This window comes from Acinetobacter sp. LF10 (genome assembly GCF_048585715.1).
In the GTDB taxonomy this organism is placed as follows: Bacteria; Pseudomonadota; Gammaproteobacteria; order Pseudomonadales; family Moraxellaceae; genus Acinetobacter.
Window position 1 is genome coordinate 172,759 of the sequence record NZ_CP184160.1, and the last position, 57,671, is coordinate 230,429.

Below are 57,671 nucleotides of genomic sequence, written 5' to 3' on the forward strand. Positions count from 1 at the left end.
TTTAGTTTTTCAGTTTTAGCCAAGAGGGCATGGCTAAAACTGACTGATTCATGTTGGTTTTCTGCACCATAGCCTGCGGTAAAACGGATTTGGGTGAGTGCATATTCGAAGCCGTTGCGTTCTGCGGTTTGTGCCAGTCGCACGTTATAGTCATAGCTCCAGTCGGTACGTTGTTCGATATCGCTGACAACGAGACCACCACTTACATTGGGAACCCAGTAGGCAAATTTAATTGCAGATGTTGTTATTGTCATCGTTGTATCCTTCATAAAAGATATGGTTTATGCGACGTGGGTTAAATTCTTGGCTGACTTCGGGTGTAAGCGAGATTCAGCTGCATCTAAATCGGGCACAGCCGCCGATGGGAGCACTTCTGCCTGTTCAATCTGTTTGTTAATGCCGAGATTCTGATTCGCTTGTTCAGTTTTTGTTTTAATTGCCGCAGCACGCTGGCCTTTGGCAGGTGCCCATTCCAAAATCGGTAAAGCACGTGCTACAGCTAAGGTCACGCGATCAGACAATTGCTCACTTTTAACCGTATACTCAGGCGTAAAATCACGATCGGTGGCATAGACGCCAATAGGCAAGGTTTGTGCTTGGAAGAAGCTAAATAGTGGGCGTAATTGATGTTCTAGAACCAAAGCATGACGATCACTGCCACCTGAGGCTGCCAGTAAAACGGGTACATCAACCAAAGCTGTTTGCTCAACAAAGTCGAAGAAATGCTTAAATAAGCCTGTAAATGAAGCACGATAAACAGGTGTTCCAACAATTAATGCATCTGCCGCTTCAACCGCAGCCAAATCATCTTGTACCCGTTGTGGCAGCTGATTACGATAAATCGCACCACCCAGTAAAGGCCCAATTTCACTCAGCTTGACGAAATGTACTTTAATATTAATTGCTTCTGAAAGTTCATCAAGAATCGCCTGAACTAAGCTTTCTGTTTTTGATGGGCTGTTTAAACCACCAGATACTGCAACAATATTAAGAGGAGTAGAGAGAGTATTGTGATTGGACATAATAGCGGCCTAAAAGATCATTTCGAATTGCTATTTATTTATCTACACCGCATGCCAAGTTGTAAAATAAGGAAATGCTGCAAGCTTATCTGTTTTGTATATATACCTATAAAGGACTCAGTAGAAAAAATTAAATGAATTTAATACTCTGTTTCTATTGGTTATTTCTGTATAGTAGTTATTGATTAGTCTATGTTTTGTGAGTTATATCAATATTTGTATTGTTTTGCATTTATGATGAAATAAACAAGTTTTGATGTCTAACCAACAGTTCATTTAAAAAATAGGCTAAGATAGATTAAATTTGAATAAACACCGTACAGTGACGTACTCGCAGACAGCTCAGCGCTTATGAATATTTTAATTGTAGACGACCACCCTTTATTTAGACATGCTTTAATTCAAGCGGTTCGATATAGTCTTCCTCAAGCACAGATTCAGGAAACTGCGGATGTCGATGAATTCTATGAGCGCTTAGAGCATGGTGCAGAACCTGATCTCGTATTACTTGATCTGAATTTACCCGGCGCATCTGGTTTTTCTGCCTTGGTATACGTACGAGCACAATACCCAGCGATTCCAATCATTGTTGTATCAGCACATGAAGAAGTGTCGATTATTCAACGTGCAATTGCACATGGTGCAATGGGTTATATCCCGAAATCATCACATCCAAGTCATATCGGCGAGGCAATTAAACATGTCTTAGAGGGTGAAATTTGGCTACCACCGAATTTACCCATGCATCATGGTTTCGATCCAAGAGCTGCGGATGAAACGGCGTTGGCAGAACGCCTGCAATCGCTTACACCTCAACAGTTCCGTGTATTGATGATGGTGGCAGAAGGTCTGCTCAATAAACAAATTGCTTATGAGTTAGATGTATCAGAAGCCACGATCAAAGCGCATGTCACTGCTATTTTCCGTAAGCTAGGTGTACAAAATCGTACGCAGGCAGTTTTAGCAATTAGTGCATTAAATATTGAAGATAAAAAGATGTAAGAAATTTAAATGAGACAGCCTAACTTTCATTTAATTCAATATAATAAAAAACCAGTTCTTATGAACTGGTTTTTTATTTTTAGATGTCTTATTAGAACATCGATTACACGATTAGAAGCGTAATTTAGCGTTTAAGCCAATAGTTTGCATATCTGCATCAGTACCTACAGCATTAGCATTTAAATAGCTTGCACCTACAGCAACAGCTGGGGTAATAAAGTAGTTTACATTAACGCCCCAAGCTGAATCAGGTGTATCTGCAAAACTTGATTTAGCGTATGAAACACCTGTGCTAAGTTTAGAGTTTAGGTACAAATCAGTTTTTAACTCGTATGCAGTGTCTTCACCGTAAACGATACCTGTTTCGAAACCAATCGACATAGGCGTGCCATCGATTGCACCAACGTATTTAGTACGTGCAGTAATTGCATCTTGCTTGTCAGCGATAGTTGCTGTTTCATTAACTGCTTTAGCAAAACCACTGTTTAAGATTTTGAAAGTATCATAAGAGGTTTGTTCTACAACATTTGTATAACCTACCGCTACGAGGAAGTTTGGAGCGATTACAGAACCAAATTCAACAGCCCAACGTTGACCACGATCATCATTTTTGCCATATTTGCCGTCATTATCAGTAGCGCTATAGCTTAAGCTTGCATACGCAGGAACGTAAGGTGTTGGTACATAGGCTTCAGCTTTAACACCTACATTTTGAGATTTAGTATCATCAAGATTAGCAAAGTTATATCCAAGAGCTATATTTGATGCTTGGTTAACAAAAGCTGCTTCTGCTAAAGGACCTTTAGATGCATCTACATTTTTGAAGTAGTAAGTTGCTTGTCCACCAACAGTGTAATGATTAAAATCTCTGCCTTCATCATTAGAGTCTATAGCTTCAGACTGACCTTGGATTTCGAATTGGTAAGCTTGAGCACCGGTCATGGCTAATAATAAAGCAGTGGCTAAACCGAGTTTTTTCATAATAATTTCCAGCTTTTACAGTAAGGAGTAAAGTTGGATTTCATTCTATTGTAACAAAATATGAAGTCAATGTAATAAATTAGCCGTTCCGACAGGTGATCAGTCAACAAATAAGTTTTGGTTAAAAAATGCACAAATGTTTTTTAAAATGTCAAACTTTCATAAAATGAATATCAAACAAATAGATAAATCTGTTTTTCTGATTCAACAGCCACAATTTAGGGTGTTCGAATCACTGGTTTTTGATTGTTTAATCCAATCAATTCAATCGTTTTTTACTGTCAATGGTGTCGCAAAACTGTAATAATTCACCTACAAAAATGTGATTAAAGTCTCTTTTGTGTTGTGGTATGAGATCTTATTGTAGTAATATTCTCTGAGAATAAATAACGAGATTAATATGTACTCAGGGATTATTATTTGATTTGAAAAAACGATTAAAATATTAAAAACAATCTATTTAATTTACTTTACATTTTGAGATGCAATTCACATAATATCAAACAAGAGCTATTTAATTTACATTTAAGTATCTCGTAACATTTTCTCAATATATTGTGTTTTACTAGCTCGACTTTCCCCAAGGTTGAGCTTTTTTTTGCCCCTTTCTTTATTCATTTTTTTTAAATATGACCTTTCAATAACATAGAAATTTGTGACAAAGATTTATTCTATTTACAACCATAAGGTGATTTAAATTCTAAACATTTAAAAATATTTTTTTAATCAATCATTAAAATTAATTATTTTATTTTTTGATTAAAATTCAAATCTATTTAGCTTAAAAAGAAGATATTAATTATTTTTAAAATTATGAAACAAATTTTTCTCTTATATTTTTATCAAATAAGTAATAATTGAATTAAATGGATTTTAATATTAACTTTATTAAAACAATAGATTAGATTAAAAATCACAGCTTAATTGAAAAGTATTTTAAATTTATACTTTATTTAAATGAAAAAGTACCTTGAATTATGACAGTTAGATTTAAAATTCAGGTAAAATTAGCGTTATTTAAAAATCAATCAGGATGGCTTTTTGAGAATAGCAGGATATGTTCATGGAGCGTAGTCAAAAACATACGCAATTACGTTCAGGACATACAAGCCTTCGTCTATTTTTCTGTATGGTCATCATTATTTTCTCTTTTTTATATATTTCCATTCCTCTCATTGTTCATAGTTATCAAGAATACGTCAAAACAAAACAAGTTCTCATCGAAATTACAAGTCTACGGGCTTTGGTGCAAACGGCAAATCAAATTTCTAAAGAAAGAGCACCATCTAATCAGGCAATGTCGAGTCAACCGAATGAGTTATTTATAAATAAAGAAAAGTTGCAACGTCATCGACAGGCTGTAGATACTCAGATTAATCAAACCATTTCAGTATTAAAGCAGAATGGTTTTCAATCTATTGCAGGACATTTGCAGACTGATCTCAAAGTGAAATTAGCGCAGGCACGTCGTGTTGTTGATGTTTATATTGAAACACCGTATTCACAAAGAAGTTCTCAACAACTGGATCATGCAATTTTAGCGCTTTTCTCTGTGTGGGATGAGAATAGGCTTTGTTTAAAGTTATTAATGACGCAATTAGAAAGTAAAGATAGCGACATGTCGAATTATTTTACTTCTATTCTCATCCTAACAGATATGCGAGATCAGGCTGGGCGTATTGCATCTAACATTATGGCTCCAATCACTTTTGCTGAACCGATTTCTGGTGCAAATAGAGCACGTTCTTTACAGACTCAGCATCAGGCAGAATATCTTTGGTCGTTGGTTGATACGATTCAACCTGAACAGACCAAAACACTAAAATATAAAATTTTGCATGAACGCGTAAAAACGGAGTTTTTAGATCAGGGCTTGCCTTTAATTTCTAAATTACTTGATCAAAGTGAAAATGCTGAACCGTATTTTTTAACAGGGACGCAACTGACCGAGCTGATGGTTGATAAATTTACCACGGTGATGGATTTACAGAACTATATTTTAGATTATAGCTATGAAATCGTTAAGCAGCAGAATAAAGAAGCTCAGCAGCAGTTTATTTTTAACTTTGGTATTTCGATTGTTTCATTGCTTACAGCAATTTTCACGATGAGCTATGCCAAGAGACGTGTATTTCAGCCTTTAATTAGAGCAAGAAATATGATTCTGAGCTTATCAAATAGTCCAACAGAACCTTTTACTGGTAAGCAGTCTCGGCAGGAATTCTTTTCTTTATTTGAAGCGATAGAAAGATTAAAAAGTATTTTGAAACAACGTGACATGATGGAGTCGCAGCTTAAGAAAGTTGCGAACTCAGATATATTAACGGGTGTCGCAAATCGTTTGGCTTTGGAAGAATATATCAATGTTTTAGAGTCAAAGCCTGAAGGCCTATCAGAAACCTGTGTCATTGTGATTGATATTGATAATTTTAAATTTGTGAATGATCAATATGGGCATATTGCGGGTGATCAGGTGATTACCATGATTGCAGACCAACTCAAGCATAATGTGCGAGCTTCCGATTTAATCGTTCGTTATGGTGGTGATGAGTTTTTAGTCGTGATCGAAAGTATTGAAATGAAAGCAGCAAAAGCGATTGCTGAAAGTATTCGTTCAGGCATATTAAAACAGAATATTATTATTTCTAGTGTCGGTGAGTTGATTCAGGTTTCGGTCAGTATTGGTGTGGCGATTGGGGCGGAGAGCTGGTTAGAGCTGCTAGAAAAAGCAGATCAGTCAATGTTAAGGGCTAAAGCTAAAGGGAAGAATATTGTAGAGAGTTAGAAATAGGATGTTTAATCGACAAGCCCCTATTTTGTCTATGTTTAGATATATTTTTTAGGAAAGAAATAAGTTCCCTTAAAGCCTGATTCACATATTCTTCTTTAATTATATAAATCGTAGTGATTTGTGCCTTTGACGATGAGTAGGTTTTTCTTTAGATGCTGTTTTATTAAATAATTCATACTCCTTGCGATAAGAGCCAAAATACTTTCTGTTCACTTGTTACCCTCTGGAGGGCTAGATTGGTAAGTATTTTGCTCATTAAGATGAGAATCTAGTCATCAAATTTAAATTTGCGATTGTTAGCCTACGAAACATATTAAAATAGAGTCTTGTCTGTGTTGCCAAAAGACCAAAATAAGTTATTTGAGCTTATCTATTCACTAGATCATTATAAAGAATGGCAAAAGATCGCTAGGGCATCTAAACAATGTGAAGCAAGCGATGTTGCTCAAGAAGCTTTTCTATTTGTGATAGAGAAATGGGTAGGGGAATTTGATTTATCAAGTCTAGAGCATTGGAATGAACTAGAACATAAAATGTGGAATCACTTTGTTCATGGGGCTGATCGGATATTTAAATATGCTTCAAGTTTTGATCAAAGTTCTAGAAATGATCCAGATGAAGCAATTAATCCAATCCTTCTAGGAATATCATCGCCAGTATCCACTGAGCCATTGCAACGGATGCTTGATCAAGTCGATCGACAATTACAACAAAGGAAACAAGCACAGCAAATTAAAGAAAATAGTTTTTCCATGATTCTAGCTTATGTCCAATTATTTGAAAGCTTAAAACCCATATTGTTGAAGTATACTTATTTGAATATTGCCGCATATTTAAAAATGTCTTACTCGTGGCTGAGGAGGTGTTTAAAACGTGCAGAAAAGCTTCAAAAAATTCAACCTTCTTTATTTGATAGGCTTGAGTTACCAAGAGTTGAAGATTTAGGAAGCTGGCGTAAATTTAAGTTGGATAAAATAAAACCGCTTAAATTCACGCCAGTATTAGAAAATCAGCTTGATTTATTTCAACATCGGTTTTAAGAAACGCCCTGTATGTGAAATCTCAACTTCAGCGACTTGTTCAGGGGTTCCTTCAGCAATAATTTGACCACCACCCGAACCGCCTTCAGGGCCGAGGTCAATTACCCAATCGGCAGTTTTGATCACATCCAAATTATGCTCAATCACCACAATCGTATTCCCTTTATTGCGTAGCTCATACAAAATATCGAGTAACTTGGCAATATCATGGAAATGTAAGCCTGTAGTTGGCTCATCCAAGATATACAAGGTTTTACCTGTATCTCGTTTTGCTAACTCACGTGCTAATTTAACCCGTTGCGCCTCACCACCTGAAAGCGTGGTTGCAGCTTGACCCAAACGAATATAGCCCAGACCCACTTGCATCAAGGTATCTAAACGGCGGTGAATCACAGGAATGGCGCTAAAGAATTCAGCTGCATCTTCAACTGTCATTTCTAACACGTCTGAAATGTTCTTGCCTTTATAACCTACCTCTAAAGTTTCACGGTTATAACGCTTGCCATGACAAGCATCACAAGGCACATACATATCAGGCAGGAAGTGCATTGCCACCTTGATCATGCCATCGCCTTCACAAGCTTCACAACGCCCACCTTTTACGTTAAACGAGAAACGACCTGCGCTGTAACCACGTGCTTTGGCTTCAGGTGTTTGCGCAAATAACTCACGAATCGGCGTAAATAAACCTGTATACGTGGCAGGATTCGAACGTGGGGTACGACCAATCGGACTTTGGTCAATATCAACCACTTTATCTAAGTGCTGTAAACCATCAATCGAGTCAAACTTTTCGGCAGTCAGCGTGGTTGCACCATTGAGTTGAGTCGCAGCCAAAGGCAATAAGGTACGGTTAATCAGCGTTGATTTGCCTGAACCTGAAACCCCAGTCACACAGGTCATAATGCCAAGTGGAATGGTGAGATCGACATTTTGTAAGTTATGTCCGCTTGCCCCAGAAAGCTTGATCACTTCATTTGGACGAGGTGATTGAGTACGCTGTTTCGGTACTTCAATCTTCAATTTGCCTGAGAGGTATTGACCTGTAAGGGAATCAGTATGGCTTGCCAACTCATCATAAGTACCTTCAGCAATAATTGCACCACCGTGAATACCTGCACCAGGACCAATATCAATAATATGATCGGCAGCACGAATTGCATCTTCATCATGCTCAACTACAAGCACTGTATTACCAAGATCGCGTAAGCGAATTAAGGTTTGTAATAGGCGATCATTATCACGTTGATGCAGACCAATCGAGGGCTCATCCAGTACATACATCACGCCCATCAAACCTGCACCGATTTGCGATGCGAGACGAATACGCTGAGCTTCACCGCCTGAAAGCGTTTCAGCCGAACGTGCAAGGCTTAAATAATTGAGCCCAACACTCACCAAGAAGTGTAAGCGCTCACGAATCTCTTTAAAGATTTTATCGGCAATTTCACCTTTGGCACCTTCAAGATTGAGGTCTTGATAATAGTTTTCAGCGTCACCAATCGACATCTTGGTAATTTGTGCGATGGTCTTGTCTTTAACCCGAACATGGCGTGAAATTTCATTCAGACGTGAACCGTCACAGGCATCACAGGCTGCATTTGATAAATATTGTGCGAGATCATCACGCACATAATTTGATTCAGTTTCACGATAGCGACGTTCTAAATGTGGCAACACACCTTCAAAGGCTTGAACACGACTATGCTTACGACCTCGTTCATCAATATAACTGAGGTCGATTTTCTCTTTGCCCGTGCCTTGTAAAAATTTCTTTTGGGTGTCTTTATCTAAACTATTCCAAGGCTGATCAAGATCAATACTGAAATGATCCGCTACTTTTTGCAGCATGGTGTAGTAATACGGGCGTTGTCTGTCCCAACCACGAATTGCCCCTTGGCTGATCGAAACTTCTGGATTTGGAATCAGTTTTTCTGCGCTGAAATGGCTACGTGTGCCTAGACCGTCACAGACAGGGCAAGCACCGAATGGATTATTGAATGAGAACAGACGTGGTTCAAGTTCAGCTACGGCACGATCACATTCAGGACATGAATGCTTTGCCGAGAACACACGTTCAGGATGTTCGCCATTCATCCATGATAAAACCGCAATATCACCGCCTAAACGTAATGCAGTTTCAAAAGATTCTGCGATACGATTGCCGAGATCGTCACGGACTTTAAAGCGATCGACTACCACTTCGATGGTGTGTTTTTTCTTTTTGTCTAATTCAGGCGGGGTATCAATATCAATGATTTCACCATCGACACGCGCGCGGACAAAACCTTGTCCTTGTAATTGTTCAAATAGTTGTGTGTATTCACCCTTACGCTCGCGCACCACAGGTGCAAGTAACATTAGTGCAGTACCTTCTTCAAGTCCTTTTACCGCATCAACCATTTCTGAAATGGTTTGTGCCACCATCGGTAGATCATGTTCAGGACAGTAGGGTGTTCCTACACGTGCGTAAAGTAAACGCAAATAGTCATAGATTTCAGTAATAGTACCGACAGTTGAGCGCGGATTATGGCTGGTTGATTTTTGCTCAATCGCAATCGCAGGCGATAAACCTTCAATCGAATCAACTTCAGGCTTTTCCATTTGTGAAAGGAATTGACGTGCATAAGCTGAAAGTGATTCGACATAGCGACGCTGACCTTCAGCATATAAAGTGTCAAATGCAAGTGATGATTTTCCTGAACCTGAAAGCCCTGTGATCACCACAAATTTGTCACGTGGAATATCGAGTGACACATTCTTTAAATTATGGGTACGTGCGCCTCGAATACGGATATGACTTTGGCTCATGAAAACATCTCAGTAATATGCAAATAGAAGATCAAAATACATTGAACAGCAATCTCATAGATCATTCATTATTTAATTTGAATGTATTGAAAGAAAGCTCAGTACTAATCAATTTAAAATAATTTCTGAGCAGCATTTTGCTGTTGAATGGGTCTTATATGATAGCGCCTTAAAATTGTTCAAGTGGTATAAAAATATTTAAAACGACAAATTGTGACGGTCAGACCACTTTTTCAAACATGATCAGTCTTAACCGAGTTGTATTTTTATCATTCCTTTTCTCATTTTACTACTGTAAAGCTGTAGGTAAATAAAAATACATAACTTAACTAGACGACTGGTCTATTATTGATTTATAGTGTGCTTATGAAACGATCAATCAAGAGTGAAGCAACTCGACAACACATTTTGGATACCAGTTTTGAATTGGTATTGCGTAAAGGTTTTGTGGGCGTTGGCTTACAGGAAATTTTAAAAGCTTGTGACGTGCCAAAAGGTTCGTTCTACCACTATTTTGCGTCTAAAGAGGCATTCGGTTGTGCCCTATTAGAACAGTATATGGCTGACTATAAAGTACGAGTCGAACAGCTTTGGCAGCACACTGAACAAAGTGCGTATGCACGTTTGATGGCTTTGTGGCAGGCATGGATTGACGATCCAATTTATGGCAGTTGGGCAGAGAATTGCTTAATTGTGAAACTCGCGGCAGAGGTTTCTGATTTATCAGAAGACATGCGTCAGATTCTCAACTTAGGTGTGCATCGACTGACGCAAAGCGTGGCTTTATTGCTCAAAGAAGGGCAACAGCAAGGTTCGATTCCAACCCATTTAGACCCTTTAAAAACAGCTCAAGTGATGTATCAGCTTTGGTTAGGTGCAGCTTTGATGACCAAATTGGCACAAGACAAAGCACCATTGCATCTCGCTTTAGAAACCACCAAACAGCTGTTACAACCAATACAGGAATAAATCATGCAAAGTATTATCCATCAACAATTTGGCGAACCTGTAGATGTTTTAGAATTCGGTGATATGCCGAAACCTGAGCCTAAAGCGGGTGAAGTTCGCATTAAAACGATTATGTCTCCTATGCATAATCACGATGTGTGGACGGTGCGTGGTAGTTATGGCTATAAGCCAACTTTACCTGCAATTGGTGGTAGTGAAGCGGTAGGTATCGTCGATGCTGTAGGTGAAGGTGTTGATCAAAGCAAATTAGGGCAACGTATTGCTGTTGCTGGTGTACATGGCAGTTGGGCAGAATATTTTATTGCACCTGCGCAAAGTATTATTCCTTTAAATGATGCGATTGATGATGCAACAGCAGCGCAATTGATCGGGATGCCGATTAGTGCCTTGATGTTACTCGACTTTGTGAATGTTCAATCAGGGCAATGGTTGATTCAAAACACAGCCAATGGTGCTGTGGGTAAAACCGTAGCGATGATTGCTCAGGCGCGTGGTCTGCAAGTGATTAATCTTGTGCGTCGTACAGATGCAATTGCTGAAATGCAGGCTTTAGGCATTCAACATATAGTTGCCACGGATCAAGCGAATTGGAAACAACAAGTCAAAGCGATTCATGCTGATCAACCATTGATTGCAGGCGTGGACTCAATTGGTGGAACGGCCAGTGGTGAAATGCTGAATCTACTGAGTGAAAATAGTGTATTGGTTTCATTTGGCAGTATGACGGGCGAAACCATGCAGATTTCATCGGGTGATTTGATTTTCAAACAGGCCACGGTGAAAGGTTTTTGGGCAAGTGTAGTCAATAAAGAAATGCCAGCTGAGCGTAAAAAGGCATTATTTGTTGAGTTATTAACGCTTGCGACACAAAAGAAACTAGTTTTACCTGTGGAAGGTGTTTTTAGTTTTGATGAGATTAAAACGGCTGCACTCAAAGCAACTCAGGGTGCGCGGCAGGGCAAAGTGTTGTTAAAGCCTTAATTTGGAAAACAGATGACCAGTCGTGAGGCTGGTCTACTTAAATTGAGTCATAAAATAAAAAGGAAAATTATATGATTGGACAACTGCTCATCGGCTTGATTACTGTCTTACATGTTTATATTTTAGTACTGGAAATGTTTTTGTGGGATAAGCCTTATGGTTTAAAAGCTTTTGGTAATAGTTTGGAAAAAGCTCAGCTCACCAAAGTTTTAGCGCAGAACCAAGGTCTTTATAATGGTTTTCTTGCAGCAGGCTTATTTTGGTCGTTAATTGCCCCTGAAACCTATGCAATCGCATTGGCGAATTTCTTTTTAGGTTGTGTGTTAGTGGCTGGTATTTATGGTGGTTTGACGGCGAGCAAAAAAATTATTTATATCCAATCTGTACCTGCATTGCTTGCTTTAATCGCGGTTCACTTTTTTTAAGCAATAAAGGTATTCACTTCAGCTAGTTTATGTTTTAATGCAACCAGTTTGAGATGAGCCTCATACAGTATATCGGACAATACGATATACGACTAAGCCCCCATGAGGGGCTTTTTTATGTCTATGAAAAATGTAAATAAAGATTAGATAAGCGATTAAGCTTGGTCTAAACCTAACCATTGACGTTGCTGATAAGCGCTATCCCAAAATAACCATTCCAGTTTTGCACCCATAGTGTATGCAGCATGCATTTTAGCCAAAGTGTCTTGATCACAACGTGCTGCCACTTTATCTACAGTTGCAATCACATTGCGCACTGCCGTATTAAATTCTTCACCCGCATAGGTATCAATCCATGCTTGGTATGGATTATTTGGAGCGGATTGACTGACAATGTCTTTACCCACTTCTGCATAAATCCAAAAACAAGGCAGCAATGCTGCCAAAATCACAGGGTAGCTTTCTGACCAAGCCGTTGCGGTTAAAAAAGAAGTGTAATGATGGCAAGCTAGCGTCAAAGGTGTATTTTCAAACTCCTCCTTGCTGACGTCAAACTCCTGCATAAAATCACTATGCAGGCTACGTTCTACAATAATCGCAATTTTTGCTGCTTCGGAAAATTGAATTACATCATCTGCTTCATAGGCTTTTGCCGCAGCTACAGCAAGTGCACGACCATAAGCCAGTAAATAGTGTGCATCTTGAATCACATAATGACAAAAAGCTTTACGATCTAAAGTCCCGTTAGCCAGTTCTTGATTAAATGGCAGTGCTAATATTTTTTGATATAAATCTTGATTACGTTGCCAAACATCTTGGGAAAAAGTCATGTATTTGAACCTATGAACAGCTTATAAATTGAAGAATGATAAAACTATAGCAGAGTCTTTATCTCGATCGCTTTTTCTCAAAATAAGTCTAACAATCTTTTTTATTTTCTAGTGCAAACTCACCTACAATAGGCGCATTTTTATCACCCAACGATTTCACATAAAAGGCTGTTCATGAAGCATTTTCGTTTTTCTATATTCTTTACGGTAGTGTGCTTAGCACTATCTGCCTATTGGGGCTACACGCATGGTCCTGAAGCAGGCGTAGCTACGATGCTTAAAGCATTGACGATTACTGCGATCTTGGCAGTAATGGAAGTTTCGCTATCTTTTGATAATGCTGTGGTAAATGCTTCAGTATTACGTAATTGGGATCATTTCTGGAAAATGATTTTCTTAACGGTGGGTATCTTGATCGCTGTATTTGGTATGCGTTTGATTTTCCCTGTAGTCATCGTTGCAGTTACAGCAGATATGGGGATGGTCGAAGTCGCTAAAATGGCATTGAACGATCCAAAGAGCTATTCAGAACGCTTAATGGCACATCATGCTGAAATTTCAGCGTTTGGTGGCACATTCTTATTGCTCGTATTCTTAAATTTCTTCTTCGATGATGGTAAAGAAACACATTGGTTTAAGTGGTTAGAAGCAAAATTGGCAAATTTAGCCAGTGTACCGGCGATGTCAGTTTTCCTTGCCTTGATTGCCATGATTATTATGGCAGCCAATGTTGACGAATCTATTCGCTTAGCGGTGACAATGGCAGGTATTTGGGGCATTGTGGTCTATATTGGCGTGCAAGTTCTCAGTCACTTATTGGGTGGTGAGCCAGAGATTGATGAAAATGGTAATGCGGTTACGCATGATGCAAATGGGGCTGCTTCAGGTGTCGTGAAAGCTGGATTTGGTGGTTTTTTATATCTTGAAGTCTTAGATGCATCGTTCAGTTTTGATGGTGTGATCGGTGCATTCGCGATTACCAGTGATGTTGTCATTATCATGTTAGGCCTTGCGATTGGCGCAATGTTTGTCCGTTCAATGACAATTTATTTGGTGGAAAAAGGCACGTTGGATGCTTATATTTTCCTTGAGCATGGCGCGCACTATGCAATTGGTGCTTTGGCATTCATTATGATCGCAAGTGGTACAGGTTTACATGTACCTGAAGTTGTAACAGGCCTGATCGGGGTTGCCTTTATCGTTTGGGCTGTGATCGCATCTATTCAATATAGCAAGCGAGAACAGCAAGCTTCTTAAGCTTATTTTCAGCTAAGTGGTATATTTTAAATAAAGGAGCACGATTTGCTCCTTTATTTTTTCTCCTAAAGATTGTGTTTTTCATAATCTACTTACAACCTTGTTAAGCGAATCGCTTATAATTCGCTAAGCCAGTTATAGTGTCTTATCAATAATGAATGCTTTAGAACGCCGTTCAACTTTTGCCTTAAGCAGCATTTTTGCCTTACGCATGTTGGGTTTGTTCATGATTATTCCTGTCTTTTCAGTGGCAGGACAATCTTATCAATATGCCACGCCTGCCCTCATTGGTTTAGCTGTAGGGGTCTATGGTTTAACACAAGCAATTTTGCAGATTCCATTTAGCTTGTTGGCTGATCGTTTTAGTCGTAAACCATTGGTTGTGCTTGGTTTGCTCTTATTTGCGATTGGTGGTGCGATAGCAGGTTTATCTGACACAATTTATGGTGTGATTATTGGTCGTGCGATTGCAGGTGCTGGTGCAGTTTCAGCCGTAGTCATGGCTTTACTGGCCGATGTGACCCGTGAAGAGCAGCGGACCAAAGCCATGGCAGCGATGGGGATGAGTATTGGCTTGTCTTTCGTAGTGGCATTTAGTTTAGGGCCTTGGCTCACTAGCTTAGTGGGTATTTCTGGGCTATTTTTCGTGACAACGATTATGGGATTGGCTGCGATCTTGATGTTATTGCTCGTGCCTAAAGTCACACGACATCATCGTAATTTCCAACAAGGTTATTTATCGCAGTTGAAACAAGTCATTCAAATGGGCGATCTGAATCGCTTGCATGTCTCTGTTTTTTCTCTCCACTTATTGCTCACAGCAATGTTTATTTATATTCCTTCTCAGTTGATTGAATATGCACAAATTCCACTAGCAAAACATGGTTTGATTTATTTGCCATTATTGGTGCTGAGTCTGTTCTTTGCTTTTCCAAGTATTATTATTGCTGAAAAATATCGCAAAATGCGCGGTATTTTCTTGTCAGCAATTGCTGGAATTATTGTGGGTTTACTGATTCTTATTTTTGGTTATGAATCGAAATATGTATTGCTCGCAGGGCTTGGTATTTTCTTTATCGCCTTCAATGTCATGGAAGCGTTATTGCCGTCTTGGTTATCGAAAGTTGCACCTATTCAATCTAAAGCAACTGCGATGGGAATAAATGCCAGTAGTCAATTCTTAGGTGCTTTTTTTGGTGGTACTTTGGGCGGACAGCTTTTGATGTTACAGAATACTGCACTTGGCTGGAGTGTCCTCTCTGGGATTGCTATACTTTGGTTGTTGGTCAGTTTTGGGCTGGCTCAACCTCGATATTTGTCTTCAATTGTGTTGCCTCTACCTCAAATGACACAAACGGATGAATGGACTTCAAAATTGTTGGCAATTCGTGGTATTGAAGAAGTCGTGGTGATGCCTGAACAACAAGTTGCTTATATTAAAGTCGATAAACAGTGTATAGATGATGCTGGGCGACAAGATTTAACGCACTTGATTGGCAAAGAGGTAGCCATTTAAACATAACTCTTATAAAGTAAAACATAGAAATATATAGGATGAAGACAGCTAATGCGTGGTGTGAATAAAGTTATTTTAGTAGGTACTTTGGGTAAAGATCCTGAAACAAAAACTTTTCCAAATGGTGGATCCCTGACTCAATTTTCGATTGCAACAAGTGAGTCTTGGACAGATAAAAATACAGGTGAACGAAAAGAACAAACAGAATGGCATCGTATTGTATTACACAACCGTTTAGGTGAAATTGCTCAGCAATATTTGCGTAAAGGCTCAAAGGTGTATATCGAGGGTTCATTACGTACTCGTCAATGGACAGATCAAAATGGTCAAGAGCGTTACAGTACTGAAATTCGTGGCGATCAAATGCAGATGTTAGATACGCGTCAACAAAGTGAACAAGGCGGCGGTGACTTTAATCAACCACGTTTTAATAACAACAATAACCAAGGTGGTGGTTACCAAAATACGGGTTATAACAACAACCAAAATGGTTATGGTCAGGGTGGTGGTTTTGCTGGCGGTAATCAAGGTAATTATGCAGGTAGTCCACAAGCAGGTAATGGTTTTAATACACCAAAATCAGCACCTCAGCCTGCGACAGCCCCTGCTGATTTAGATGACGATTTACCGTTCTAGTTGGTTGGTTTAGGCTATAAAAAAGCCCTGTCTTAAAATTAAGATGGGGCTTTTTTAATGGTTTCTAGAAAAAAAATTGGGTCGCAGTCTGCAAGAACCTTTCAATGAATGAGTAAAAAATAAATCATAGTTTTTATTTAAGTGTTTGATTTGTATTTTATTCAACAAATAATAAATACAGAATTTTTAAATATGGAGTTTTCTTTTAAAAGTAAAGTTCTCCATTTTTGTGCATATTTTTTTCAATTGGCTCTCTCTTTTATTATAAAAATGGCTCTCGTTTCTTCAGAGCCAAAACGACAAATTAAAGCTATAGGAAGTATGCATACGGAAGCGTCGCTTGAGCTATATTTCTTTCATGATGAGAGATGGATTGAGTGACAAAATTTTTAGGAGATATTCAAACAATATCGAGCATTTGAAGTCTTGAGTTGTTTATATCTTCATAGGTTAAGGAAAATGATATGGCAGCACATCAACATGGTTCTGAAGCCAATCTCTCCCAAAATTTAAAACATGGACTTCAATCACGCCATCTCACCATGATTTCAATTGCAGGTGTGATCGGTGGTTCTTTATTTGTCGGTTCAGGCAGCATTATTTACAACACAGGACCAGTGGTGTTTCTCACTTATGCTTTAGGTGGTTTACTGGTTTGGTTCATTATGCGCATGTTAGGTGAAATGGCGGTTTTAAATCCTGACAGTGGTTCATTTTCAACTTATGCCGATCGTGCGATTGGTCGTTGGGCAGGTTTTTCCATCGGTTGGTTATATTGGTGTACCTTAGCAATGCTGATGGGATGGGAAGCCTATGTGGCTGGAAAAATTTTAAATAGCTGGTTTCCGTTTATTCCCATTTGGGCCTACATGGTGCTGGTGATTGTTGGATTAGTCGCTGTAAATTTACAAAACGTAAAAAATTATGGTGAGTTTGAATTTTGGTTTGCACTCATTAAAGTGATTGCGATTGTGATATTCCTTGTGATCGGTAGTTTAGCCATCATGCACTTATGGCCATGGGGAGATGTATCTGCTTCTGGTGTCAGTAATTTAACTGCGCAAGGCTTTATGCCCAATGGTGCATCATCCGTGATTACGGCGTTACTTGGAGTCATGTTTGCTTATATCGGGGCGGAGATTGTCACGGTCGCGGCGGCAGAGTCTGAAAATCCTTCTAAAGAAATTCGTAAAGCCTCTAACTCAGTGGTGTGGCGGATTGTACTGTTTTACGTCGGTTCAATGTTTGTTGCTGTTTGTTTGATTCCACATAATAACGAATTATTAAAAGACTCAACTTGGGGAACCTATAGTGTGACCTTAAATGCACTGGGTATTCCAGAAGCGCGTCATATCGTTAACTTCGTGGTTTTAACTTCAGTATGTAGCTGTTTTAACTCAGCATTGTATACTTGTTCTCGTATGTTATTTTCATTGTCAAAACGCGGTGATGCACCGAAAAGTTTTGGTTCGGTAAATAGTAAGAGCAGCCCTTGGGTTGGGGTGATTGTGTCGTGCTTTTTCTCAGTGGTTGCTGTGATTTTAACGGCTACGGAAAGTATGAATGTCTACGACTTTTTCATGTTAACTACAGGTGCAGCAACACTGTATGTGTATTTGACCATTGCATATTCTCAGCTGCGTATGCGTAAAAAGCTTGAAGCAGAAGGCACGCCTATTGAGTTTAAAATGTGGTTGTTCCCTTATATAACTTATTTGGTGATCTTTGCGATCATCGGTGCAATTCTCACCATGTTGATTGAAGGCACTTATTTCAAAGAAGTCATCTACACTACAGCACTGTTTGGGATTATCGTATTCTTTGGTTTTGTCTCGCAAAAATTGCGTTGGGGAGAAGAGCGTCGAGCCTCTCACTTAAGCCAAATACATGAAGAAAAATTAGTTTAATTTTTGAAAATAAAAGAGCCTCTTTATTATAGAGGCTCTTTTTTATTTAAGATTTAGAGTTGATTGATGATTAATTGAGTGTGGGAACTTTCGCTTCTCGTAAGCATTGTAATAACACACCAAATGCCATCACCATATCTTTTTCATTGACACAAGCAAAGCCCATGAGCAAACCGCGTTGGGCATGTGCATGCGATTGCATAAAGTATTGAGAAAGTGGACGTACTTTGACGCCACGTTCCAGTGCAGTTGCCGCGATAGCAACATCATCACAATGATCTGGTAATTTTAAAACTAAATGTAAACCGGCCGCCTCATCGTATTCATGAATAAACTCAGATCCAAGATAACGTTGAATTAAGCTGACCAAATAATCCCGACGTTTGCCATACAGTAAGCGCATACGTCGAATATGTGCTTCGTAATGACCTTCACGAATAAATTCAGCGAGCGCTTTTTGCTCGAGCAAATGTCCACCACGATAAAGTTCAGCGGCAACGATACGTAAAGGGGAGAACAGAGGTTTAGGTACAACTAAATAACCAATGCGTAAGGATGGATAAATCGTTTTGCTAAAAGTACCCATGTAGAGCACAGGTGCGTTGCTCTCTAAGCCTTGTAGTGAAGGATAAGGCTGACCTGAAAAACGAAATTCACTGTCATAATCATCTTCCACAATCCAGCTATTGTGCTGACGTGCAATCTGGATGAGTTGTCTACGTCGATCTAAACTTAAATGTGAACCCAATGGATATTGGTGAGATGGGGTCACAAAAATTAATTTAGGGGGCTGTTTGGGCTGTTGTTCAGGAATAATACCTTCCGCATCTACGGGCATGGGTTGAATGTGTACGCCATTAATTCGCAACGTGTTCCGCATTCCCCAATAAGCCGGATCTTCAATCCAAACGTGATCACCAATATCGCTGAGTGCGCGAGATACTAAATCAATCGCTTGATGAATGCCCTCAGTAATAATGATTTGGTCTGCATCACATTGCACTGAACGAGCAACACGTAAATAATCAGCCAAGGCACTACGTAGTTCAATGCAGCCACCTGCATTACTATAAATAAGTCGATTGACATCAGGTTCGCGACTTAAACGCGCTTGTATACGACTAAAAATATGATGAGGAAATTCGGTTACATCAGGTGCACCAGGTACAAAGGCTCCCCATTGATGCGGTGATGCAGCAGCATAACCCAATAAGTTTGAGCCGCGTTGTGATAGCACGTATGAGCTTTGAACTTTTGTCAGCTCAGGAGCTTTCTTTTTATTCTTGGTATTTAAGAAACTTTCAGGCAGTTTTTCTGCCACCCATGTGCCATGCCCTGTCCGCGCTTCTAAATAACCTTCAGCTTGTAATTGTTCATACGCCGTTAAAACGGTATTTCGTGAGACGTGAATTTCGCTGGCCAAATCCCGCGAAGCAGGCAACCGTGTCATCGGTTGAACCACGCCATCAATAATGGCAGCGCGTAAACAGCGAAAAAGGCGCTGATGTAGTTTTCCCTCAGTGTCCTGTTGGAGTCTTTGTAGCAAATGATCTCCAAGTAAACTACGCAATTGGCTCTCTCCTAGACTTTAAAAATGGCTCTCGTCACTTGCCTTCAGACGAGCGAAATTACAGCTATAGGCAGTCATTCTATCGCATCCTAAAAATCGACCCTTAGGATGTAAGACTAAAGCTGTAACTGATGATGAAATATGAGGGAATAAAATGGACACTCAACATTCTGCACTTAATGTTCGTAAACAGCAAGCAACCCCACGTGGCGTAGGTGTGATGTGTCAGTGGTATGCAGAAAAAGCCGAAAATGCAACCATTTGGGACAAGGAAGGCAAGCAATATATCGATTTTGCAGGTGGTATTGCAGTACTCAATACAGGGCATCGTCATCCGAAAGTGATCGCTGCGGTAACAGAGCAACTGACGAAATTTACCCATACGGCTTATCAAGTGACACCTTATGAAAGTTATGTGGCTTTGGCTGAACGTATCAATCAGCGTGCACCAATTGAAGGTGCAGCCAAAACAGCATTTTTCACCACAGGTGCAGAAGCAGTTGAAAATGCAGTGAAGATTGCACGTTCATATACAGGTCGTCACGGCATCATTACTTTTGGTAACGGTTTCCATGGTCGCTCATTTATGACGATGGCAATGACAGGTAAAACGGCACCCTACAAACGTGATTTTGGTGTAATGCCAGCAGGCGTATTCCATGCACGTTATCCAGTGCCAGAAAAAGGCATCTCGGTTGCAGCAGCGATTGATAGCGTTGAAGATATTTTTAGCGAAGATATTGCGCCACATGATGTTGCGGCAATTGTACTTGAACCTGTACAAGGTGAAGGTGGTTTCAACATTGTACCTGTTGAGTTTTTAAAACGCTTACGTGCGCTGTGTGATAAGCATGGTATTTTATTGATCGCAGATGAAGTGCAGTCTGGTTTTGCCCGTACAGGTCAATTATTCGCCATGGATCATTATGAAACCAAGGTTGATCTGATCACGATGGCGAAAAGCTTGGGTGGTGGCTTCCCGATCTCTGGTGTAGTGGGGCGTGCGGAAGTGATGGATGCGCCAAATCCAGGCGGTTTAGGAGGTACCTATGCAGGTAGCCCAATCGCGGTTGCTGCTGCGCATGCGGTAATTGATGCAATTGAAGAAGAAAACTTGTGTGAGCGTGCCAACGAGCTGGGTGCAGAGTTGGTTACTGTTTTAAAAGAAATCCAAGATACTTCCAGTGAAGTTGTTACTCAAATTCGTGCTTTGGGTTCGATGGTCGCTGCCGAGCTAGAAACAGCTGAACAAGCAAAAGCTGTACAAAGTTTTGCTATGGAACATGGTTTATTGATTCTCACTTGTGGTAAATACGGTAATGTCATTCGTTTCCTATATCCGTTAACCATTCCTGCTGAGCAATTCCGTCAAGGTCTTGATATTTTAAAACAAGGTTTTGCAGCATTAACAGCAGACAGTGCACAAGCAGTGGAGCAATCTGCATGATTCAAAACAATTTGCAGTATTTATTACAGCACCCCGATATTTCACTAGCTGCACCAGCTGCGCATAACGATATCGAAGTGAAAGATGCTGCGACAGGTGAAACACTGGCATGGGTGAAAAGTTATGACCGTGCTGGTGTTGAAGCCGCTATTCATCGTTCAGCCCAAGCGCAAGCTGCATGGAAAAAGCAAACCGCTTTAGTTCGTGCTGATGTACTGTTGGCATGGTATCAATTGATGCTTGAGCATAAAGAAAATCTCGCTCAGATTTTAACTGCCGAGCAAGGTAAACCGTTGGCTGAAGCCCGTGGTGAGATTAGTTATGCCGCTTCATTCATTCGTTGGTTTGCAGAACAAGCTCGTCGTATTGATGGTGAGGTATTAACACCAACATTGCCAAATCAACGTTTGCTTGTGATTAAACAAGCAATTGGGGTAACTGCTGCAATAACGCCGTGGAATTTCCCTGCGGCGATGATCACACGCAAAGCTGCACCAGCAATTGCTGCGGGTTGTTCGATGTTGGTCAAACCAGCTGAACAAACACCTTTAACTGCATATGCACTGGAAGTGTTGGCTCTAAAAGCAGGTTTGCCTGCCGATATCTTGTTAAATATCAGTGGTGATGCGATTGAAGTTGGCAAAACACTGTGCGAGAGCGATATTGTACGTAAGTTAAGCTTTACAGGTTCAACCCAAGTGGGGCGCATTTTAATGCAGCAATGTGCGCCAACCATTAAGAAACTATCGCTCGAATTGGGTGGTAATGCACCTGTGTTGGTGTTTGATGATGCCAATCTCGATCAAGCCGTTCAGGGCATTATGGCGAGCAAATATCGCAATAGTGGTCAGACTTGTGTCTGTGCGAATCGAATTTATGTACAAGATGGTATTTATGATGCTTTGGCAGATCGTTTAGTCGAAGCTGTGTCTAAGCTACAAGTCGGTGATGGTCGTCAGGAAGCATCAACCCAAGGTCCATTGATTGATGAAGATGCAATTGCCAAAGTTCAGTCACATATTGCTGATGCGACTGCAAAAGGCGCGACAGTACGTATTGGTGGTCAGCGTTCAGCATTAGGTGGTACTTTCTTTGAACCAACAGTACTCACCAATGTTACTCAAGACATGAAAGTGTCGAAAGAGGAAACCTTTGGCCCACTTGCGCCGTTATTCCGTTTCAAAACTGAAGATGACGCAGTGGCAATGGCAAATGACACTGAATTTGGTTTGGCGGCTTATGTGTTTACTCAAAGCGCAGCTCGTCAATGGCGAGTGGGTGAAGCGCTTGAATATGGCATGGTTGGAATTAACACGGGAGCAATCTCAAATGAAGTTGCGCCGTTCGGCGGCGTTAAACAATCTGGTTTAGGTCGTGAAGGTTCAAAGTTTGGTATCGATGAATATCTCGAAATGAAGTACTTGTGTATCGATTTATTTGAGTAAATCTTGGGTAATTGAACACTCAAATCTGTTTGATAAAAAACGATCATGCCCATTCATGATCGTTTTTTATTTGTTAGGTCGGGCTATAGCCGTGATGACTTTCAGGCAAACGTCTTAAATTTTCAATCAGCATTTCAAGCAATTTTTCAACCACAAGACTTTGTCCTTTGCGGGATGCGTATACCAATTGGACGGTGCCCCGATTTGATTTTCATTCGGGCAGGATATGGATAAGGTGTCCTTTTTGAATATCAGCCTGAACGGTTAAATAAGGCAGGTCTGCGATACCTAAACCATCACGAACCGCATAATAAACGCCTGCCAAATCATTGCTTCGAATCCTCGGTGAATAGGCAACATCAACAGTTTCATCATGATTTATATTGCATAAATGCCAATGATATTGGGTTTTTTGGATGCCTAAAGCCACACTTGGATAGGAGTGCAATTCTGAATAATGTCGAATCTGTTGACCTTGCAGTAATTCTGGAGCAGCGACCAAACAATGTTCAGTTTGAATCACATCTCGTATGATTAAACTAGAATCTTCGTTGGGTTCAAAACTGGTACGTATTGCAATATCAATATCATCATGTAAAACGTCAACACGACGGCTAGTGAGTTCTAGAGCGATTTAAACTTTAGGGTAGTTTTTTAAGAACTGACTGAGTAACTGACGAACCTGAAAGTGCATCATTAATGGTGGACAACTTATTTTAACCAGACCTTGTGGTTCACTTTTTTGTTTTAATAAAACATTTTCAGCGCATTCAACTTGTGCAATCACCTTACAACATTCTTCATAAAACTCTTGCCCTAATGCGGTCACTTTAAAATGACGTGTTGTTCGTTGAATGAGACTGAGATTAAACTTTGTTTCAAGCTCAATAATACGACGGCTCAGTTTAGATTTACTGATATTTTCAGCTTCACTGGCAGCACTAAAACCGCCGTGTTTAACCACGAGATGGAAATAATGAAAATCATCAAATGAATTAATCAAGGTGGGGCGAGTCCTATCACTATGCAAAATTAGAATAGCATTAACGTTCCTAATCTGTAGATGTGGTTTATCTTTTCGAGGTATTTTGAACCGCACTGTTCATCAAGTTGCGATAAGCAGGAGTGTTCTTGATCATGACGTCGTTTGAAGTGTTGTTTTAAATGATGCTAATCAAAATATTCAGATGTCAGAAGTACAAAAAATGAGATGAACAATATTTAAAATAGGGTGATGAATGAAAATATGAATTTCAAATACCGATAAACGATAAATTGTCCTATTTATAGAATAATGTGTTGCCAATCCATTTCTATAAGCTCTAATCACTGAAGCGTAAAATGAATCCCAAGAAAAGAATTTCCTGAATAGGAGAAACTAAAATGAAGAAAATTCTTGGGATCTATCAAAATAAACATATGCATTGGGTGGGTGATGGTTTCCCAGTGTACAACTTGTTTTCCTATGATCGTTTGGGACAAATGATTAGCCCATTTCTACTGCTAGATTATGCTGCACCTTACTGCTTTGAGCCGACTACTGCTCAACAAGGGGTGGGTACACATCCGCATCGCGGTTTTGAGACAGTGACGATTGCTTATCAGGGCGAAGTGACACATCAAGATTCAAGTGGCGGTGGTGGCACAATTAAAGCAGGTGATGTGCAATGGATGACGGCTGGAGGTGGAGTCCTACACCAAGAATTTCATTCCCCTGAATTTGCGCATCAAGGTGGTTTATTTGAAATGGTGCAATTATGGGTGAATTTGCCAGCTCATTCGAAAATGACGCCTGCAAAATACCAAGCCATTGAAGCCGCTCAAATTCAAAGCATCAGCTTAGATGATGTTGGTAGTGAGTTACGTATCATCGCAGGGCAATACCAAGAGAGAGTGGGCGCAGCAACCACGTTTAGCCCTGTCAATGTTTGGGATGGTAAAATTGTGGCAGGTCAAGCGCACACGTTTTATGTGACCGAAGGACATACCACATTGTTGGTGGTACTTTCTGGTGAGGTGATTTTAAATGATGCTCAACACATTGAAGCACCAAGCTTGGTTGTACTGAGCCGTGAAGAAATTGATTTTACGATCAAGGCTGAGCAAGACAGTAAATTCTTGATTTTAACGGGTCAACCTTTGAATGAACCGATTGAAGGTTATGGGCCATTTGTGATGAACAATAAGGCTGAAATCATGGATGCGATCAATGATTTTAATCATGGCAAATTTGGCAGCATGTAAAGCTCAATTTTCCTTATATACAGACATATAAGAAAGCCCATAACTCCTTTAAAGTTATGGGCTTTCGCTATAAGGCTCTCTATTGATTATTTTAATATTAGGTCACTTATTATTGTACAGTTTGTTACGTGACTCGATTCTGATTATTGTTTAATCACAATAGCGCTAAATTTCAGCTTTGCAAAGCCCTTGAGATCGTAAAAATGATGAAATAAAGAATGTTCTGTCTACAGCCCTTGAATAAGTGAACATTATCATTAAGTTAAGAGAAAAATAGAAATCATGCTAAAATGTAACAAGAAATGACCGATGTTGCTAAGACAAAAGTCTAGCTTAAATGCAGAATCTGGTATTTTTTAATACCGTGTTTAAGTTAACTATCAGTCATAATCAAGAAAAATCATCAACTGATGGGACATAATTTTGGATATTGCAATAATCGGCAGTGGAATGGCGGGACTTGCCTCAGCCAGAATCCTACATGATGCAGGGCATAAAGTGACAATATTCGAAGCACTCGCAGGGCGAGGCATGGATAGTCACAGTATTGACTTTGATGGTGGCATAATTGATGCGCCATTACGTGTGATGAATCCCAAGCTTTGGAAAAATACGCTAAGCCTAGCAAGTTACTTAGGCATAGAAACTTTTCCAGTACGCACATTTATGGCCTGTAGTTGGCTATTTGAAGATAAAACAGATACTTGGTTGACCACTTCTCGTAGCCGTATTGGTAATTTCCCAATTATTAATAACCGTAAAGGCATACAGCAATATGGTTGGCGTTTAGTCAAAGGCATGTTGCAATTAAAAACCGCCGTACATCAATTTTTCAAATCAGAGAATCAAGACATCACCTTAGCCGAATTCATGAATCAATATCATATTGAAGAAGTGTTTTGGCATGGGACGGTGATGCCCGTTCTTTATACGATTTGTACATGTCATCCAAAAACGATTGGTGAGTGGCCAGCCAAGCCCCTATTAGAATTTATTCGCCAACTCACAGAAGGTGAAGCCTTATTAAGAATGAAAGGTGGAACACCTGCTTTAGTAAAACGTTTAATTGAGGGTATTACAATCCATAGTGGTTCACCTGTTCATAAAGTTGAGGAACAAGGTGATAAAATTTTGGTAGAAAATGGACAAGGTGAGAGCCAATTATTCGATCGAGTCGTGATCGCAACACCAACGCCTGTGATTGAAAATTTCTTGAAGCAACCACAATTTGCAGATGATCTCGCACTATTGAAAAAGTTCCGTTTTGAACAAGGTGATTTGGTTATTCACACCGATTCAATCGTGATGCCACAACGCCGCAAAGATTGGGCGGTATTAAGTTATATGATGGATCGGAATTTTAGTCGCCAGCAATTTACCGTGTGGATTAATTCGATCGAACCAAGCTTGGTTGGAAAAAATGCCGTATTCCAAACATGGTGTCCTGTAATTGATATTGACCCTAAGAAAATTATTTCTAAAGTACATCTCACGCGGGCGGTTGTTGATTCAGAAACGGTTGCGTTGAATAAACAAATCCAGCAACGCCATTTAGACTTAAATCGTAAAGTGTTCTATTGCGGTTCATGGTCATGTGATGGTTTGCCAATTTTAGAGTCAGCAGTCACTTCTGCAATCCATATTTCTGAAATCTTAGGCGCACCACTACCTTTCGTTGGGCTTAAACCAAAAGTTACAGTTGCACCTGAACTCGGTTATTAAATATGGCTTACTTCAAGCAAAGATTGATTGAGAAAGTTTTCGGACATAAATATGCAATAGATGCAAAACGTCTTGGAGATGATTCTCTACTTGCTTGGAGTAATTTAGGCTATTGGCAAGACCAGCATCATGATTATCCACAGGCTTGCCAAAGTCTAGCTGATCAAATCGCTGTTTCTGTTCAACTCAAAAAAGACGATAAAGTTTTAGATATTGGTTGTGGGCAAGGTGCGAGTCTATTGCACTGGCTTAAACAGTATCAAATTGAACAGTTAAGTGCAGTTGAATTACAAGCGGATTGCGTCAAACGAATTCAAAAACAACTCCCGCAAGTTCAAATTTACTGTGAAAATTTTTTGAATTTAAACCAACAGCATTTTTTAAATTCATTTGATGTGATTGTCTGTATTGATGCGGCTTATCACAGTGATTTGAATTCATTTCTCAATTCGACATCTTTGGTTTTGAATTCAAAAGGTCGAATCGCATTTCATTATTTGATGTGGTCAGATGCTTGGCAAGAGTGTTCGAATTTAAAAAAGCAACAATATCGTTATTTGCTCAAAAGTGCTGATGTGAATTGGCAAAATTTAATGGATGAACAACAACTGACACAAAAGCTTATACAAAAAGGATTTACCGAGATTGAAATTCAGGATTTTTCCAAACCTGTTTTAAATGGTTTTGCTGTCTATATTGAAAATAAGAGAAAAGAAAGGAAAGATTTTGACTTAGCACAATTAAAAATTGAGATGACCGCCAAGTTGTGCCGAAAACTCTACCAAGATGGATTAGTACGTTATATTCAGGTCAACGCAGTTAAAAATTAGACAATAAAAAAGACTTAATCTTTAAAATTAAGCCTTTTTTGAATTTGATGGTGCCGGCACACGGATTCGAACTGTGGACCTACTGATTACAAGTCAGTTGCTCTACCAACTGAGCTATGCCGGCAACGTGGCGAGAATTTTACAGAATCTATTTAAAAAAACAAGCGAAAAAATGAGCAATTAGGTGGATTTAATTCGATTGTGGGATTTTTATCCATTTTTATTTAAGTATTTAGTGCATATACATAAGAATCAATCACTTCACCTGTACTTAAATACGCTTTAACAGGGACGCGTTGATAGCCTGCACCTTCAAATTCATCGAGTTCTTGCCAATTTTGTTCTAAATTGTCTGAGAAAAAGACAAAGCCAGAGACTTGATGTTCGCTTTGATCCAACACAATCCCCGGAAACCCGAGTTCTGCACCCCAACCTTGTTCTTTTAGTTTGCCAAATACATGTGCTTCTGCCCAAGTACCACCAATTTTTTCCATAATATGAGCGTTGGGACGATTTGGTCCTAACGTACCGTAAACAAATAAACTAAGCATAAATAAATGTATAAATTAAAAAGGGTGGTTTAGCAAATAGGATAAATCAAGAATGGGGACTTTTTATTTCATGATTTTTTGATCAAAAATCATTTAAAAATTTGAATGGGATTTTTTAAATATATGTCTTTTGATGTCGCCATCTGTACCATTTCAGCAGTTTCCGTAGAAATTTGGGGGTAAAAAAAATAGGGGTAAATTATTTTAACCCCAGTTATACCCCCCAACTATCTCAGAATTCAATAGGATCAATTGGAAAACATAAGGCAATAAAAAAAGCTTAAACCCTTTGGATTTAAGCTTTTAGGACTCTATTAGACATCATAGAAACTAAATTTGGCGAGAGAGGGAATAAACTTATTAATTTAAGCGTATGATAAATAATGAAACTTAAAAATCTTATTTTATATTTTACCCCCAGTTATACCCCCAACCGTATAAGGGTACTTCCGTATCTACTCAACTACTGTTTTTACTATAGCATGGACGCATTGGATTAACCTGATGGATTTCATTGCCATCATTTTTTAATGTATGATCATTTGATACTTACGTACGTACAGAGATAAGCATGTTTGAGATCATTGATGATTTAAAAGCTAAATTAGATCAGCATCGACCTCTTTCACCTGCGATTGTTAAAAATCTACATGAAGACTTGATCCTGCGCTGGACTTACCATTCCAATGCGATTGAGGGTAATACTTTAACCTTATTGGAAACCAAAGTTGTTCTAGAAGGGATTACGGTAGGTGGTAAGGCATTAAGAGAGCATTTTGAAGCGATCAATCATCGTGATGCAATCTTGTATGTCGAAGATATTATAAAAAAAGAAGAACCATTTTCTGAATGGCAAATTCGGAATATTCATCAACTAATATTAAAAAACATTGATGATGAAAATGCTGGACGATATCGCCAGCAAAATGTATTAATTTCAGGTGCTACAACTAATCCGCCAGACTATACTTTGCTTAATGACAAAATGGCTCAGTTTATAGATTGGTATAACACGGAAGCTCATGCATTACATCCAGTTGAACGAGCAGCCAAAGTCCATGCAGATTTCGTTGGTATTCATCCTTTTGTTGATGGCAATGGTCGAACATCACGTTTATTGATGAATCTGGAACTATTAAAAGCTGGCTATCCACCTAGTGTGATTACTGTAGAAAATCGCTTGACCTACTATGAGGCTCTAGATCAATGGATGGCTTATGGTAAGACAGAACCATTCATCAATCTGATTGGTGAAGTTGTATTGGATGGATTTAAACCTTATCAGATAGTTTTAGGGATTTAATCATTTTAAATAGTTGTGGTTAGAGTCTATAAAATAATAGAGTTAGAAAGTATGAACTAGTTGCTTTAAAGATAGTGAGTAAGTAATTAATCTTAGTCACTATCCAATATCAAGGAGTGGGTAATACTATTTGTATTTAGGTTTACCATTTTCATCCAAGTTTAGTAACACAAACTCTTTTTCGATCAGTTGCTCAATAACTTGTTCTCTTCGGCAGTTTTTTAGCTCAGCTAATTTCTCAAGTTGCTTTTGAGTGTTTTTTGTTAAAGGGAGATGATAAGGTTTTTTCGCCTTTCCTGAATCTCTAAATTTCTTTTGACTCCATGTCTTTTTCATACGATCTAAAAATAATTTCTTATCAGATGGAACTCCATAAGACATATTGTCTAATGAAATTAGAATTGCATTATAAAGATCCATATTATTTTGAGGTGGATAGAAAATATTTATATTTTTATAAAATTTTATTAAATACTCCCATGCCCATGTTAGTTGATTGTTATTTGTTTCATCCAACCATTTTATTTCTTTGTCTGGTGTTTTTATATTTAACCATTCTATTTTCTTATTTTGTATGAAAAAAATTTTATGATTCACATCTAAGGGAATTATATCTAGGTGATATATAAAATCTTTAAATGGATCTCCATTGATTACAATTGTTGGTGTTAGATTAAATTCACTTTGAATTTTATGTATTAACCATATTATTTTCCTATTATCATTTTTTTCTATCCACTCTAAGTATTCCAATGGTATTAGATGATTTTCAATATTTATTTTTAAATTTCTTATGTGGACTTCTTTATCTTGTAAGTTATTTATATGGTTAATAATAATTTCTTTTTTTTGTGTGATCGATGAGTTGGGCCCTAAAAAATATAAATTAAACATTTGTAAGAAATTCCATGACCACCTAATTTCTCTTTCTTCAAATCGACCTAGCCCCTCCAAATGTTGCTGAGTTTTGTTGGATATGATGACTTGACCATTGTCACGAGTAATAGTCATATTTTTATCACTATGTAGAATTATTTATAAAATATTAATAATATTTTTTGTAGATTACTAGTGGGATATTCATAATTTTTTTATGAGTTTTTAGTGATACATATATGGTGTTTTATGTAGTTATAGCCCCCTTTTTTGCTAAAAATAGCCCTTTTATAGGTATGAAAAAGTAAAAATCATATAGCCAAATATCAATTTTCTAAAAATTAAGTCGACGTAAATTTTTAGTTCATACTCATGAAGAAGGATCAAAGTCAAATGATGGATCACAAATTGTTGCTTAAAACTAACTTTAGCTTGTTCATGTTGACCAAGTTTAGGCTAGTGAAGTGTCGGATTGTAAGGTGTTCTTAGAGGCAAGTAGCTATCCAGCTTAGCTGGTTATTAATATTATTAATTACTTCTATATATTTTGATTCATATGTATAGGCTATATTTTATAAGCTAATTTATGACTATTAATTTTTTACAGAATAGTAAGTGATATGAATCCTAACATGATGAGTATCACGACATGAATTTGACTACAGTTATTTGGAATGAATCCAGTGTTTGTACTGCTATTGAAGACTTTGTTTACGATGTCTGTTTTGAACAGATGGATGAACAACAATTCAAACAAATATTGAGTACATTATATGAAGCCTTTCAATATTTCTATTCAGCACAGCTTCACTACGCTGAATCCATCCAGTATTTTATTCAGTGCAAGTATTGGATTGATCATTTTCTGAATGGTCAATCTGTATCACATATCTTGAATTTTAATATTCAACAGGTTCAAACCCTATGCTGTGTACTCAGCCAATATAAATATGATTATTGGAATGAGCATGCTCGCTTTATTCAGCAAGAAGAGCAGAATCGAAGGTCACTGTATCAGTATCTGACTAAACTCATGACACATTATTCTGAACTGTTATTTGTACGTGTCGATTTGGGTTATCTCAAAGAACAACAGGTTTATATTGGTATCGAGAATGTTCAACAGCATATGAGTATTTTAAGAAATCGTATAGCAAATCAAGATGGATGTTTCATGGGATTACAGGGCTATGCATGGGCATTAGAGCAGGGCGTAGATAAAGGCTACCATTGCCACTTATTGCTGATTTATGATCCATCGAAACGGCAAAATGACTGGTATCTTGCTGATCAGGTTTGGCAAATGTGGAACAGTATTACGGGTAATATCGGCATACACTTTAATTGTAATACTACGGAACATAAGCAGAAGTTTATGCAGAATGATCGTTTAGGGGTAGGACCTATTCGATGCGATAATCTCGTGGAAGTAACGAATGCCTTGAATGCGGGCATGTATTTGGTCAATCCTGAAAAGTATGCACAGCATTTACGAGCAAAGATACCGTATATGCGTAGCTTTGGTACAGGTCAATTTGAAGTGCATTGGCGTAGAGGTGTTGCTCAAACCTTGCAGATATGTGGATTTTAAGTCAAACAACAATTAAAAAACTACGGCACTCCTAGTGATATGAACCAATAACCTAGGATGTGTTTTCTCATGACGACCTACAACGAAGCTCAAACCTTTTGTGAAATTGAAAAATTTATCAAGGATGTGGTGGATGACCAAATCAGTTGTGAACAATTCAAGCAACAAATTGTTCCTTTAATCATCAAGTCTAGACGCTTTTTTATTCAGGGTTATGACTATGTTGATTCCATCATTATTTTTAAGCAGATTGAAAGAGCCTTGTTTCAAGCCAATAAATATGGATTGTATGAAAATATTAAAGACCTGCCCGATCATGTGATTGAGTCGATGATTGCCGATATTCAGTCAAAATCTGAATTGATACAGCATGGTCATCAATACGATCAGAAGCAGAATAAAGCTGAAATGAAAAAGGTTGAACGCTTCTTATTGGATTTGATACAAAACAAGGACTGCTTAATCATCTTTCCAATGCGGTTGGGTATCAGGGCAGATGTATCGTCATTAGCATTTAACGAATTTGAATGTTATGTCTATGCCTTGTTGAGAGAGGTTAGGGCAAGAGAGATCAATTTATTCCGTTGCATCCATTCGGTGATCTGGAAAATGAAACATTATCCTGATCGTGGTTACTACCTCCAGATCTACTTCATTTATGCAGGACAAGCACAGGACACGACTTTATCTGACCATGCCAATAAATTGGCAGCGAAGTGGGAAGAACTCAGTAATGGTTATGGTGAAGCCCATATTGAAGAACAAGCCAAGAAAGGCTGGTCAGTGAATTGCCAAGATGACAGGCAGATTCAGCGTATCCTGCAATTGCTCAAGAGTGATTTTAATGCGAATAGTAAAAATCATTATTTAAGGGTGATGCGAACTCGTCGCAAAACTTTTGACTGTGAACGCATCCCTTTAAAGCTGAATTAGTTTTGTTCAGTAAAATTAATGGAGTTGTTGTCGAATAGTGGTCTAAGGAAAACAATGCGCTTAGACCACTAATCCACTGAAGCATGAATGGACGAATGCCTAGAAATTATAGGTATAGGTCAAGCCACTGCTGGTCGTGATGGTCACTTCACGGACATATTCAGCCGAACAGCCTAAGTAAACTTTTGCTACCGAACCATAACGCATATTTTGATAATCGTAAGTGCCTTTGCTTCTACAATTGCCACGATTGATTAAAACACCTGTGATGGTGGTTGGAGCATCGTTCAAGGACATGATGTTTAACAAATCGCTATAGCCTGTCATGGAGTATTGTGATTCTTCACGACGAACACGGACTTCAAACTGTTCTTGTACAGTGGGTTCAGTCCCTTCCTCAGCATTGTATGTTTCATCTTCTAAAAAGGATTTATCTACGGGTGGAAAATCATCTTCGGATTGAGGGGGAGTTTCAGTCGTATCAGCAGTGCTATTCTCACTTGTTTGAGTTTGGACATCTTTGGATTTTGGTACATCGTTGCCCGAATTACATGCGCTTAAAGTCAGCAGCAACACACTGGATAAAACAACAGATGGAATAAAATTCATTACACATGCCTATATTTAATTGAATGTTGTGATCTACAGGGTTGGGCGAAAGCCCAACTCTGTTTATTTAATTTTTAGATAAATCAATTTTTTGCTTTTTATAAAAATGGGAGTCATTCACTGATCTTTTTAAATACCTTCTCGATCGGCGTGTAGTTTTCCAAGCTAAAATCAAAAGGAATTGGCTTTTTCAGTGGCACATCAAATTTCTTTAATGGCGCATTTTCTATGCCGTTGAAATGTTTGCGTTGAAAGGACATGGTACTTGGTTCAAGGATTGCGATTGGCTCATTTGCAGAATCAGCTTGAGTAATGTTGGTTTGATAAATGACTAAGCTATCTAATTCCAATTTATGGTTATTGAAGTTAAAAATATAACCGACATATTTTTGTCCACCAGCCGTAATGATATTTTGTGCTAACTCTGACGTGGATGGAGCTGTGAAATTCACAATAAGATCAGATGCGAAATTCATGTTCTCAAAATGTAATTGTTTCGAGTCAGCATCGTAATAAACAAAATTATCAATCGGACCCTTCGGTCGATCATTGGGTGTATAGCTGCTCGGCATGAACTGGCTTTGTGCAGACGTAGCATTTAAACTGAGCTCTAAAAGTTTTAAGTCATAATTTAGATGGGCATTTTTACTATCTAATTCTTTTTGAAGTGTTTGAATACGTTGTTGATATTGTTCAGTACTTTCAAATTGATCTTTTTGTGGTGGAGTCACCTGCATTGTCGATCTTATATAATTGATGGCTGTATCATGCGCTGCACGCAAAGAATAGTCATCACCTAAAGCAAAGGTGAATGCAGGAAATTGTTGACCTGTATTTCCAATTACTAAAACTTGATTGTTTTTTAAAGCCAGCACATTTCTTAAATCATTCAGAATAGATTGGAAATGCACACAGTTTGCACAATAGTCAGCCACATCTGAATTTTCAGCAAACATCTGCAATCCAGAGATAGTTTTATACGGTGGATAAAAGGAAAAATATCCTTCGTCTTTAATGAGCTCCTGAAAGCTTTCGCCTGTTTTGGTGAGCGGAGGGGTAACTTTATTTCGAGCAATAATCAAAGGAGAAGAAGTAGTCTGTGCAGGGGCTTCATCATTCAATGACATTGTTTCAATCTTTTGAGATAGCTCTTCTTTCTGTACATCATCATGTTGTGGTTTTGAGCAGCCGACCAACGCAAGGCTGGTGAGCAGTGCAATTGAAACGTATTTCATCCTATTATTTCCCCATCCAATTTTTTTAAAGTTTTTAAAAATGAATTATGAAATTGACTGTAATTTCAAATACATTCTGGTTGGCTGTCACAGGCTCTAGCTATACTTTTACTGAGTACAAAAATGACAACTCAAATAAGCTGTGTGATGAATTCGATGATTGTTATCCAGCACAAAACACCACTGACCAAAATAGATGCAGCAGTTAATTGATGCCTTGAATTAATCAGGACACAGCGAAAGCGTGCGATAAATGAATCGGAATGAAATGCTTGAGAGGCTTAGAAAGTGCAGGGGAATAAAGCACAGTAAATTGCGTCATGGTTGACTATTCCTTTTGTGATGAGAAGTAGTCTTACCAAATTACTGTCAAATAATGGTGGCAAGACTAGAAGGGTTGACAGACTGATACAAAAGGAAATCAGCGCACGCAAGCGTGCCCCTCCTAGCCTCACCATAAAGGCGTGACTTAAGAGAACGCACAAAAACCTATATCGCGTTTGTTGTGCGCCTTTTGTAAACGGTCTGTCAAAACCGACTGACAATGTAGGTCAGCCCTTGCATCATAATCGTTGCTAAAAAACAGGTCAATTGATCTATTTAAGCATCATTCAAAAATCACCCAAAACTGATGGTAAAAAACGCATTCTAAAAAAATACAAATACATAGCATCTAAATGAGAACGGTGTTTCTCGATTCGAGATAGCACCAATACATGCTTCAGCTACATCGCAATCATTTTGCCTGCTTCCCCAGCAGGCTTTTTTTATTCATTTACAGGAAATACCACAATGAGTTTGCCATGTCCTTATTGCCAGTCTAGAGAGACGGTACTGCTTGAATCAACCCAACATTTACCCAGTACCTCAACCAATAACCCTATTGCCAATAGCGTGATGTCACCTATGGCACTTGCTACTTTGGGTGTTAGCGTTTCTAAAAGTCTAAATATGCCTCCGATAGCAGGCGCAATCGTTGGGGTACTGATCGGTGGTATCTGGATGTTGATCACTGAAGATGAACTGCAACAACCGCTACTCCCAACTTATCGCAGACAGTATTACTGCAACAACTGTGACCGCAGCTTTAGCCCAAATTTACGCAATTAAGCATTCAACAAAATTCACAAATCGAACCTTATACCCATTTTAAAATTAATACAGGAATTATTCTTATGGCACATTTAGTTGAAACCATGGCATTCGTTGGACAAACTCCTTGGCATGGTTTAGGTAATGAACTTACCCCAAACCAACCCATCGAGGTTTGGGCACAACAGGCAGGCATGGACTGGCGCATCGAATCCTCCGATGTCAGTTACATGGCTCAAAATGAAAAAGGCCAAAGCATCATTATGCCTTTTGAGGAACAACGGGTACTGTATCGCTCAGATACCCATGCACCGTTATCGGTGGTGAGTCAGCGCTTTCAGGAAGTCCAGCCGATGGAAATCCTGCATTTTTATAAAGACCTAACCGAACAATCAGGCTTTGAACTGGAAACAGCGGGGGTACTCAAAGGCGGTAAGAAATTCTGGGCATTGGCGAAAACAGGACAAAGCACAACACTTAAGGGCAAAGATGTGAGTAATGGCTATATTCTTTTAGCGACAGCCTGTGATGGTACATTAGCTACCACAGCCCAATTCACTTCGATCCGCGTGGTGTGTAATAACACTTTAGCCATTGCCCTTAAAGGGCAAAACACCAGTGCAGGTGTAGTTAAAGTGCCGCACAGTACCAAGTTCGATGCAGAGAAAGTCAAACAGCAACTGGGGATTTCAGTTCGTGCATGGGATGAACATATGTATGAAATGAAGCAACTCAGTCAGCGTAAAGTAACCCAACAGGAAGCGGCAGCCTATTTTGATGCGGTATTTAACAATACCAATCTCAGCACTGCTGAACAGGATGAAAGCATTATTCAGTTTTATCGAAATGCAGCCATGCCGAATCAAAGCGCTTCATCTCGCTCAGACAATAAAACTGAACCGAATGGACGTGCTATGTCAAAAGTCATGACTATGTTTAACGGACATGGGCGAGGGGCGGAACTGAGTTCAGCCAAGGACACCGCCTATGGTTTACTGTGTGCCATAACCGAATTCTGTGATCATGAACGTCGTGCCATGAGTACGGATCACCGACTTGATTCAGCATGGTTTGGTGCAGGTGCAGTGATTAAACAACGAGGTCTGGAACAGGCCTTAAGAATGGTGGGTTAATAAAAGCCATACCATTCATTCAGTTTCAATTAAGTTCATCTATTTAGCCTAAGCTTACGGTAACACCGTACAAGCACAGCAACACCTTTAGCCGCACCCTCAGATGCGGCTTTTTTTATGCCCAAAATTCAGCTTTTACGATTTTACCCATACAGGAATAGTTACAATGAATAGTCATACTCAAATTCAAAATGCCTTAAATCATCCACCGTTACAGCCATATTCACCAAACCTGAATCCAACCACTCAAAACTCATCGACTCAACAGGTTGAAGTCGGAACTCGAACCAAACGAGACCGACCGAATACGCAGCCACGAAAAACCAAAGCACCCACAGCTAAACGCCTTGCCAACACCAAACAGCTCAATTACCAACAATGGCTAGAAGTCCGAAAGCAGGGCATTGGCAGTAGTGATGCCGCTACAGCATGTGGTTTAAATCCCTATATGTCGATGCTGGAACTGTGGATGATCAAGACAGGACGGATGCAACAAAATATCGAGGATGAAAGTGCTGGTTATGCACCGTTGTACTGGGGCAAGCAGTTAGAACCCTTGGTGGCTGAATACTACAGCATGCACACCAATAATAAGGTGCGTCGAGTCAATGCAGTGTTACAGCATCCTGATGAAGACAAACACTTTATGTTGGCGAACCTTGACTATGCCGTGGTGGGCAATGATGAAGTTCAAATCTTGGAATGTAAAACTGTAGGGGAATATGGTTCTAAGTTATGGCGAGATGGTGTGCCTTTATATGTCCTCTGCCAAGTGCAACATCAACTGGCAGTGACAGGTAAACAGGCAGCGCATATCTGTACCTTGATCTGTGGACATGAAAGTAAAATCTTTAAAGTGACCCGTAATGAAACCGTGATTCAGCATATCATTAATGCGGAACGTCACTTCTGGCAATGTGTGGAATCGGATATTCCACCGAGTGTCGATGCTTCTGACTCAGCAGCCAAAGCCTTGCAGCAGCTTTACCCTGAGCAGATACCACTAACAGTGGAAGATCTGACTCAAAATGAACAAGCCAACTACCTATTTAACCAATTGCTTGAAGAGCGACATAAGGTTGAGCAGCACCAACAGTATTTTGATGAACTCAAACATCAACTGCAAATGATGATGAAAGATGCTGAACGAGCAGTGTTTACGGGTGGTTCAGTGACGTGGAAGAAATCACAAGACTCGATCAGCCTAGACAGCAAATCCTTACTGAAACAACACCCTGAATATCTACAGCAGTTTCCTCAAACCAAAGCAGGTACACGGCGATTTCAGATTTACCCGAATGGTGGATAAGGCAGCAACGCAGATCCAGCATTTATTTCTTCAACAAACGTATCAAATCAACCAATACCCAAAACCAACCGATCCCAGACCCGAACAGGTATGGGATTTTTTATGCCCAATTTTTATTTATACATCTATATAGAGGACATCACCATGATTAAAGGTTTAGCAATTACACCGCCAGTATTAGGACGTATTAGTATCGGCAAAATCATCGAAAAGAATGGTAAACGACTCCCTGAAAAGGATGACCAATTTACCATTACCAGTCAAATTCAAGGAAAAGATGGCTGGGTGAAACATCCACTGGATGAACAGTTACGTGCTAAAGCACAAAACCAGAAACTCAGAACCATTCCAGTACGCATGATCTTTAACGATCCTGAACTGAATCTACGGGCAGAGTACAGCCTATTTGACCGCCAAACTGGACGCTTAATCTGCTCAGGTAATGGAGAAACCTGTCAGCGACTGGGACAAAATGGTATTGAACAGCATCCATGTCCATCACCTGATCTTTGTCCATTGGCACAGGGTGGGTTGTGTAAACCTTATGGGCGGCTGTATGTGAATTTAGATGAATCGGATGAGTTTGGCACTTTCATCTTTAGAACCACAGGCTTTAATAGCATTCGTACCTTGGCTGCACGATTACGTTATTACCATGCTGCTTCAGGTGATTTACTTTCATGCCTGCCATTGCAATTGACTTTACGAGGTAAAAGCACCACGCAAAGTTATCGTACTCCGATCTATTACGTGGATTTAACTTTACGTGATGGAATCAATTTACAGGAGGCAATTACGTCAGCCAAACAGATTGATGAAACAAGTAAGGCAGCAGGGTTTTATCAGGAAGCTTTAGATCATGTGGCACGGCAGGGCTATGGCAATGCTAGCTTTGAGGTGGGAGGTGAGGAGGGGCTGGATATTGTTGAGGAGTTTTATAGTGATGAATCAAGACCAGAACAGTCTCAACAAACGCATGACCTAACCCATGTTCAGGATATTCAGAAAGGCTTGCAGCAATCGGTTCAGGCTTTGAATTGATTAGGTGGAAGCAGGACGTTTTTTCTTACAGCGGGCTCTATTATTTGAGCGAAATTGCGCTCGCATCATTGATTGGGAGAAAAACATCATGAATGCGTTCACAGGTCAAACTTTTCAGATGAATCAAATCATTAATATCAAGCATGTCGTTGAATTTACTGCTCTGAGCAAATCAAAAATCTATGAGATGATCAATAAGAAATCAAAGTATTACGATCCGACATTTCCTCAACCTGTGCGCTTGACCGAAATGCGTATCGGTTGGTCAGCTTGGGAAATTCACCAGTGGATTGAGGCTAAGATGGAAGAACGAGAGTAATGGGAGCTTTTGCTCCCTTTTTTTTGTGTGTTTTGAGCGTTATTAGCAAGACATAATCTTGATTACCACTTCTCACTCTCTTAGTAAGGCTTAAATTGTTTTACTGAGCATAGAAAGGCTTTCTGTAGGATACTCATAACTGAACCATCATTAACAATCGCTAGTGGAAATAAATGGGAGTTAATTAAAAGCAGAATTATTGTATTCTGATATTGGAAAATTGATAAATTGAATTCATTACCTAAATAGAAAAGTTATATGACCATTACACTTAAATCATCACTTTCATGGATAGATAATGATAAAGAGTCTAGAGGAAAAGTATTAGAGCTTTTATCTCATTTCAATGAAAAGGACAGCAGGGATGAGCTAGGGATTGGTAGTATTAGGGATCGTATATCAGATCTCTTATTTCCAGGTACGAGTACCATTCAAACGAGGCTTCGTTATTTTTTCTTTATACCTTGGCTTTATCAGGAAGCTGAAAAAAAACATTTAAATGATAATGAATCACTCAAAATTATTGATCAGCTTGAGCGGAATTTGATTACTAGCTTGATGCAGTCTGATGATTTAGATGGCGTGTTTGGTAAGACTTCTGGCATCACTTTGAAACGATTACCAAGTTCAGTATATTGGTCAGGCTTAGAAAAATGGGGAATTAAGAGTAAAAATTGTTTGCAAACTGAATATTTCTTTTATGCTAAGAAATTAGAGAACAAAAGAGCTCAATTAGAGAAAGAAATAGCACATCTACAAAAGCGTAATGATGATTATTCAGAATTCCAAATTGAAAAAAATAAATCTTCTATATGGCATTTCAGCCTTCCCAAGCCACCTAAAGATTTTCCCAACAGTGTGAATTTAAAAGTTACGGATGAAGAAGCTGGATTTATAAAAGAACAGCTTCGTTGTCATTGTGGTGAGAGCCTTTTGGCTTATCTTGCTTTAAATAGTCACTATAGCCAAGACGTAACAGTACCATGGGAGCATCCACAATTTGAGAATTTTGATGTGGAGACTCAGAAACTCCTTAAACATGCAGAGTTCTTTTCTGTCATTATTCACGGCGCCTATTTACTTTATAACCTATTACTTGCTGATCTTAGCGAGAATAAAAAAGTTTATCAGGAGTATAAAAATAAATTACATGAGTGGTATCAGAAATTATACAGCAGGGATTCTAAGGTATTTCACCTTGATAATTGGTTCATAGACGATTTCTGGATAACAATTGAAAAAAGAAAAAATTCTTATGCTGAGCCTATATCAATCAATCGTACGACTAAAATCTTTATTGAATCATGGGTAAGTATTCTTCAGTTAAAAGATCCTAAATTTTATAAGTTGAATAAAGTGAAAAAATTAATCATAGAGCGTGAGAAGCATTTAAAAGGTGCTAGATCAAGGTTTACCAATAAAAAAGCGTTAGAGCAGTGGGGCGGAGCCGCGGGTGTAAATGAGTTGAGATATCGTTGGCCGACGGCAAAACAATTTTTGAAAGATTTATCTGTTGTTGAGGGAATTTAGGTCATGTTGAACCCATCGCATAGAAGCTTAAATACGTCTTTCTTAGTGCCTCCTGTAGGGATGATATTTGATGAAGCAATACTGACAACTTATTCCCTAGATCCGTCTGTTGTATTAGAGATTCCAGTCTATCTTTCATTGTTAGCAACTGATAGTAAGCCAATCGATCCTTATTCAATTTTGGCATCAATCAAAAAGTTGAAAGAACGAATAACTATATTTTCACAAAAAGGACTTATTCAGGTTCCAAAAGACAGAAAGCCAAATCCTGTTTTTAGTTATTTGGAAGATATGATCATAGAAAGTGAATCTCCTAGAGGTGGTGTTTTTCATCCAAAGATATGGTTATTACGTTTCGTCAATGGAAAAGATATTGTATATAGACTGGTTGTACTTTCTAGAAACTTAACTAAAGATAATTCGTGGGACATTGCCTTACAGTTAGATGGACATGTGGGTAAGAAGCGAAATCCGAAAAATAATCCAATAATTTATTTCCTTTCAAACACCTTAAGTCGTTTTCAAGATAGTGAGCTAAAATATAAAAAGGCTCAACAAATGAATAAAATGACACAGGATTTAATCAAAGTTCAATGGTGTTTGCCTGAAGGTTTTAATGATATTTCTTTCTACATTTTAGATCAGGGTTCCTATCCATGGAACATTCAAAAGAATGAGAAATTACTAATTATTTCGCCTTTTTGTTCCGATGCTGTATTAAAAAAATTAGCTAGTTCGAGTAAAACCTGTTTTCTTCTGACAAGAGAAGAGGAACTCTTAGCTTTAAAACCTGCAACACTTAAAGCTTTTGACCAAGAAATTTATACGTTAGCTGATGGTTTGGTTGATGATGATTATACAAATGACGATCAAAGCAATAATTTCCAAGTTAAGACAGATCAGATTTTAACTAAAGGATTACATGCAAAAGCATATATCTATGATGTTTTAGAAGATGGTAAATCTAAGACACATGTGGTAGTAGGTTCTGCGAATGCGACGGATGCAGCTTTGACGTGTCAAAAAAATGATGAAATATTGGTTGAACTGGTGAGTGAGGATAGTGAATTGATTAATGTTGATCACTTTCTTTCAAGCATGAAGGCTAATGGTTACTTGACGCAATATGATGATCTCTCCGCAATTGGTGATTCAAGTCTGAGTGAAGATAATAAACTTCTAGAGGAAATTCGAAAATGGATATGTAGTACCACAATTAGAGGTTATTGCACATTCGACGAAACTTCGAATTATTGGAATTATGTGCTAAATGCAGAGGGAATGAATACTCAGAATAATTATCAAGATTATGAGATCAAGGTTTGGCCTATTACTTTAGATGAAAAACGTGCACAGTCTTGGAATATCAGCAAGACAAATGAAAATATTGTTTTCTCCAACTTAACTAGTACGGCGATTTCAAGCTTAATTGCATTTGAAATCAAACATAAACTTCAACAAGAACAAGTAAGGTTTGTATTGAAAATAACAGTATCAGACTTACCTTCTGACCGTGATGCGGAGATACTCAGAACATTAATAAATAATAAAGAAGGATTTCTTCAGTACTTAAGAATATTGCTCGGGTACGTTTACGCTACCGACAAAATAGGTACGAAAAATAGTGAAGCTGACTTCAATTGGTTAAATAGGTTACTTGAAGATGAAACGACATTGTTTGAAGATTTGTTTGTTATCTATATGAAAGAACCTGAACGATTACAAGATATTCAAAAGTTAGTTCAGGATTTGGGCGGGGAAGGTAGTGCTCATATTCCGAAAGAGTTTATTCAATTGTGGCATGCATTTGAGCAAGCAATAAAAGGAAAAAAATAAATTGAATAAAGCAACATTTTCATCTGACTCAGTTTTACATAATTTAAAAGATTTTCAACGTAATACAGTTCATTGGGTGTTCTCTAAACTTTTTGAGCGTGAACATAATGCGAGATTTTTAGTAGCTGATGAGGTTGGCTTAGGTAAAACCTTGGTTGCTAGAGGTGTAATTGCTAAAACGATCGAACATTTAAGTACCCATCAAGAGCGAATTGACATTCTTTATATTTGTTCAAATGCTAGCATTGCTACTCAGAACATCCGTAGATTGAATGTGACCAATAAAGATGAAGTGGTTAGAGCGACACGTTTAACCTATCTAGTAAGAGAAACTTCTTTATTGAAGCAAAGTCAGGTTAATTTTATCAGTCTGACACCGAGTACTGCATTGGATCATACCCGAAGTAAAGGCGGGCAGGCCGATGAAAGAGCAATACTTTACTATCTTCTAGAACCATTATTTGCATCAACCCAAGTCAAAACAGCGCTAAAAGAATTGCTCAGATGTAAGGTCGGGCTTAATCGTTGGGATGAACGAATAGATGAATGTTTAAATCAAGGCAAGGAAGTTTATGATCAAACTATTGTGAATTCATTTAGACAAGAGCTTCAAAAAGATCTAAAGCTAATGAAGCAGATTGAAGAAACAAGTATTCATTATAGTGATTCGGCTGAATCTGATATCTATGTCATACAGTTGAGAGATAGGTTAATAGCAAAGCTTAGATCAATTTTAGCCTCTGTTAGTTTGTCAGCATTGAAACCTAGTTTAATTATTTTAGATGAGTTTCAACGTTTTAAAAACTTGTTAATTCAACAAGCAACAGATGGTCAAAGTATTGATAATGAAGCACAGATGATTGCTGAAAAGATTTTCTCAGATGATCAAAGTAAAATTCTTATGCTTTCAGCGACACCTTATAAAATGTATAGCGTACAAGGGGAAGATGAAACAGATCATTATGCTGAATTGATGCAAATCCTCGGTTTTCTTTTTAATAATGAGTCTAAGTTAGAATTTCTAAAAAAACTAATGTTGGAGTACAGAAGGGAACTTGCTTTAGGCTTTACGAATAGAGAAAAAATTGATGATTTGAAGCGTAAAGTAGAGAATAACTTACTTGAAGTAATGTGCCGCACAGAAAGAGTATCATTGAGTCATGATAATAATTCCATGCTTTCAGAACATAATGAAAGTTCGGTACTAGATGTGGAAGATTTGAAGTACGCAGCCTCAATGAGAAATTTGTTAGATTCACTCAATGTGAGCAATGTGACTGAATATTGGAAGTCCATACCTTATACGCTTAACTTTATTAAAGATTATGATTTGGGTCGGAAAATTGAAAATACTAAACTATCTCATGAATCTGAATTTTCAGAAAAATTTAAAAATGGACTGAGAGAAGCCAATAAATATAGCCTAAAAAAAGAGCATATTCAAAAATATAAGCCTATCCCATTGAATAATTCTAAACTTCGTTTATTGATTAGAGAGACCCTTGATCAAGGGATGGCAAAATTATTATGGATGCCACCATCTTTAGTTTATTGGGAACCTTATGGCGTTTATAAGGGGAAAAATCATTTGACGAAACAACTGATCTTCTCTGCATGGAATGCTGTTCCAAATGCGATTGCAGCATTTACCTCTTACGAGGCAGAAAGGTTAATGTATGGTAAAACACAAGACTTGACTTATTTTAAAAAAAATACACCTTCGAGACCTCTAGATATTAAGACAAAATCTTTTCATTTTCTCAGCCTCTTATATCCTTCTATCACCTTAGCTAAGCTAGATCCTTTGGATTTGATTTTGAGTGAAATCGATTTAATTGAAGTCAATATTACTTCAATTAAATCTCTAGTAATTGATCAACTAAAAAAACAATGTGTTGTTCTAGATAGTTTTAAAGATCCTGATATATCTGATTTTGATACTAATTGGTATTGGTTGGCACCTATTTTATTAGATATTGTGCTTGAGGATGATTTGGATTGGGAATTGAGGTTTGATACATGGGCAAGTCATTTCTCCCAAAAACTAGATGATGACACTGAGACATTAGAAAATAAGACCATTTTAGGTTTTGTGGATGCAATTAAATCAATAGTCAAGGAACTTTTAGGTGGGAGGAGGTTAGGCGGATTACCAGAAGATTTTTTTGAGGTCTTAGCTGATATTGTTCTAGCATCACCTGCATTATGTGCATATCGGGCATTAAAACGTGTCCTAACTGAGAAGGAGGTTAAGAACGATGCACATGAATTATTTTTAGGCGCATTACGCATTACAGCAGGTTTCCAAAGTTTGTTTAATGTTCCTGAAAATGTTGGATTGATTAAATCTCTTAGTGGTAAATCCTATTGGCGAAAGGTACTCCAATATAGTTTACAAGGTAATTTACAAGCATTATTGGATGAACATATCCATGTACTGATAGAGTCTTTAGGTTTAACTAATCGATCTGCGTGTGCACGTATAAACGAAATTTCAGAGTCTCTTTATTCAGTATTAACGCTACGTACAAGCCATGTACGGGTACATCAATTCAAAGTAAGAAATAATCAAGTGGTTGATGATGCTTTTGATGTACGTTGTAAATTCGCTTTAAGATTCGGTAGCGGGAAAAATGAAGCAGGACAAGAAATTCGAATTGAGAAAGTAAGAGATGCTTTTAATTCACCTTTTAGACCATTTGTACTAGCATCAACATCTATTGGTCAGGAAGGTTTAGATTTTCATTTATGGTGCCATGCAGTTATGCATTGGAATTTGCCCTCAAATCCAATTGATTTGGAGCAGAGAGAAGGTCGTGTACATCGTTATAAAGGCTATGCAGTTCGGAAGAATATTGCAGAATTTCATAACTTTCATACTTTGAAGCCTGTATACCATACAGGTCAAGATCCATGGAAAATACTTTTTGACAAAGCCTATTTAGAGAAATGTACATCTAAAAATGACATGATTCCGTTTTGGATTTCAGAGAAAGGAACAACCACGATTCAACGCTATGTTCCATGGCTGCCGTATAGTAAAGAAGAGAAAAAGCTGACCCGATTAAAATCAGATTTAAGCCTTTATAGAATGGCATTTGGTCAGCCAAGACAAGATGATCTTTTAGCAAGATTTCAGGATATACAAGATATAGAACAGTTGTCAGCGTTTTGGATTGATCTCAGACCACCGTGTTCTAGTAGAGCTATTGAAAAAAAGTACAAACATAAGATTGATGTTGAAGCTAAGTTGGGAAACTAAGCAAGTGGATGGGGGAGCTTTTGCTCCCTTATTTTTTTGGTAGAATCGAAAAAAATTACTTATGTTATAAATGAAACAAACTTTAGATTATTACGATATAAATGCATTAGGGTTCTTCGAGTCTACATTCAAAGTAGATATGGAGAGCCTATATCAACCATTTTTACGCTATCTACCAGACCATGCCTTTATACTTGATTTAGGTTGTGGTTCAGGTAGGGATACCTTGGCTTTTAAGAATAAAGGTTATCAGGTGGCAGCAACAGATTATTCAAAAGAACTGGTTGATAAGGCAAGTCAAGTGACTGGAATTGATGTGCGTTTTGAAAGCTTCTATGAGTTGGCTGAGCTAAATCAATATGATGGTATTTGGGCATGTGCTTCACTATTACATTGTGAAAGAAAATACTTACCTGATGTGTTGGGAAAAATACTAAAAGCATTAAAAGTGAATGGTATCTGCTATATGTCATTTAAATATGGCGCGGGAGATCGTTACAAGGATGGACGACAATTTACAGATATGGATGAATTACAAGCACAGAGTTTGTTAAAAAAATTTGCTAATATTTTATTGTTACAACAATGGATTACCATTGATAAACGTTCCGATCATAATGAAGATTGGCTGAATATCGTATTTCAAAAACAAAATTGAATAAATAATGTCAGTATCTGTACCAACACCACAGCAGCAACTTAAGTTTCTGAAACAGATTCAGCAAATTTTGCATTCAGGAAGTTTTTCTTCGACTTATAAATTTGCTTTATTGATGAGTCTTTCCCGCTTGGCAATTGAACAAGGGTGTGATACTGGAGAAAACTTAACTTTAGACTATCTGGATATTGCAGAAAAATTTATAGATTTATACTGGAAGCAGACTTTCCCATTTCATTTTAATGAAAATGAACCATTCCTGTTACAACAGAATAATGGTAAGCAAGCAGGAATTATTAGCTTAATTCATACAGCCCAACAACGGTATAAATCCCTTGCTTTAGCCAGACGAGACCATGTGTACTGGCTGCAATTGAAAAAGAAAGTGGCAGATATCGTAAAGAAGATGCCTGTAACTTACCTACAAAATTTGAAAGGTCAAAATATTGAGTTTTTATATCGTTTAGAAGAGTCTCGAAAACAACTCATACTTTTGCCAAATGTCATGTATTGCTTACGTCAATTCAGTGAAATTATTGAAGAGTTATGTCAAAAAAAGTGGGTTGATTTTGTCAGGTTAAATAAAGGTAATTTATTGGTTCTAGATGGCTTGCCTGATTTGGCAACATTCATGTTTGAGCCAAGTCGAAGTCAGCTTCGACAAGTAGGGGCATTTCTAGTTGACCTACAGGCATGTAAGTGTTTTTACTGCCAAAAGCCAATTAAGCAAAATAAATGGGCTGTAGACCATTTCATACCTTGGGCAATGTACCCAGCAGATACAGGTCATAATTTTGTGCTTGCAGATGAAAAATGTAATTCAGCTAAAAGTGATTTCTTGGCGTCAGAAGAGTTTTTATTTCAATGGCAAGAGCGAAACCAAAACTTTGATAGTTTAATTACGGATGAATTGTCGAAGTTTGGTTTTCTGACAGATATTGGACGGTCACATAGTGTTGCTAGTTGGGCATATCGACAGGCAAAGGATAATGGATATTTATTGTGGACAAATAAGCCCTATTCGTTTACATAAATTTAGAGTATCTATCTATAAGTAGTTGATGGTCATGGAATTCTATAAAAGGTTTAAGAGCTAAATAAATTTTCTCTTGTAGATTGATGTCTATCCATGATTCATCACCATAGATACATTCACACATGGCTCTGAAAATAAGTTCAATTTCATGATTATTCATTAAAAAAATCTCTTCTTCTACTCTACTTATGAGTGCATTAAGAAGTTCCTCAAAATTTGCAAATTCTTCATTATAGAAATCGAGCTTTGAAGAAATATAAGAAAAAAAGCCTTTTGCATTTTCAACTAAAGGAATGAGACAAAGATAGAGCTGTGAAATTTCATTAGTTGTGAAATAGGCTCGATTGCTGTGATGGGAGATGTAAAATGCTTGAAGTAACTCAATGGTTTTCAATATACCTAAAGTCCGATAGAAGTGATCTTTTAGCAAAGCAAACTCACGAATGTCTCTGATATAACCAAAGTCTTCTAAATCCTTGAAACCTTTAATTCTTTTTAAGGGGGAAAAATAAGTAAAAATGCTTTTCTTTTTATCCCAGCTAATAACTTCAGGAATAAATCTCTCTGTTATCCATTCAAATGAAGTTTGACAAGACCACCATTGTTTTTCTGATACAGGGATTTTGCTAAGGGGCGGTTCCCATAACAAGGTGAGTTCATCTTTGTCATTGATATCTTCAATGTTTTCTGCCCAAAACATACCATGATAAACATCCTCTACAGGTTTATATTTTTCTCCTGTATATAGTTGTATGAAATTTCGAGATGCTGAAAATATATGCCATTCAGTGTCTCCATTATCTACATCATGAACGTGCGTAAATTTAATCATTAGGTCCCAAATTTTCTTGGACAATGTACATAAAGCAACGTATGTTCGACCATTCCATGAAATAAAAGGAAAGTTATAAGCTTTCCATATGTCTTCAATTTTTTGTATTGCTCCGAGATAGGCAGAAGTAAGATTGTCTGCAACTTCTGTAATTTGTTGAATAACTTCAATTGGTAGATTAAAGCGACAGTTTTGTAAGTCTATAACCTCAGATTGATTTGATGGAGTACCAATATAAAATGGTCTATAGCGAGAATGGATAGGTTGTCCTGAGTTCCCTAAGAAATTTTCTAACATCCATTTGTTTTCTAGAATAACACTTGCCCCATGAGCATCATGAGTTTTAACCGTAATAGTGGCAGAGCCGACATGGTTTTGTGTTGGTAATAAAGCCGAAATTTCAATCCACTTTTTTTTAATTTTCCAATTGCCATCCTCAAAAAAGGATTCATCAAAATCTGAATAATTTAATGAAGAGAAATCAAGAAATTCTTTAGCCGCTTCTCGATTATTTTCATCAGGATCAATTAACGCTTTATGTAATGTCTCAATAAAGTGAGTTCTAAGCATCCATTCATTGTAAAACTGACTTTCAGGAGCCATTGGAAAGAACTTGCTAACAATGTCAGGATAGGATTGTGACATTGTGGTTAAAGTTACGGCTGTCCATAACTCGGACTCAATTCCTAAAGCATGTAGTTCTTGGTGTATCTCATGCCATTTCTTCGAAATATTTCTAGGTACTTCTTCTTGTGCAAGGATAATGACATATTTATTTATGTTAGGGAGTAAGTCGTTTTGTTTGAACTTTTTTATAGTTTTCTCTAGTTCTTGAATTGATAAATTTCCCCAGCATTTGCATTCATAAACAGCTAGCATTCTAGGGGATTTTACAAAATTGGCGCAAATATCAAGCCCACCCTGATAGTGTCCATTACCTTTAATACGGTGAACATTGTTTAAATTTTTATCTTTAATAAGTAACCATTCGCAATATTGTTCAAATTGCTCGCTGGTAAGTCGTGTGAATGGTAATACAGTAGCATCGAATGGAATATAATTTTTCATAGATTAATTTTTTATAAAAATGTATATTATTTAACCTTTTTTGATTTTTATACACGAAGAATTACTTATTGAAATAACATTTAAGTTTAGTCTCAGTCATATCAATAACAGTAGAATAGATGGAACTCAAGAAATCATACATATCTGTAGTAATTAAAGAAATGTTTACTCCTGGTTGAGCTATTGAGAAAACAAACTCAACATTTGTGTACTTTAGTGCTTTATTGATCTCGTTTAGCTCATCTTGCTCACCATAGTAAAATCTCTTTCCAGCAAGAACGCCTGTTTGATTGCGGCGTAATAAATGTCGTATTAATTCTTCAGGTCTCCATTTATAACGTAAAGATATTATTGCTTGTCCACATACTTCATATAGATCGGATAGCCTTGCTCCAGCCTTTTCTTTAGAATATTTACAGTGAGCAAGTTCAAAACGAATAAGATTTTCCTCTTTGAATATTGCAATAATATCTGCGGCCTCTCCAGAATTATCATCATTAAAGACAATATTGGCCCCGTCAGAAATAAACTTTTTCATCATAAATTCTTGAATGGAATTTGTACGCATTCCTCCATCTTTATAGATAGATTCAATCTTAAAATTTACATCATTCCATTCCAAAGCTTCCATTCTCTCTTTTGGAATTCGATATTCTGGTTTATCACTAAATTTTGTATGGATACATCCTGCGATAGTATCACTATTAATTAAAAAAAGTGTTGGTGGGTAGTCTTCTAAGAATTTTTTTAATAGTATTTCATCTTTTTTTATACCTGAAATATATATTTTTTTATCTTCTAATCTTTCAATTTGGAACCCTTTTTCTCCGCCTAACGTAAGTGAAAATAAGATTTCAGTTTCATAAATAGATATCTTGAAATGAGCTGTCTGGGTAGTAAAATTAATAAAATTAATTTTTGCTTCAGAGAGTAGATAAGAAATTCCATCTACCTCTAAAGTTAGCTTATGTATTTTTTCATAAAGATCTTCTGCCCAATCTGTACCTAAAACAACCATATTGTCAGGATATTCTTCTAGCTGAATTTTTTCAGCTGAGTCCTCTAGAATTTGATTCGCATCAATGTTGGGATCTGTAATTACTTTTCCAATATTAATACACCATTCTTTCCACTCTTTTAGATCAGCAGCTTTAGAAGGGCTCCAGACTTTACCTTTAATCGATGCTCCTATGCTGATAGGTTTACCTTCTTTAAAACCGATACCAACAAAATCTGATTTCTTGCATCTATTTCCTTCTTTCCATTTGCTTAACTCAGCTGTTACATCAGCCCCACTCAGTCGAGAGTAGCGATGTAGATGATTAGCTGGTTTGAAGATACCTGCATGGACAATACTTAATCTTTTTATATTGTGAAAAGCTTTAAAAACATTATCATCTTTAATTTGAACTGCCGTATCTAGACTAATTTTTTTAATTAAATTTTCAATATCAAGTAGTTTATCTGAGTATCCTAAATAAAGAAGTTTAGTTGAAATGTCGTAATGTAAAACAATAAGCCCCCAAGTTTGATCCCTAATTTTATCTGAACGAGCCCATTTTACTTTGTCCCGACTTTGTGTGGTGAAATAAAAAACATTTTCTAATTGATTAAAATAGGGTTGGGAAATAGCATATCTATTTATGTTAAATGCATCTTTAAATTTAAGCCAATCTACTTTATCCGCATGAAAACAAACGCAGCTTAAAGCCGGGTATACTAACTTGGGATTTAATGTGATATCGGGAGAGTCAAAGCCAGCATATGGTTGACATCCTTGTAAAAATGAAAGGAGAGATTCTGCTTGAGCTTTTCTAGCATCTGCAATTTGGCTAATAACATGTTCCCATCCAGTGCCTTCTTGAAATAAGTTCTCCAATTCTAGAGACATATTTTCTTCAGCATAATTTACAATGAACGAGGCATCTCCAAGTCCCTCCTGTGTTCTGGTAAAACGACCAATAAACTGTAGTAAGACAGAGATGGATTTATGCATACCGTGAACAGCAGCAATTTTAAAATTAGGATAATCAAAACCTTCTTTAAGCATATCTACACAAATTACAATGTCATACATATCCCTTTTTATATCTTCAATAATTCTTTTTCTTTGGGGGGAGTCAGAGTGAACAAGTGTAATTCTCTCATCTGGAAAACAGCTTTGATATAGCGCTAAAAGCTCGGTAGCTTTTTCTAATCTATTAGCTCGAACCATAATTCTATGATTTTTCCAGCCTTGTTTTCGATCTGCTATTAACTTTTGTACAGCGGCTTGGGCGATAGCTAAATCTTTCTTTTTTGGATGTCTTTCATCCACTGCGATAAGTGAAATTTTTGAAAAGCATTTATCTTTTAAAGCTTGAGAAAGTGGGTAATTGAAAACTACCTTACCCTCTATAGGCTGTCTATCATGTCTGTAAGGTGTAGCTGTGAATTGAACAATTTTAGATGTTTTAAACAATTTTTTTAGCAGATCCCATTCACGTGCTTTGACATGATGAGCTTCATCAAAATAAACATTACTAAAAAGTTTTTGAAGTTTATTATGTAGTTTAATTGGACTACGAGCCAATAATGCAGGTGTTGTAATAACAACTTCGGCCGAATTTATTACATCTATATCTTCATCAGTTGTTATTGTTTTTTCGAGTGCGATAATCTTGGGGTTTTTAAAATTGTAAGGGATTACCCCAAGTTCTCTAAGCATCCCCCAGTTTTGAAATTTTTCAAAAATTTGTTCTTTTAAATCTATAGTTGGAACAATAACTAACGTTTTAATAGCTTGCGTTACAATACTTGTTAGGAGCATTGTTTCGGTTTTGCCTGTCCCTGTAGGGAGCACAACTGTGGCTACCCCATTTTCTAAAGACCAATGTGATAAGAGAGAGTGTATGGCTCCAATTTGTGCGGGACGAAGGCTCTTTTCTGTTGCATGCTGAGGTAAAAGCTGTACTTCGGTTAAACTCTTCTCGTACTCAAATTTTGGAAATAAAAGATTATTCTTTATTTTATAGCTATTTTTATACTTTGTGAGTTCAGCTTCAAATTGTAGACCAGATTCTTTATGAATTAGTGTATAAGTACAATTTTCTTTTTTTTGAATAAAAAAAATATTTTCTTTTTGAGGTAAAGCTAAACGAGATATACTGCCTATCTTATTTTTTTCTTTAGAAACAAAAAGATAGTCTTTGGTTGAGTATTCTTCTTCAAACAATAAATATTGATTAGTATTAGAATGTGAATTCATATTCTTTGTATAAAAATAAAATAGAATTTAACAACTAATTTAGTTCTTAGCAATTGATTTGCCTACCTAAGTTCTAAATGAAATCAGATCTATTCTCCTAGGAAATATATATAGATCTTTTGATCTATATAAGTCATTGTTCGGCTAATATAAAAGATATTTATTTGGCGTAAACTTGTAACCTGATGTCATTATAGTTTGATTATCTAGTTATTACCTTTGATAAAAAATAAGACTGAGAGATTTAGCGTGACACTTGAATCGACAAATTTTGCTTTTTTGGTTGAGTACGACCCTTTATTCGTTGAATTGGCTGGGGCAGCTGAGAGAGCTTTCTATAGCGATCCTAATACAACTTTAATTAAGCTTCGTCAGCTAGGGGAAGCTATTGCACAACATATGGCGGTAACACTTGGTATTGAATTTAGTGAGCAAACCACTCAGGCAGACTTAATTTATAAGTTAAACGGTGAGCTAAAATTAGATAAAGTTGTACGTGATTTATTTCATACTTTACGGATTGAGGGTAACAAAGCAACTCACCAATTTAAGACCAAACATAAAGAAGCTATTAGTGGTTTAGTTGTAGCGCGTAATTTAGCAATTTGGTTTCATCGATCTTTTGGTAAGGCTGGACCAGATTTCAAACCAACACCTTTTGTTCCTCCTGCTGATCCTAGTTTACAATTGCGAGAGTTGCAGGCTGAAATATCTAAATTAAAAAATGACTTACAAGCCACTAATGTTCAAGTGGATTCTAGTCAGCAGTTGAATGAATTAATTGCTAAAGAAAAAGCAGAGTTTAAAGCATTAGCTTCAGCAATGGATGAGGCTGCTCAGAAATTTGCTATCCAAGCTAAAGCCCATGAAGATGCGCTTGCAAAGCAGCAACGAGAATATGAAGAAAAGGTTAAAGAGTTACAGCAACAACTTTTAAGTAAGAATGAAAAAGAAGTTTCTGTCAAACGTCAACAGATTGGTCGTAATGCAAGAACAGCAAGTCAATCTATTGTATTAGATGAAAAATTGACTCGTATTTTAATTGATCAGCAGTTGCAAGAGGCTGGTTGGGATGCCGATACACAAGAACTAGATTATCGTAAAGGTGCTCGACCTGAGAAAGGGCGAAATATTGCAATTGCTGAATGGCCTATGCGAGGAAATATTAAAGGTGAACGTGCTGATTATGTGCTGTTTTCAGGATTAACGCCAATTGCTGTAGTTGAGGCAAAAAAAGAAAATCTGAATGTGGCTGGCGCTATCACTCAAGCTGAACGGTACAGTCATGGAATAACGATCGAAGCTCCACTACAAGGTGCTTGGCTGCTAGAAGGATTATCACAACCTTGGTCTGATGGTGTTGATAGCTTCTATCATATTCCTTTCGCTTATTCTTGTAATGGTCGCGAGTATTTCAAACAATCGGCAGAACAGTCTGGAACTTGGTTTAGAGATGTACGCAGTGTGAGTAACACTAGACGTCCATTACAATCCTTTCATAGTCCAGACGGTTTATTAGATATCCTTAAACGAAGTAAAGAAGAGGCGCAACAAAAATTAAAAGATGAGCCTTTTGGATATTTAAAAGTTCGTGATTATCAACAAAAAGCAATTATTGCAGTTGAAAATGCTTTATCTCAAGGTGTTCGTTCAGCGCTGTTAGCAATGGCAACAGGGACTGGTAAAACAAGAACAATTATTGGTTTGATGTACCGTTTTTTAAAAACAGAAAGATTTAAACGTATCTTATTTTTAGTAGATCGTACTGCTTTAGGTCAGCAAGCGCTTGATGCGTTCAACGAAGCTCCATTAGAGCAAAACTATACGTTATCTAAAATTTATAATGTAGCTGAGCTGGGTGATATGACTGCTGAAGCAGAGACACGTGTGCAAGTGGCAACGGTGCAGGCAATGGTCAATCGCATATTTAAGAGTGATAACCCACCTCCAGTTGACCAATTCGATTGTATTATTGTGGATGAAGCCCATCGGGGGTATGCCCTAGATCAGGAAATGACTGAAGGCGAAATCGCAACTCGTGATGCCGCTCAATATCTATCTAGCTATAGAAGAGTGTTGGACTATTTTGACGCAGTCAAAGTAGGTTTAACAGCAACTCCTGCAAAACATACGAGTGACATATTTGGTAAACCCGTCTATACCTATTCTTACCGAGAAGCAGTCGCAGATGATTGGCTTATAGATCATGAGCCACCGATTCGTTATGAAACTTTACTTTCTCAAAATGGGATTAAATTTTCCAAAGGGGAAAATGTTAATGCGATCAATACACAAACAGGCTCAATCGAAAGTGCTGAACTCGATGATGAGCTTAATTTCGAAGTTGATGCTTTTAACCGTCAAGTAATTACTAAAGACTTTAATAGAGTGATCTGTGAACAATTAGCTCAAGAAATTGATCCATTTGGTGATGAGAAGACCATGATCTTCTGTGCGACCGATGCTCATGCTGATATGGTGGTACGTCTTTTAGGGGATGCTTTTAAAGATATTTACAATGGTGGGTATAATCAATCTGCGGTCGCCAAGATTACAGGTAAAAGTGACAAGGTTGATCAACTAATTCGTCAATACAAAAATGAGAGATACCCGAGTATTGCAGTTACTGTTGACTTACTTACTACAGGGATTGATGTTCCTAAGATTTGTAATCTTGTGTTCATGCGCCGAGTGAAGTCTCGTATTTTATATGAACAGATGATTGGTCGTGCGACCCGTCGTTGTGATGAGATTGGCAAAACTGTTTTTCGTATCTATGACCCTGTGGATATTTATGCTGCTTTGCAAGATGTAAATACCATGAAGCCGTTAGTAAAAGACCCGAATGTAACTCTAGAACAACTCGTTGAAGAGTTAACAGATCCTGAAATGTTGAACAGAGCATTAAACTGCCCTGGTGAGCAATTAGGGGAAACACATGCGCATGTTGTCCTGAGTCAGCTAAGCCAAAAATTAATGAGAGTTTTGCGTAAAGCTGAGAAAAAAGCAGAAAATAAGCCGTTATTAAAACAAAAGTTAAATGAATTGCAGGAACAGTGGGGTGTTGAGCCTAAGACACTTCATAAGCATTTACATGATCTAGGCCCTAAAAAGGCTGCTGAATTTATGATACAGCATTCAGGCTTAGTCAATCAGTTAGCTAAAGTTGATGAACTTCTTGGTTCTGACAGGAAGCCTATTATTTCAGAGCATCAGGATGAGTTGGTCAATCGAGAACAGACTTATGGTGCAAATCAAAAGCCTGAAGATTACCTAGATCAATTTAATCACTTTATTAAAGAACAGTTGAACTTGTCTGTTGCTTTAGGTGTAGTGGTAAATAGACCTAAAGATTTAACTCGAGAGCAGTTAAAAGAAGTTAAGTTGTTGTTGGATGGCAACGGGTATAATGAAGCCAATTTGCGGAGTGCAGTTCTCCAGCAAACCAATCAAGACATTGCCGCGAGTATTGTTGGGCATATACGTCGGGCAGCTTTAGGTGAAGCATTAATTCCATTTGAACAACGTGTCATGCAAGGGATGCAACGAATTTATGCTATGCATCCATGGACATTAGCCCAACGTAAATGGTTGGAACGTTTAGCAAAGCAGCTTGTACATGAAGTCATTATTGACCGTGAGTTTGTTAATAACCGCTTTAGTGATCAGGGCGGTGCTAAGCAAATGGATAAAGTGTTAGGCAATCAGCTCGATACTGTTTTAGATCAATTGAGCGAAGCTATTTGGCTTTCGCAAAGTGCGTAATTTTTAATTTGGATTGACCATGACAAATAATGATATTGTTCAAAAACTCTGGAATCTGTGTGATGTATTGCGCGATGACGGCATTAATTACTCAGATTATGTGACTGAACTGGTTTTATTATTATTTATTAAAATGGTTCATGAAAACACTGAAGCTGGCACTTTAAAGAGTCATCCTTTACCTGAAGGATGCCGTTGGGAAGATTTAAAAGGAAAATCTGGTCTAAATCTACTTAATGATTACAAGCGCATATTATTGAGCCTATCAACAGGTAAAGACCACGATGGAAAGCAGATTCATGAAGACCCTCTAATTTCTGCTATCTATGCAGATGCGCAGACACGTTTGCGAGAGCCGCGCCATTTAGAACAAATGATTAAGACCCTAGATCAGATTGATTGGTTTAGTGCCACGAAAGATGGTTTAGGTGATTTATACGAAGGTTTATTAGAAAAGAATGCCTCTGAAACAAAATCTGGTGCAGGCCAATATTTTACACCACGTCCCTTAATTAATAGTATGGTACGTTGTTTAAAACCGCAAGCTGGAGAAACAATTCAAGACCCTGCTGCGGGTACTGCTGGATTTTTAATTGCTGCTGACCAATATATTAAAGAACAAACAGATGATCTGTATGATTTAACGAGTGATCAACAAAAATTTCAAAAGAATAAAGCTTTTGTTGGTGTTGAGCTTGTTCCTAGTACGCGTCGTTTAGCCTTAATGAACTGTTTACTGCATGGTATGGAAGGCGATGATGAAGGTGTGATTCACCTTGGGAACTCTTTAGGGCAAATCGGGGCAAACTTGCCGAAAGTGGATGTAATTTTAGCAAACCCTCCATTTGGTACATCAAAAGGTGGAGAAGCTAGTATTACTCGTGATGATTTAACTTATCCAACCAGTAATAAACAATTAGCATTCTTACAACATATTTATCGTGGTTTAAAACCGGGTGGGCGAGCAGCTGTTGTATTACCTGATAACGTTTTGTTTGAATCAGGTACAGGTACAGAAA

42 protein-coding genes, 1 tRNA gene and 1 pseudogene (2 of these 44 only partly in view) are annotated in these 57,671 nt (G+C 37.8%); 30 read left to right on the forward strand and 14 right to left on the reverse strand.

Annotated features, from left to right (window positions below; genetic code table 11):
- Both sfnG and msuE read right to left on the reverse strand, forming a co-directional pair.
- Positions 1-254: the 5' end (the start) of a dimethylsulfone monooxygenase SfnG gene (gene sfnG, locus ACN19N_RS00810; protein ID WP_293746283.1), read on the reverse strand. The gene continues 853 nt to the left of window position 1, outside the view; 254 of the gene's 1,107 nt are visible here — the first part of the coding sequence; its start codon is at positions 252-254; the stop codon falls past the left edge of the window.
- 27 nt (positions 255-281) lie between these two features.
- Positions 282-1,022 carry an FMN reductase gene (msuE, locus tag ACN19N_RS00815; protein ID WP_269229368.1) on the reverse strand — a complete coding sequence of 247 codons (741 nt, stop codon included), beginning with the start codon at positions 1,020-1,022 and terminating at the stop codon, positions 282-284.
- Between the two features lie 351 nt (positions 1,023-1,373).
- On the opposite strand from msuE, the gene ACN19N_RS00820 reads away from it, so the two are divergent.
- Positions 1,374-2,024, forward strand: a complete 651-nt coding sequence (locus tag ACN19N_RS00820; RefSeq protein ID WP_004659931.1) for a response regulator transcription factor — start codon at positions 1,374-1,376, stop codon at positions 2,022-2,024.
- Between the two features lie 111 nt (positions 2,025-2,135).
- On the opposite strand, the gene omp33-36 is transcribed toward ACN19N_RS00820, so the two are convergent.
- The gene (gene omp33-36 / locus ACN19N_RS00825; RefSeq protein WP_420001798.1) at positions 2,136-3,005 is read right to left on the reverse strand and encodes a porin Omp33-36; all 870 of its coding nucleotides are present in this window, start codon (positions 3,003-3,005) and stop codon (positions 2,136-2,138) included.
- 1,063 nt (positions 3,006-4,068) lie between these two features.
- Between omp33-36 and ACN19N_RS00830 the strand changes: the two genes are divergently transcribed.
- Together ACN19N_RS00830 and ACN19N_RS00835 are read left to right on the forward strand one after the other, a co-directional pair.
- Positions 4,069-5,790: a GGDEF domain-containing protein gene (locus ACN19N_RS00830; RefSeq protein WP_420001799.1), complete on the forward strand. Its 1,722-nt coding sequence runs from the start codon at positions 4,069-4,071 to the stop codon at positions 5,788-5,790.
- Between the two features lie 338 nt (positions 5,791-6,128).
- Positions 6,129-6,836: a hypothetical protein gene (locus tag ACN19N_RS00835; protein ID WP_420001800.1), complete on the forward strand. Its 708-nt coding sequence runs from the start codon at positions 6,129-6,131 to the stop codon at positions 6,834-6,836.
- Here ACN19N_RS00835 and uvrA read toward each other — a convergent pair.
- Entirely contained in the window at positions 6,816-9,647 is a 2,832-nt protein-coding gene (gene uvrA / locus ACN19N_RS00840; protein ID WP_420001801.1) for an excinuclease ABC subunit UvrA, read from the reverse strand. The genes ACN19N_RS00835 and uvrA overlap by 21 nt on opposite strands.
- Positions 9,648-10,013: 366 nt before the next feature.
- On the opposite strand from uvrA, the gene ACN19N_RS00845 reads away from it, so the two are divergent.
- The 3 genes from ACN19N_RS00845 to ACN19N_RS00855 all read left to right on the forward strand — a co-directional run bounded on the left by ACN19N_RS00845 (position 10,014) and on the right by ACN19N_RS00855 (position 12,022).
- Positions 10,014-10,616: a TetR/AcrR family transcriptional regulator gene (locus ACN19N_RS00845; protein ID WP_269229373.1), complete on the forward strand. Its 603-nt coding sequence runs from the start codon at positions 10,014-10,016 to the stop codon at positions 10,614-10,616.
- A 3-nt stretch (positions 10,617-10,619) separates the two neighbouring features.
- On the forward strand, positions 10,620-11,597 hold the full coding sequence (locus tag ACN19N_RS00850; protein WP_420001802.1) for a zinc-binding dehydrogenase: 978 nt from the start codon (positions 10,620-10,622) through the stop codon (positions 11,595-11,597).
- Positions 11,598-11,668: 71 nt separating this feature from the next.
- Positions 11,669-12,022, forward strand: a complete 354-nt coding sequence (locus tag ACN19N_RS00855; protein ID WP_420001803.1) for a DUF1304 domain-containing protein — start codon at positions 11,669-11,671, stop codon at positions 12,020-12,022.
- A gap of 155 nt (positions 12,023-12,177) precedes the next feature.
- Here the strand turns inward: ACN19N_RS00855 and tenA are convergent, their stop codons facing one another.
- Positions 12,178-12,852, reverse strand: coding sequence for a thiaminase II (gene tenA / locus ACN19N_RS00860; RefSeq protein WP_269229376.1), 675 nt, complete (start codon positions 12,850-12,852; stop codon positions 12,178-12,180).
- A 174-nt stretch (positions 12,853-13,026) separates the two neighbouring features.
- Here tenA and ACN19N_RS00865 point away from each other — a divergent pair, with 174 nt between their 5' ends.
- The 4 genes from ACN19N_RS00865 to ACN19N_RS00880 all read left to right on the forward strand — a co-directional run bounded on the left by ACN19N_RS00865 (position 13,027) and on the right by ACN19N_RS00880 (position 18,168).
- Positions 13,027-14,109 (forward strand): DUF475 domain-containing protein, encoded by a 1,083-nt coding sequence (locus ACN19N_RS00865; protein WP_269229377.1) that lies wholly within the window; start codon positions 13,027-13,029, stop codon positions 14,107-14,109.
- A gap of 151 nt (positions 14,110-14,260) precedes the next feature.
- Positions 14,261-15,625, forward strand: a complete 1,365-nt coding sequence (locus ACN19N_RS00870) for an MFS transporter (protein WP_034602552.1) — start codon at positions 14,261-14,263, stop codon at positions 15,623-15,625.
- A 51-nt stretch (positions 15,626-15,676) separates the two neighbouring features.
- The gene (gene ssb / locus ACN19N_RS00875) at positions 15,677-16,261 is read left to right on the forward strand and encodes a single-stranded DNA-binding protein (RefSeq protein WP_005156773.1); all 585 of its coding nucleotides are present in this window, start codon (positions 15,677-15,679) and stop codon (positions 16,259-16,261) included.
- A gap of 464 nt (positions 16,262-16,725) precedes the next feature.
- Positions 16,726-18,168: an amino acid permease gene (locus tag ACN19N_RS00880; protein WP_269229378.1), complete on the forward strand. Its 1,443-nt coding sequence runs from the start codon at positions 16,726-16,728 to the stop codon at positions 18,166-18,168.
- A 70-nt stretch (positions 18,169-18,238) separates the two neighbouring features.
- Here the strand turns inward: ACN19N_RS00880 and ACN19N_RS00885 are convergent, their stop codons facing one another.
- Positions 18,239-19,738, reverse strand: a complete 1,500-nt coding sequence (locus tag ACN19N_RS00885; RefSeq protein WP_269229379.1) for a PLP-dependent aminotransferase family protein — start codon at positions 19,736-19,738, stop codon at positions 18,239-18,241.
- Between the two features lie 154 nt (positions 19,739-19,892).
- Here ACN19N_RS00885 and gabT point away from each other — a divergent pair, with 154 nt between their 5' ends.
- A complete protein-coding gene (gene gabT, locus ACN19N_RS00890) occupies positions 19,893-21,185 on the forward strand; it encodes a 4-aminobutyrate--2-oxoglutarate transaminase (RefSeq protein WP_269238679.1) in 1,293 nt (430 codons plus the stop codon).
- The gene (locus ACN19N_RS00895) at positions 21,182-22,630 is read left to right on the forward strand and encodes an NAD-dependent succinate-semialdehyde dehydrogenase (protein WP_420001804.1); all 1,449 of its coding nucleotides are present in this window, start codon (positions 21,182-21,184) and stop codon (positions 22,628-22,630) included. The genes gabT and ACN19N_RS00895 overlap by 4 nt, the downstream gene beginning before the upstream one ends.
- Positions 22,631-22,703: 73 nt before the next feature.
- Here the strand turns inward: ACN19N_RS00895 and ACN19N_RS00900 are convergent.
- Positions 22,704-23,669, reverse strand: a pseudogene (locus ACN19N_RS00900) (LysR substrate-binding domain-containing protein).
- A 344-nt stretch (positions 23,670-24,013) separates the two neighbouring features.
- Between ACN19N_RS00900 and ACN19N_RS00905 the strand changes: the two are divergent.
- The 3 genes from ACN19N_RS00905 to ACN19N_RS00915 all read left to right on the forward strand — a co-directional run bounded on the left by ACN19N_RS00905 (position 24,014) and on the right by ACN19N_RS00915 (position 27,426).
- On the forward strand, positions 24,014-24,874 hold the full coding sequence (locus tag ACN19N_RS00905) for a pirin family protein (RefSeq protein ID WP_293744106.1): 861 nt from the start codon (positions 24,014-24,016) through the stop codon (positions 24,872-24,874).
- A gap of 423 nt (positions 24,875-25,297) precedes the next feature.
- The gene (locus ACN19N_RS00910; protein ID WP_420001805.1) at positions 25,298-26,596 is read left to right on the forward strand and encodes an FAD-dependent oxidoreductase; all 1,299 of its coding nucleotides are present in this window, start codon (positions 25,298-25,300) and stop codon (positions 26,594-26,596) included.
- 2 nt (positions 26,597-26,598) lie between these two features.
- Positions 26,599-27,426 carry an SAM-dependent methyltransferase gene (locus ACN19N_RS00915; protein ID WP_420001806.1) on the forward strand — a complete coding sequence of 276 codons (828 nt, stop codon included), beginning with the start codon at positions 26,599-26,601 and terminating at the stop codon, positions 27,424-27,426.
- A gap of 48 nt (positions 27,427-27,474) precedes the next feature.
- Here ACN19N_RS00915 and ACN19N_RS00920 read toward each other — a convergent pair.
- Positions 27,475-27,550 (reverse strand) — tRNA-Thr (locus ACN19N_RS00920).
- A 100-nt stretch (positions 27,551-27,650) separates the two neighbouring features.
- Positions 27,651-27,977, reverse strand: coding sequence for a gamma-glutamylcyclotransferase family protein (locus ACN19N_RS00925; RefSeq protein WP_269238675.1), 327 nt, complete (start codon positions 27,975-27,977; stop codon positions 27,651-27,653).
- Between the two features lie 571 nt (positions 27,978-28,548).
- Here ACN19N_RS00925 and ACN19N_RS00930 point away from each other — a divergent pair.
- A complete protein-coding gene (locus tag ACN19N_RS00930; protein ID WP_270913264.1) occupies positions 28,549-29,280 on the forward strand; it encodes a Fic family protein in 732 nt (243 codons plus the stop codon).
- Between the two features lie 126 nt (positions 29,281-29,406).
- Here ACN19N_RS00930 and ACN19N_RS00935 read toward each other — a convergent pair whose 3' ends face one another.
- Positions 29,407-30,291: a hypothetical protein gene (locus tag ACN19N_RS00935; RefSeq protein WP_270913266.1), complete on the reverse strand. Its 885-nt coding sequence runs from the start codon at positions 30,289-30,291 to the stop codon at positions 29,407-29,409.
- A gap of 514 nt (positions 30,292-30,805) precedes the next feature.
- On the opposite strand from ACN19N_RS00935, the gene ACN19N_RS00940 reads away from it, so the two are divergent.
- Positions 30,806-31,747, forward strand: coding sequence for a YagK/YfjJ domain-containing protein (locus ACN19N_RS00940; RefSeq protein WP_270913268.1), 942 nt, complete (start codon positions 30,806-30,808; stop codon positions 31,745-31,747).
- Between the two features lie 69 nt (positions 31,748-31,816).
- Entirely contained in the window at positions 31,817-32,680 is an 864-nt protein-coding gene (locus tag ACN19N_RS00945) for a hypothetical protein (protein WP_309004435.1), read from the forward strand.
- 99 nt (positions 32,681-32,779) lie between these two features.
- On the opposite strand, the gene ACN19N_RS00950 is transcribed toward ACN19N_RS00945, so the two are convergent.
- Together ACN19N_RS00950 and ACN19N_RS00955 are read right to left on the reverse strand one after the other, a co-directional pair.
- Positions 32,780-33,289 carry a hypothetical protein gene (locus tag ACN19N_RS00950; RefSeq protein WP_270913273.1) on the reverse strand — a complete coding sequence of 170 codons (510 nt, stop codon included), beginning with the start codon at positions 33,287-33,289 and terminating at the stop codon, positions 32,780-32,782.
- A 113-nt stretch (positions 33,290-33,402) separates the two neighbouring features.
- Positions 33,403-34,524, reverse strand: a complete 1,122-nt coding sequence (locus ACN19N_RS00955; RefSeq protein ID WP_309004434.1) for a hypothetical protein — start codon at positions 34,522-34,524, stop codon at positions 33,403-33,405.
- Positions 34,525-35,316: 792 nt separating this feature from the next.
- Between ACN19N_RS00955 and ACN19N_RS00960 the strand changes: the two genes are divergently transcribed.
- The 10 genes from ACN19N_RS00960 to ACN19N_RS01005 all read left to right on the forward strand — a co-directional run bounded on the left by ACN19N_RS00960 (position 35,317) and on the right by ACN19N_RS01005 (position 47,737).
- Positions 35,317-35,634, forward strand: a complete 318-nt coding sequence (locus ACN19N_RS00960) for a hypothetical protein (protein ID WP_270913276.1) — start codon at positions 35,317-35,319, stop codon at positions 35,632-35,634.
- A 65-nt stretch (positions 35,635-35,699) separates the two neighbouring features.
- Positions 35,700-36,749, forward strand: coding sequence for a DUF932 domain-containing protein (locus ACN19N_RS00965; protein ID WP_270913278.1), 1,050 nt, complete (start codon positions 35,700-35,702; stop codon positions 36,747-36,749).
- A gap of 166 nt (positions 36,750-36,915) precedes the next feature.
- On the forward strand, positions 36,916-38,058 hold the full coding sequence (locus tag ACN19N_RS00970) for a YqaJ viral recombinase family protein (RefSeq protein WP_270913280.1): 1,143 nt from the start codon (positions 36,916-36,918) through the stop codon (positions 38,056-38,058).
- A gap of 144 nt (positions 38,059-38,202) precedes the next feature.
- Positions 38,203-39,099, forward strand: coding sequence for a hydrolase or metal-binding protein (locus ACN19N_RS00975; protein WP_270913282.1), 897 nt, complete (start codon positions 38,203-38,205; stop codon positions 39,097-39,099).
- A gap of 88 nt (positions 39,100-39,187) precedes the next feature.
- Positions 39,188-39,418 (forward strand): helix-turn-helix transcriptional regulator, encoded by a 231-nt coding sequence (locus ACN19N_RS00980; RefSeq protein WP_309004436.1) that lies wholly within the window; start codon positions 39,188-39,190, stop codon positions 39,416-39,418.
- Between the two features lie 258 nt (positions 39,419-39,676).
- The gene (locus ACN19N_RS00985) at positions 39,677-40,948 is read left to right on the forward strand and encodes a DUF6361 family protein (RefSeq protein WP_270913286.1); all 1,272 of its coding nucleotides are present in this window, start codon (positions 39,677-39,679) and stop codon (positions 40,946-40,948) included.
- Positions 40,949-40,951: 3 nt separating this feature from the next.
- Positions 40,952-42,784 carry a phospholipase D family protein gene (locus tag ACN19N_RS00990; protein WP_270913288.1) on the forward strand — a complete coding sequence of 611 codons (1,833 nt, stop codon included), beginning with the start codon at positions 40,952-40,954 and terminating at the stop codon, positions 42,782-42,784.
- A 1-nt stretch (position 42,785) separates the two neighbouring features.
- Positions 42,786-46,046, forward strand: coding sequence for a DEAD/DEAH box helicase (locus ACN19N_RS00995; RefSeq protein WP_309004433.1), 3,261 nt, complete (start codon positions 42,786-42,788; stop codon positions 46,044-46,046).
- Positions 46,047-46,116: 70 nt separating this feature from the next.
- Positions 46,117-46,704, forward strand: a complete 588-nt coding sequence (locus tag ACN19N_RS01000; RefSeq protein ID WP_270913291.1) for a class I SAM-dependent methyltransferase — start codon at positions 46,117-46,119, stop codon at positions 46,702-46,704.
- 7 nt (positions 46,705-46,711) lie between these two features.
- Positions 46,712-47,737, forward strand: coding sequence for an HNH endonuclease (locus ACN19N_RS01005; RefSeq protein WP_270913292.1), 1,026 nt, complete (start codon positions 46,712-46,714; stop codon positions 47,735-47,737).
- Here ACN19N_RS01005 and ACN19N_RS01010 read toward each other — a convergent pair.
- Both ACN19N_RS01010 and ACN19N_RS01015 read right to left on the reverse strand, forming a co-directional pair.
- Positions 47,730-49,640, reverse strand: a complete 1,911-nt coding sequence (locus tag ACN19N_RS01010; RefSeq protein WP_270913293.1) for a hypothetical protein — start codon at positions 49,638-49,640, stop codon at positions 47,730-47,732. The genes ACN19N_RS01005 and ACN19N_RS01010 overlap by 8 nt on opposite strands.
- A 61-nt stretch (positions 49,641-49,701) precedes the next feature.
- Positions 49,702-52,887, reverse strand: coding sequence for a DEAD/DEAH box helicase (locus ACN19N_RS01015; RefSeq protein WP_309004432.1), 3,186 nt, complete (start codon positions 52,885-52,887; stop codon positions 49,702-49,704).
- A 249-nt stretch (positions 52,888-53,136) separates the two neighbouring features.
- Here ACN19N_RS01015 and hsdR point away from each other — a divergent pair, with 249 nt between their 5' ends.
- Together hsdR and ACN19N_RS01025 are read left to right on the forward strand one after the other, a co-directional pair.
- The gene (gene hsdR / locus ACN19N_RS01020; protein ID WP_270913297.1) at positions 53,137-56,652 is read left to right on the forward strand and encodes a type I restriction-modification system endonuclease; all 3,516 of its coding nucleotides are present in this window, start codon (positions 53,137-53,139) and stop codon (positions 56,650-56,652) included.
- A 19-nt stretch (positions 56,653-56,671) separates the two neighbouring features.
- On the forward strand, positions 56,672-57,671 hold the 5' portion of the coding sequence (locus ACN19N_RS01025) for an N-6 DNA methylase (RefSeq protein WP_270913299.1). The gene runs 563 nt beyond the window's last position; the window shows 1,000 of its 1,563 coding nt (coding positions 1-1,000); it begins with the start codon at positions 56,672-56,674; its stop codon lies beyond the right edge, outside the window.

Excerpts from the sequence above, each read along its gene's own strand:
- msuE (WP_269229368.1), bottom strand. The coding sequence starts at position 1,022 with ATGTCCAATCACAATACTCTCTCTACTCCTCTTAATATTGTTGCAGTA.
- ACN19N_RS00820 (WP_004659931.1), top strand. The coding sequence starts at position 1,374 with ATGAATATTTTAATTGTAGACGACCACCCTTTATTTAGACATGCTTTA.
- omp33-36 (WP_420001798.1), bottom strand. The coding sequence starts at position 3,005 with ATGAAAAAACTCGGTTTAGCCACTGCTTTATTATTAGCCATGACCGGT.
- ACN19N_RS00830 (WP_420001799.1), top strand. The coding sequence starts at position 4,069 with ATGGAGCGTAGTCAAAAACATACGCAATTACGTTCAGGACATACAAGC.
- uvrA (WP_420001801.1), bottom strand. The coding sequence starts at position 9,647 with ATGAGCCAAAGTCATATCCGTATTCGAGGCGCACGTACCCATAATTTA.
- ACN19N_RS00845 (WP_269229373.1), top strand. The coding sequence starts at position 10,014 with ATGAAACGATCAATCAAGAGTGAAGCAACTCGACAACACATTTTGGAT.
- ACN19N_RS00850 (WP_420001802.1), top strand. The coding sequence starts at position 10,620 with ATGCAAAGTATTATCCATCAACAATTTGGCGAACCTGTAGATGTTTTA.
- ACN19N_RS00855 (WP_420001803.1), top strand. The coding sequence starts at position 11,669 with ATGATTGGACAACTGCTCATCGGCTTGATTACTGTCTTACATGTTTAT.
- tenA (WP_269229376.1), bottom strand. The coding sequence starts at position 12,852 with ATGACTTTTTCCCAAGATGTTTGGCAACGTAATCAAGATTTATATCAA.
- ACN19N_RS00865 (WP_269229377.1), top strand. The coding sequence starts at position 13,027 with ATGAAGCATTTTCGTTTTTCTATATTCTTTACGGTAGTGTGCTTAGCA.
- ssb (WP_005156773.1), top strand. The coding sequence starts at position 15,677 with ATGCGTGGTGTGAATAAAGTTATTTTAGTAGGTACTTTGGGTAAAGAT.
- ACN19N_RS00880 (WP_269229378.1), top strand. The coding sequence starts at position 16,726 with ATGGCAGCACATCAACATGGTTCTGAAGCCAATCTCTCCCAAAATTTA.
- gabT (WP_269238679.1), top strand. The coding sequence starts at position 19,893 with ATGGACACTCAACATTCTGCACTTAATGTTCGTAAACAGCAAGCAACC.
- ACN19N_RS00895 (WP_420001804.1), top strand. The coding sequence starts at position 21,182 with ATGATTCAAAACAATTTGCAGTATTTATTACAGCACCCCGATATTTCA.
- ACN19N_RS00905 (WP_293744106.1), top strand. The coding sequence starts at position 24,014 with ATGAAGAAAATTCTTGGGATCTATCAAAATAAACATATGCATTGGGTG.
- ACN19N_RS00915 (WP_420001806.1), top strand. The coding sequence starts at position 26,599 with ATGGCTTACTTCAAGCAAAGATTGATTGAGAAAGTTTTCGGACATAAA.
- ACN19N_RS00925 (WP_269238675.1), bottom strand. The coding sequence starts at position 27,977 with ATGCTTAGTTTATTTGTTTACGGTACGTTAGGACCAAATCGTCCCAAC.
- ACN19N_RS00930 (WP_270913264.1), top strand. The coding sequence starts at position 28,549 with ATGTTTGAGATCATTGATGATTTAAAAGCTAAATTAGATCAGCATCGA.
- ACN19N_RS00935 (WP_270913266.1), bottom strand. The coding sequence starts at position 30,291 with ATGACTATTACTCGTGACAATGGTCAAGTCATCATATCCAACAAAACT.
- ACN19N_RS00940 (WP_270913268.1), top strand. The coding sequence starts at position 30,806 with ATGAATTTGACTACAGTTATTTGGAATGAATCCAGTGTTTGTACTGCT.
- ACN19N_RS00945 (WP_309004435.1), top strand. The coding sequence starts at position 31,817 with ATGACGACCTACAACGAAGCTCAAACCTTTTGTGAAATTGAAAAATTT.
- ACN19N_RS00950 (WP_270913273.1), bottom strand. The coding sequence starts at position 33,289 with ATGAATTTTATTCCATCTGTTGTTTTATCCAGTGTGTTGCTGCTGACT.
- ACN19N_RS00955 (WP_309004434.1), bottom strand. The coding sequence starts at position 34,524 with ATGAAATACGTTTCAATTGCACTGCTCACCAGCCTTGCGTTGGTCGGC.
- ACN19N_RS00960 (WP_270913276.1), top strand. The coding sequence starts at position 35,317 with ATGAGTTTGCCATGTCCTTATTGCCAGTCTAGAGAGACGGTACTGCTT.
- ACN19N_RS00965 (WP_270913278.1), top strand. The coding sequence starts at position 35,700 with ATGGCACATTTAGTTGAAACCATGGCATTCGTTGGACAAACTCCTTGG.
- ACN19N_RS00970 (WP_270913280.1), top strand. The coding sequence starts at position 36,916 with ATGAATAGTCATACTCAAATTCAAAATGCCTTAAATCATCCACCGTTA.
- ACN19N_RS00975 (WP_270913282.1), top strand. The coding sequence starts at position 38,203 with ATGATTAAAGGTTTAGCAATTACACCGCCAGTATTAGGACGTATTAGT.
- ACN19N_RS00980 (WP_309004436.1), top strand. The coding sequence starts at position 39,188 with ATGAATGCGTTCACAGGTCAAACTTTTCAGATGAATCAAATCATTAAT.
- ACN19N_RS00985 (WP_270913286.1), top strand. The coding sequence starts at position 39,677 with ATGACCATTACACTTAAATCATCACTTTCATGGATAGATAATGATAAA.
- ACN19N_RS00990 (WP_270913288.1), top strand. The coding sequence starts at position 40,952 with ATGTTGAACCCATCGCATAGAAGCTTAAATACGTCTTTCTTAGTGCCT.
- ACN19N_RS01000 (WP_270913291.1), top strand. The coding sequence starts at position 46,117 with ATGAAACAAACTTTAGATTATTACGATATAAATGCATTAGGGTTCTTC.
- ACN19N_RS01005 (WP_270913292.1), top strand. The coding sequence starts at position 46,712 with ATGTCAGTATCTGTACCAACACCACAGCAGCAACTTAAGTTTCTGAAA.
- ACN19N_RS01010 (WP_270913293.1), bottom strand. The coding sequence starts at position 49,640 with ATGAAAAATTATATTCCATTCGATGCTACTGTATTACCATTCACACGA.
- ACN19N_RS01015 (WP_309004432.1), bottom strand. The coding sequence starts at position 52,887 with ATGAATTCACATTCTAATACTAATCAATATTTATTGTTTGAAGAAGAA.